This window comes from Roseivirga sp. (assembly GCF_049099775.1).
Classification (GTDB): Bacteria; Bacteroidota; Bacteroidia; order Cytophagales; family Cyclobacteriaceae; genus Roseivirga.
In genome coordinates, this window is sequence record NZ_JAGDZM010000004.1 from 346029 (window position 1) to 403699 (window position 57671).

General features: G+C 38.7%; 51 protein-coding genes and 1 pseudogene (2 of these 52 cut by a window edge). 25 read left to right on the plus strand and 27 right to left on the minus strand.

Features of this window, described 5'->3' with window-relative positions; translation table 11 throughout:
- From JXQ92_RS05970 to JXQ92_RS06000, 7 genes are all read right to left on the minus strand, one after another.
- A protein-coding gene (locus JXQ92_RS05970) for a carbohydrate kinase family protein (RefSeq protein ID WP_421985682.1) crosses the window boundary here: on the minus strand, nucleotides 1-549 show its 5' portion. The gene continues 444 nt to the left of window position 1, outside the view; the window shows 549 of its 993 coding nt (coding positions 1-549); its start codon is at nucleotides 547-549; the stop codon falls past the left edge of the window.
- Nucleotide 550: 1 nt separating this feature from the next.
- Nucleotides 551-2149 (minus strand): sodium:solute symporter, encoded by a 1599-nt coding sequence (locus JXQ92_RS05975; RefSeq protein WP_421985683.1) that lies wholly within the window; start codon nucleotides 2147-2149, stop codon nucleotides 551-553.
- Nucleotides 2150-2177: 28 nt separating this feature from the next.
- Nucleotides 2178-2987 carry a glycoside hydrolase family 16 protein gene (locus JXQ92_RS05980; protein WP_421985684.1) on the minus strand — a complete coding sequence of 270 codons (810 nt, stop codon included), beginning with the start codon at nucleotides 2985-2987 and terminating at the stop codon, nucleotides 2178-2180.
- 8 nt (nucleotides 2988-2995) lie between these two features.
- The gene (locus JXQ92_RS05985) at nucleotides 2996-4237 is read right to left on the minus strand and encodes a glycoside hydrolase family 16 protein (RefSeq protein ID WP_421985685.1); all 1242 of its coding nucleotides are present in this window, start codon (nucleotides 4235-4237) and stop codon (nucleotides 2996-2998) included.
- Between the two features lie 50 nt (nucleotides 4238-4287).
- On the minus strand, nucleotides 4288-5850 hold the full coding sequence (locus JXQ92_RS05990; RefSeq protein ID WP_421985686.1) for a sugar porter family MFS transporter: 1563 nt from the start codon (nucleotides 5848-5850) through the stop codon (nucleotides 4288-4290).
- A 28-nt stretch (nucleotides 5851-5878) separates the two neighbouring features.
- Nucleotides 5879-6736 carry a glycoside hydrolase family 16 protein gene (locus JXQ92_RS05995; protein WP_421985687.1) on the minus strand — a complete coding sequence of 286 codons (858 nt, stop codon included), beginning with the start codon at nucleotides 6734-6736 and terminating at the stop codon, nucleotides 5879-5881.
- A gap of 79 nt (nucleotides 6737-6815) precedes the next feature.
- Complete coding sequence (locus JXQ92_RS06000) at nucleotides 6816-8228, minus strand: hypothetical protein (protein ID WP_421985688.1); 1413 nt, start codon at nucleotides 8226-8228, stop codon at nucleotides 6816-6818.
- Between the two features lie 236 nt (nucleotides 8229-8464).
- On the opposite strand from JXQ92_RS06000, the gene JXQ92_RS06005 reads away from it, so the two are divergent.
- Nucleotides 8465-11332 carry a triple tyrosine motif-containing protein gene (locus JXQ92_RS06005; RefSeq protein ID WP_421985689.1) on the plus strand — a complete coding sequence of 956 codons (2868 nt, stop codon included), beginning with the start codon at nucleotides 8465-8467 and terminating at the stop codon, nucleotides 11330-11332.
- 1 nt (nucleotide 11333) lies between these two features.
- Here the strand turns inward: JXQ92_RS06005 and JXQ92_RS06010 are convergent, their stop codons facing one another.
- The 3 genes from JXQ92_RS06010 to JXQ92_RS06020 form a co-directional block, all read right to left on the minus strand.
- Nucleotides 11334-12341 (minus strand): LacI family DNA-binding transcriptional regulator, encoded by a 1008-nt coding sequence (locus tag JXQ92_RS06010; protein WP_421985690.1) that lies wholly within the window; start codon nucleotides 12339-12341, stop codon nucleotides 11334-11336.
- A 2-nt stretch (nucleotides 12342-12343) separates the two neighbouring features.
- Nucleotides 12344-12757 (minus strand): (4Fe-4S)-binding protein, encoded by a 414-nt coding sequence (locus JXQ92_RS06015; protein WP_421985691.1) that lies wholly within the window; start codon nucleotides 12755-12757, stop codon nucleotides 12344-12346.
- 113 nt (nucleotides 12758-12870) lie between these two features.
- Complete coding sequence (locus JXQ92_RS06020; protein ID WP_421985692.1) at nucleotides 12871-13461, minus strand: DUF922 domain-containing protein; 591 nt, start codon at nucleotides 13459-13461, stop codon at nucleotides 12871-12873.
- 158 nt (nucleotides 13462-13619) lie between these two features.
- On the opposite strand from JXQ92_RS06020, the gene JXQ92_RS06025 reads away from it, so the two are divergent.
- From JXQ92_RS06025 to JXQ92_RS06050, 6 genes are all read left to right on the plus strand, one after another.
- Nucleotides 13620-14858 carry a DEAD/DEAH box helicase gene (locus JXQ92_RS06025; protein ID WP_421985693.1) on the plus strand — a complete coding sequence of 413 codons (1239 nt, stop codon included), beginning with the start codon at nucleotides 13620-13622 and terminating at the stop codon, nucleotides 14856-14858.
- Between the two features lie 150 nt (nucleotides 14859-15008).
- Nucleotides 15009-15335: a PadR family transcriptional regulator gene (locus JXQ92_RS06030; protein WP_421985694.1), complete on the plus strand. Its 327-nt coding sequence runs from the start codon at nucleotides 15009-15011 to the stop codon at nucleotides 15333-15335.
- Nucleotides 15335-17947, plus strand: coding sequence for an ABC transporter permease (locus JXQ92_RS06035; protein ID WP_421985695.1), 2613 nt, complete (start codon nucleotides 15335-15337; stop codon nucleotides 17945-17947). The genes JXQ92_RS06030 and JXQ92_RS06035 overlap by 1 nt, the downstream gene beginning before the upstream one ends.
- Nucleotides 17940-20525, plus strand: a complete 2586-nt coding sequence (locus JXQ92_RS06040; protein ID WP_421985696.1) for an ABC transporter permease — start codon at nucleotides 17940-17942, stop codon at nucleotides 20523-20525. The genes JXQ92_RS06035 and JXQ92_RS06040 overlap by 8 nt, the downstream gene beginning before the upstream one ends.
- Nucleotides 20518-23133, plus strand: coding sequence for an ABC transporter permease (locus JXQ92_RS06045; protein WP_421985697.1), 2616 nt, complete (start codon nucleotides 20518-20520; stop codon nucleotides 23131-23133). The genes JXQ92_RS06040 and JXQ92_RS06045 overlap by 8 nt, the downstream gene beginning before the upstream one ends.
- Nucleotides 23134-23217: 84 nt before the next feature.
- Nucleotides 23218-23778: a TlpA family protein disulfide reductase gene (locus tag JXQ92_RS06050; RefSeq protein WP_421985698.1), complete on the plus strand. Its 561-nt coding sequence runs from the start codon at nucleotides 23218-23220 to the stop codon at nucleotides 23776-23778.
- A 29-nt stretch (nucleotides 23779-23807) separates the two neighbouring features.
- Here the strand turns inward: JXQ92_RS06050 and JXQ92_RS06055 are convergent, their stop codons facing one another.
- Nucleotides 23808-24962 carry a DUF4221 family protein gene (locus JXQ92_RS06055; RefSeq protein ID WP_421985699.1) on the minus strand — a complete coding sequence of 385 codons (1155 nt, stop codon included), beginning with the start codon at nucleotides 24960-24962 and terminating at the stop codon, nucleotides 23808-23810.
- A 147-nt stretch (nucleotides 24963-25109) separates the two neighbouring features.
- Between JXQ92_RS06055 and JXQ92_RS06060 the strand changes: the two genes are divergently transcribed.
- The gene (locus JXQ92_RS06060) at nucleotides 25110-25853 is read left to right on the plus strand and encodes a hypothetical protein (protein WP_421985700.1); all 744 of its coding nucleotides are present in this window, start codon (nucleotides 25110-25112) and stop codon (nucleotides 25851-25853) included.
- Here the strand turns inward: JXQ92_RS06060 and JXQ92_RS06065 are convergent.
- The 3 genes from JXQ92_RS06065 to lpxB form a co-directional block, all read right to left on the minus strand.
- On the minus strand, nucleotides 25850-27514 hold the full coding sequence (locus tag JXQ92_RS06065) for an FAD-dependent oxidoreductase (protein WP_421985701.1): 1665 nt from the start codon (nucleotides 27512-27514) through the stop codon (nucleotides 25850-25852). The two genes, JXQ92_RS06060 and JXQ92_RS06065, sit on opposite strands and share 4 nt — an antisense overlap.
- Nucleotides 27515-27522: 8 nt before the next feature.
- Nucleotides 27523-28920: an ATP-binding protein gene (locus tag JXQ92_RS06070; RefSeq protein ID WP_421985702.1), complete on the minus strand. Its 1398-nt coding sequence runs from the start codon at nucleotides 28918-28920 to the stop codon at nucleotides 27523-27525.
- A gap of 85 nt (nucleotides 28921-29005) precedes the next feature.
- Complete coding sequence (gene lpxB, locus JXQ92_RS06075; RefSeq protein ID WP_421985703.1) at nucleotides 29006-30145, minus strand: lipid-A-disaccharide synthase; 1140 nt, start codon at nucleotides 30143-30145, stop codon at nucleotides 29006-29008.
- Nucleotides 30146-30237: 92 nt separating this feature from the next.
- On the opposite strand from lpxB, the gene JXQ92_RS06080 reads away from it, so the two are divergent.
- From JXQ92_RS06080 to JXQ92_RS06110, 7 genes are all read left to right on the plus strand, one after another.
- Entirely contained in the window at nucleotides 30238-30783 is a 546-nt protein-coding gene (locus tag JXQ92_RS06080; RefSeq protein WP_421985704.1) for a hypothetical protein, read from the plus strand.
- Between the two features lie 94 nt (nucleotides 30784-30877).
- The gene (locus JXQ92_RS06085) at nucleotides 30878-31864 is read left to right on the plus strand and encodes a Gfo/Idh/MocA family protein (protein ID WP_421985705.1); all 987 of its coding nucleotides are present in this window, start codon (nucleotides 30878-30880) and stop codon (nucleotides 31862-31864) included.
- A gap of 103 nt (nucleotides 31865-31967) precedes the next feature.
- Entirely contained in the window at nucleotides 31968-32792 is an 825-nt protein-coding gene (locus tag JXQ92_RS06090; protein ID WP_421985706.1) for a prohibitin family protein, read from the plus strand.
- Nucleotides 32793-32894: 102 nt separating this feature from the next.
- Entirely contained in the window at nucleotides 32895-34181 is a 1287-nt protein-coding gene (locus tag JXQ92_RS06095; protein ID WP_421985707.1) for a citrate synthase, read from the plus strand.
- Nucleotides 34182-34288: 107 nt separating this feature from the next.
- Nucleotides 34289-34699, plus strand: coding sequence for a DUF1348 family protein (locus tag JXQ92_RS06100; RefSeq protein WP_421985708.1), 411 nt, complete (start codon nucleotides 34289-34291; stop codon nucleotides 34697-34699).
- 55 nt (nucleotides 34700-34754) lie between these two features.
- Nucleotides 34755-35699 carry a helix-turn-helix domain-containing protein gene (locus JXQ92_RS06105; protein WP_421985709.1) on the plus strand — a complete coding sequence of 315 codons (945 nt, stop codon included), beginning with the start codon at nucleotides 34755-34757 and terminating at the stop codon, nucleotides 35697-35699.
- Between the two features lie 55 nt (nucleotides 35700-35754).
- Entirely contained in the window at nucleotides 35755-36420 is a 666-nt protein-coding gene (locus JXQ92_RS06110) for a hypothetical protein (RefSeq protein ID WP_421985710.1), read from the plus strand.
- A 38-nt stretch (nucleotides 36421-36458) separates the two neighbouring features.
- Here JXQ92_RS06110 and JXQ92_RS06115 read toward each other — a convergent pair whose 3' ends face one another.
- Nucleotides 36459-37535 (minus strand): o-succinylbenzoate synthase, encoded by a 1077-nt coding sequence (locus JXQ92_RS06115; RefSeq protein WP_421985711.1) that lies wholly within the window; start codon nucleotides 37533-37535, stop codon nucleotides 36459-36461.
- A complete protein-coding gene (locus JXQ92_RS06120; protein WP_421985712.1) occupies nucleotides 37532-38119 on the minus strand; it encodes a riboflavin synthase in 588 nt (195 codons plus the stop codon). Before JXQ92_RS06120 ends, JXQ92_RS06115 begins: the two co-directional genes overlap by 4 nt.
- 148 nt (nucleotides 38120-38267) lie before the next feature.
- On the opposite strand from JXQ92_RS06120, the gene JXQ92_RS06125 reads away from it, so the two are divergent.
- The 6 genes from JXQ92_RS06125 to JXQ92_RS06150 all read left to right on the plus strand — a co-directional run bounded on the left by JXQ92_RS06125 (nucleotide 38268) and on the right by JXQ92_RS06150 (nucleotide 41698).
- On the plus strand, nucleotides 38268-38753 hold the full coding sequence (locus tag JXQ92_RS06125; RefSeq protein ID WP_421985713.1) for a hypothetical protein: 486 nt from the start codon (nucleotides 38268-38270) through the stop codon (nucleotides 38751-38753).
- A 26-nt stretch (nucleotides 38754-38779) separates the two neighbouring features.
- Nucleotides 38780-39187, plus strand: a complete 408-nt coding sequence (locus JXQ92_RS06130; protein WP_421985714.1) for a DUF4345 domain-containing protein — start codon at nucleotides 38780-38782, stop codon at nucleotides 39185-39187.
- A gap of 81 nt (nucleotides 39188-39268) precedes the next feature.
- Nucleotides 39269-39688: a hypothetical protein gene (locus tag JXQ92_RS06135; RefSeq protein ID WP_421985715.1), complete on the plus strand. Its 420-nt coding sequence runs from the start codon at nucleotides 39269-39271 to the stop codon at nucleotides 39686-39688.
- A 99-nt stretch (nucleotides 39689-39787) separates the two neighbouring features.
- Nucleotides 39788-40435: a protein-L-isoaspartate(D-aspartate) O-methyltransferase gene (locus tag JXQ92_RS06140; RefSeq protein ID WP_421985716.1), complete on the plus strand. Its 648-nt coding sequence runs from the start codon at nucleotides 39788-39790 to the stop codon at nucleotides 40433-40435.
- A 129-nt stretch (nucleotides 40436-40564) separates the two neighbouring features.
- Complete coding sequence (locus JXQ92_RS06145; protein WP_421985717.1) at nucleotides 40565-41089, plus strand: acyl-CoA thioesterase; 525 nt, start codon at nucleotides 40565-40567, stop codon at nucleotides 41087-41089.
- 45 nt (nucleotides 41090-41134) lie between these two features.
- Nucleotides 41135-41698 carry a hypothetical protein gene (locus JXQ92_RS06150; protein WP_421985718.1) on the plus strand — a complete coding sequence of 188 codons (564 nt, stop codon included), beginning with the start codon at nucleotides 41135-41137 and terminating at the stop codon, nucleotides 41696-41698.
- An 18-nt stretch (nucleotides 41699-41716) separates the two neighbouring features.
- Here JXQ92_RS06150 and JXQ92_RS06155 read toward each other — a convergent pair whose 3' ends face one another.
- Genes JXQ92_RS06155 through alaS form a run of 3 tightly spaced genes read right to left on the minus strand, consistent with a single transcriptional unit; the run spans nucleotide 41717 to nucleotide 46922 of the window.
- The gene (locus JXQ92_RS06155) at nucleotides 41717-42829 is read right to left on the minus strand and encodes a redoxin domain-containing protein (protein WP_421985719.1); all 1113 of its coding nucleotides are present in this window, start codon (nucleotides 42827-42829) and stop codon (nucleotides 41717-41719) included.
- Between the two features lie 2 nt (nucleotides 42830-42831).
- On the minus strand, nucleotides 42832-44295 hold the full coding sequence (gene gatB, locus JXQ92_RS06160; protein ID WP_421985720.1) for an Asp-tRNA(Asn)/Glu-tRNA(Gln) amidotransferase subunit GatB: 1464 nt from the start codon (nucleotides 44293-44295) through the stop codon (nucleotides 42832-42834).
- Complete coding sequence (gene alaS / locus JXQ92_RS06165; protein ID WP_421985721.1) at nucleotides 44292-46922, minus strand: alanine--tRNA ligase; 2631 nt, start codon at nucleotides 46920-46922, stop codon at nucleotides 44292-44294. Before alaS ends, gatB begins: the two co-directional genes overlap by 4 nt.
- 111 nt (nucleotides 46923-47033) lie before the next feature.
- Between alaS and JXQ92_RS06170 the strand changes: the two genes are divergently transcribed.
- From JXQ92_RS06170 to JXQ92_RS06185, 4 genes are all read left to right on the plus strand, one after another.
- The gene (locus JXQ92_RS06170) at nucleotides 47034-48026 is read left to right on the plus strand and encodes a M23 family metallopeptidase (RefSeq protein WP_421985722.1); all 993 of its coding nucleotides are present in this window, start codon (nucleotides 47034-47036) and stop codon (nucleotides 48024-48026) included.
- Nucleotides 48027-48103: 77 nt separating this feature from the next.
- Entirely contained in the window at nucleotides 48104-48442 is a 339-nt protein-coding gene (locus JXQ92_RS06175) for a MerR family transcriptional regulator (protein ID WP_421985723.1), read from the plus strand.
- A complete protein-coding gene (gene dprA / locus JXQ92_RS06180) occupies nucleotides 48439-49548 on the plus strand; it encodes a DNA-processing protein DprA (RefSeq protein WP_421985724.1) in 1110 nt (369 codons plus the stop codon). Before JXQ92_RS06175 ends, dprA begins: the two co-directional genes overlap by 4 nt.
- Nucleotides 49549-49600: 52 nt before the next feature.
- Complete coding sequence (locus JXQ92_RS06185) at nucleotides 49601-50137, plus strand: hypothetical protein (protein ID WP_421985725.1); 537 nt, start codon at nucleotides 49601-49603, stop codon at nucleotides 50135-50137.
- 2 nt (nucleotides 50138-50139) lie between these two features.
- On the opposite strand, the gene JXQ92_RS06190 is transcribed toward JXQ92_RS06185, so the two are convergent.
- The 8 genes and pseudogenes from JXQ92_RS06190 to metH all read right to left on the minus strand — a co-directional run.
- Entirely contained in the window at nucleotides 50140-51519 is a 1380-nt protein-coding gene (locus JXQ92_RS06190) for a serine hydrolase domain-containing protein (protein WP_421985726.1), read from the minus strand.
- Between the two features lie 4 nt (nucleotides 51520-51523).
- Nucleotides 51524-52375, minus strand: a complete 852-nt coding sequence (locus JXQ92_RS06195) for a hydroxymethylglutaryl-CoA lyase (RefSeq protein WP_421985727.1) — start codon at nucleotides 52373-52375, stop codon at nucleotides 51524-51526.
- 119 nt (nucleotides 52376-52494) lie between these two features.
- Nucleotides 52495-52992, minus strand: coding sequence for a fasciclin domain-containing protein (locus JXQ92_RS06200; RefSeq protein WP_421985728.1), 498 nt, complete (start codon nucleotides 52990-52992; stop codon nucleotides 52495-52497).
- 74 nt (nucleotides 52993-53066) lie between these two features.
- Nucleotides 53067-53882, minus strand: a complete 816-nt coding sequence (locus JXQ92_RS06205) for an anti-sigma factor (protein ID WP_421985729.1) — start codon at nucleotides 53880-53882, stop codon at nucleotides 53067-53069.
- Complete coding sequence (locus JXQ92_RS06210; RefSeq protein ID WP_421985730.1) at nucleotides 53883-54440, minus strand: RNA polymerase sigma factor; 558 nt, start codon at nucleotides 54438-54440, stop codon at nucleotides 53883-53885. It abuts the gene before it with no gap.
- Between the two features lie 112 nt (nucleotides 54441-54552).
- On the minus strand, nucleotides 54553-55866 hold the full coding sequence (locus JXQ92_RS06215) for a DEAD/DEAH box helicase (RefSeq protein WP_421985731.1): 1314 nt from the start codon (nucleotides 55864-55866) through the stop codon (nucleotides 54553-54555).
- 111 nt (nucleotides 55867-55977) lie between these two features.
- Complete coding sequence (metF, locus tag JXQ92_RS06220; protein ID WP_421985732.1) at nucleotides 55978-56931, minus strand: methylenetetrahydrofolate reductase [NAD(P)H]; 954 nt, start codon at nucleotides 56929-56931, stop codon at nucleotides 55978-55980.
- 29 nt (nucleotides 56932-56960) lie between these two features.
- Nucleotides 56961-57671: pseudogene (gene metH / locus JXQ92_RS06225) on the minus strand (methionine synthase); it runs 2969 nt beyond the window's last position.

Below are 57671 nucleotides of genomic sequence, written 5' to 3' on the forward strand. Positions count from 1 at the left end.
CACATCGATATACGGAAGCCATAAGTCCCTTTCAACCCAGAACTTCTTATGCCGATCGCCACTAATGGTCATGGTATGTGTAGGGCCATGTCCATCGAAAATGATTGTTCCGTTGCTATGTTCTTTTAAATACTTAAGTGTATCGAGTACAATTTCATGATCAGTAATTGGAACAAAAACGAATGCATCGCAATCAATAAATGGTGCCAAATCTTTAGGCATAATAGGGTTCATAAAAGCGGTCTGCTTTTCTTCCCTAAAGTTCTGATCGATGAATTTTAATTTTATCACATCTCCACTATCAGCTTCATCACTAACACCAGAGGTATTAATAGCCGGATATGGGGCGAAAAGTTCCTCAACAGGTGGAGTATCTACTTTTCTAATATGAGAAATAGGATAAACCGTACCCGAATCTTTTAATAATTGGGCAAGACCAATAACAGGATGGGTTATGCATCCATATTTTTCAATCACCTCTCCTTTGTGGGTAGTGATATGGTCACGTGGGATTGGCCCCACAACAGCTACTTTATAATGTTTGCTCATACTAACTGAAATAAATCCAAAGCGCTGCGATTATCGCAATAAGAACGATAGTTAGCAAAGTATCCAACCTCTTTTTCCCTGATTCCGTTTGCACTCCTCTTTCATAGGTAATTCCATCTGTCTTTTCGGCTGGTGGAGCGGGTGTCATTAGACTTACAATAATTAAAACTGCACTACAAACTACAAAAAGGAATATGGCAAAATGCAGGAAATTAATATCGGCAAAGTCATACAAAAAGCCTGATAGTGAATCTTTATTCAGTTCCAAAATGAATCGAGTAGTTCCTATGACCAACCCAGTCATTAAAGATGCCATAGCACCTTGTGAATTAAGCCTTTTAAAGAAAATCCCTAACAAGAAGACTGCTGCAATTGGTGGTGAAATATATCCTTGAACGCTTTGTAGATAAACAAAGAGCGAGTCACTTACATTTTGCATGAATGGAATCCAAGCCAAACCAATTCCAACCATAACTATGGTAGCTACCTGGCCGATTCTTACTAAATTTTTCTCACTAGTTTCTGGCTTCCATCTTTTGTACACATCTATAGTAAAAATGGTAGAACAAGAATTAAATACCGAAGATAATGAGCTCATCAAAGCAGCTAATAATCCAGCAATCACTAAACCTCTTACTCCTGCGGGCACCATGGCCTTAACCATCACTATTAATGATTGATCGTTACTTTCAAGCTCTAATAAACCTTTCTGCGATAGTGCGTATGCTATAATACCTGGGACTACGAATAAAAAGAGAGGTAGCATTTTTAAGAACCCTCCGAAAATTGTTCCTTTTCTAGCCTGATCAATGTTTCGAGCAGATAAAACTCTTTGGACAATATATTGGTCTGTACACCAATACCATATTCCTAATATTGGTGCTCCAAAGAGAATACCAGTCCAAGGAAAATCAGGGTGATCCATCGGCTGCCACATGTCAAAATAGCTATCACCAACCGTGGCTTTCAATTCGCCCCAGCCCCCTAGCGCATTCAACCCGTAAACAGTCACGGCAATAGACCCTCCTATTAATACAAACATCTGAATCATGTCTGTATAGAGTACTGCTTTGAGTCCTCCAAAAATGGTATAAACTCCTGTTGCAACTACAATAATGAGAGCCCCAGTCCAGAAGGATACACCAATTGCGGTAAATACAATAGCGCCTGCGGCAATTGTCACAGATATTTTTGTTAAAATATATGCCGCAATAGAAATCCACGTCAAATAAGTTCTGGCACCAGAAGAGTACCTTTTTTCCAAAAATTCCGGCATGGTAAACACTCCACTACGAACGTAAAAAGGCACAAATACCCAACCTAGAAGTAGTAGCATAAAACCAGCAAGTATTTCAAATTGACCTACAGCTACGCCTGAACTTGCGCCTGAACCTGCCAGTCCAACAAGGTGTTCGGAGCCAATATTGGATGCAAAGAGTGATGCTCCAATTACGAACCAGCCTACATTTTTACCGCCTAGAAAGTAATCAGAAGAAGATGTGTTGACTTTTTCCTTTATTGTGGCCCATGCTGCTATACCAAATACAAGGAGGAAATAGCCAGCTATGATGACATAATCGAGGCTAATTAAATCTACCATGAAAGAATTTTAAGATTGAAAAAAATGGTTAATTGGAGTTGACCAGCTCGTATACACGAACATAATCAATTTCCATACGGTTTGGAAAGATATCGTTTGCAATACCATGCTTACCACCCCAGCTACCGCCTATAGCGATATTTAGAATAAGGTAGAAAGGATGGTCAAAAGGCCAATCATCAGTATTTACACCAGTATTTTTAAACTGATGGTATTGTTCTCCATCAATAAAAAAGTCAATTCGATCTTTAAACCATTCGACCGAATATACATGAAATGCTTCATCGAAATCAGTCACAAGTGTTGAATCACCTTTTTGTGTTCCGTACATATGGTTGAATGATTGGGTATGTACCGTACCGTGGATCATTCCGGGCGCATAGCCCACAGCTTCCATAATATCTATTTCACCGCTTTTAGGCCACCCTCCATATTTATTTTGATTTGGAAGCATCCAAATGGCAGGCCAATTGCCTTTACCAGAAGGAACTTTTGCCTTCACTTCAAATCGTCCGTACTTCCAACTGGCTTTATTTTTTGTAACCAGTTTTGCCGATGAGTAAGCACGTTTTCCTAATGAATCATTATGGGCTTCAACGATAAGTTTGCCTTCTTCGATTCTTACATTTTTCGGTCGATTGGAATAGTGTTGAAGCTCATTATTGCCAAATCCACAAAGTTGAGGACAACCGTCACCTACATAGGTGGTCCATTTTGAGCCATCTAACACTTCCTGATTAAATTCATCTTGCCAAACCAACTCCCATTTTTTTTCAGCACATGATATGCTCAAGAAAATGAGGCATGAGAGTAAAACGAAAGAAAGTACTGACTTCATGAGGAGGACTAGTTTAAAGCATATACTCTCACATAATCAACTATGAATTGTTGCGATTCAATTGAAGGATCGATGGCACCACCCATTCCTCCGCCCATCGCTAGGTTCAGGATTAAGTTTTGTGGCTTAGAAAATGGCCATTCTAATTCATCACCAGTCTTATCATAAGTGTAGTAATGTTCTCCATCTAAGAATGCTTTAATTCCTTCAGGAGTCCATTCAATGGTGTAATTATGATAGGTATTGGTCATGTCAGCTATTTCTTTCACTGCCGTGATATGTGTACCTTCTTTAAAGTAATAAGTTCTTGTATGGCAAGAGGCATGATTGATTCCTGCGCCTGTCTCATCATTTATTTCACTTCCAACACACTCAAGTACATCAATCTCTCCGCAGTAGGGCCAAGATAATTCATCGCGATATTCATCACCGAGCAACCAGCCAGCTGCCCACGTACCGTCTTTTGAAGGCGCTTTTGCTCTAAATTCTATTTTACCATATAGAAAGCTAACTTTTCCACGTGTGGTTAACCTAGCTGAAGTCCACTCCTGACCCATATCGTTTTTGCGCGCTTCAATTATTAGATTGCCGTCTTCAACACGGGCATTTTCACGTCTATTGTCAGTATAGTATTGAGGTTCGTTATTGCCCCATCCCCAGTTACCAACATCATAAGTCCACTTTGATTCATCAGGAGCACCGTCTGTATCAAATTCATCTGACCAAACTAAATCCCATTGAGCTCCAGTAGTGTTTTGTGTTAAAGACTCTGGCGTATACTCATGATCTCTCATTTTAGTGAAATTAACACGGTCAACTTCAAGACCATCGCCCGACATATGTACTTTAATATTGTGAACGCCTTCGTTCATAGGGCTGCCATCTTTAGAAGAACCTACAAAACCATCGCTCTGGACTTGAATAGCTCCTGTAATATTATAAGTTCGGCCATCTGGGTTATCGTAATAATCTTCTACCCATACAGTTCCTTCTCCTTTTGTAATTACTTCGACTTTGTACCTTCCGACGCTATTAACATCCACTTTAAAAGTAGCCCAGCTGCTTCCAGTTTCGTTTATAACACCTTTTTCCACCTTTGTTAGACTACCTTCTGTCTCGACAAAATTTTCGACTTCGACAACAAAGCTATCATCACTAGATACTGCGGATGAGGTTGATTCATAAGATGCATTGCACCCAGAAAATATTACTGCTAAAGCAAGCAGCGCAGCTGATTTATATAGTTTCATTTTTAATACTTTACTCAATGAAAATCTACACGCCTTAACGACATGTCTTTTTATTTTTTGATCAAAATACTCTCTAGCTCTTCAAGGCTTTTCCCTTTTGTTTCAGGCACTTTCAAGATTATGAAAATGAATCCTAAAACAGCAAAAACACCATAAATAAGGAAAGTCATTGAACTTCCTAACGTGGAAAGCTCCCATGGAAAAACGGATTGTACACCTGCACTAACCATTGAATTGACAAAGCCAACAAAAGAAATTGCAATCGCTTTTATAGACAGCGGGAACAGTTCTGAAAAGAGCACCCACATGACTGGTCCAAGTGAAATGGCAAACGAAGCAATGAAACCTAAAATCCCAATAAGGATCAAAGTTGAATTCATTTCAATCGCTGCTGTGATTAATTCAGACTCGTATATTTTAGCTTGCTCATCTCCCAACGCTGCTCTAAGTGCTTTTTTATAGACTACATCATTTTCAAAAGTGTTGCCTACCATCCCATCTAGTTTTGCTAATTCGATTTCGGCTGAAAGATTGGCTAGGTTTTCTTGCTTCAATTCATATGTGGCATTATTGAACTCAAATGCGATTAAAAACATGAATATGGCAATACCTGCAACACCAAAAGACAGCAGTTTCTTTCTACCCAGTTTATCGATGTAGATCATGGCAATTATGGTAAATACTAGATTTACTAACCCAACAATAATTGCTTGCTGGAAGGCCGCATCTGTTCCTCCACCGGTTTGCTCAAAAATCATTGGAGCATAAAAGAACACAGAGTTAATTCCTGTGATCTGTTGAAGAATACCGACTACTAATCCAATGGTAAGAACAAGCCCCATAGCAGGCTTGAAAAGAGCACTTAATGGCGCTTTTTGTTGACCCTCATCAGAAGCCAACGCCTCTCTAACAGCTTTTGCGTCTGCAACTGCCTCTTCTTCACTTCTAAAAAGCTTCATTACTCTCAAAGCCTCTTCATGTTCTTCTTTCATTAAAAGCCATCTAGGACTTCTAGGCACAGCATATAAGCCAAAGAAATATAATATGGCTGGCAGCGCTTCTAAGCCCAACATCCATCGCCAATTATGCTCTGATATCCCTAAACTTTCAACCCATGTAGCATCAGAGTCGCCAAGAGAAAGAATTAAATAATTGGTAAAGAATGCTAAAGAAATACCTACTACGATATTCAGTTGATTGAAAGAAACCATTGTTCCTCTAATCTTAGGTGGTGCTATTTCGGCTATATACATTGGTGCCAGAATAAGTGAAGCACCAACGCCAATTCCGCCCAGCATTCTAAAGGCTAAGAAAAGGGTGAAATTCGGAGCCAAAGCAGATCCGATTGCTGAAATAGTGAATATGATGGCACAAGCTTTAAGAACAACCCTGCGACCAAAACGATCACTGATTGTACCAGAAAAAAGCATGGCTACTGCCGCTATAAAAGTTAGAGAACCAACTGAAAGCCCTAGCTGGGCGTCGGTCATATCAAACTCTATCTGAACAAATTTATTAACGCCGGATATAACGGAAGCATCGAAGCCCATTAATAGGCCACCTAAAGCTACAATAGCAGCAACTTTGTAGGTAAATCCTGATTGACTTTTCATAAGAAGAGGTTAAGTAAACGAACAGGTCTTATTGAAAGACCCGAACGTAATCTACAATTAAATATTGGGGAAATGTAGTAGAACTGTTTGGGCTACCAGGCCAATTTCCACCTACTGCCAAATTAAAAATAAAGAAAAAACTGTTTCTAAATTCACTGAGCTGAGCAGGTGTAGTATCTATTACATGATATTGTTGGTCATTGACTAACCACCTGATTTGGCTTGCGTCCCATTCAATAGAAAACACATGAAATTGATCATGAAATGTTCCAGAAGAAAGTGTGGTTTCACCTCCAAACTGAGCACGTTGACCATCATTTTCCCAGTGGACAGTGCCATGCACAGTACTTTCTCTGCCGCTACCTCCAATCATCTCCATGATATCGATTTCGCCAGAAGCAGGCCATCCAACCGTATTAAAGTTTGAACCAAGCATCCATAAAGCAGGCCAAATTCCTTGTCCTTCTGGCAGCGCAGCACGAATGTCAATTCTGCCATACCGGAAGTCTTGCTTGTTCATTGTTACAATCCTAGAAGAAGTATAGTTACTTCCGTTCAAGGACTGCTCTTTTGCCGTGATCACCAAATGACCATCTTGCATGGACGTATTCGAATTAGTATAGTATTGAAGTTCATTGTTACCCCAACCATTGGAACCCGTTCCGATCTCATACGTCCAATCTGAAAGATTCAAACTAGAAGATTCAAATTCATCAGACCAAACTAAAGTTCTATTCGCATAGCTTGTAGGACTCGTATACCCTGAAGTTGGAATGCTCACACTATCATCAGGACCATTATCTACTGGTCCACCTTCGTCGGAATCTCCGCAAGCTACCATTATTGATAGCAATAGCAGGAAGAAAATTTCTTTAGAAAATCTCATAGCCGGATATAAAAAAGTACCCGCCCTACACTATGAAGAACTTCACGGTGAGAGCGAGCACTAATTAAAAAGAGCGTCTTTATTGAGTTATCAATTTAAATTGCCACCAAGTTTCCCCACCAGCAAAGATTTGAACGGTCATTCTTTTGTTCGTTCCGTCATCAGAGTAATCTGATACGATGTAAGTTACATCAGCTGGCGCATCGCCTGGAGCTCCTAGTTCCACACCATTAGTTACTTTGGCTAAGCCCATATGAGCACCTTGACCGATAAGTTTCAAGTCAGTACCACTCAACTCGTAAGTATAAGTACCCATTCCGTCATGAGGAGCTACAAGGCTACCACAACCCTCTGGGTCCATTCCTTGCCAAGGCTCTAACCAACTTTCAGAACCCATACCCATTGTGAAATTACCACCATTGAAAGTATAAGTATCATCAAACAGGCAAGCACGGCCTGACACATCATCACTACTGCTTGACCACCATGAAACATCGCCTTGCCCAGGTCCTACGCCTAATGCACCAGCAACTGGCTCCAGCGTCCAAGTTCCTTCAACCTCAATTGGTACAGCATCAGGAGTACCTGATATCAAAAGGAATTCCCACCACGTTTCGCCTCCAGCAAAAATCTGAAGCGTCATTCTTCTTACATTCCCTTCTTGAGATTGAGCAGCAATTTCATAAGTCACTTGAGCGGGAGCATCTGCAGGACTACCAAGTTCAACGCCATTATGCGCTTTCACAAGACCAACAGCTGCACCTACACCTTCGAGAGTCAATTGATTATTCTGATAAGTATATGTGAAATCAGTAGAGCTTACAAAAGGAGCAACAGGTGCACCGCAGCCTTCAGGATCCATTCCTTGCCAAGGCTCTATCCAAGTAGCATCTCCTACGTCAACACTGAATGTACCAGTGGCATTACCAGTGAACGTATATACATCATCAAACAAGCAATCTCTACCAGTTACGTCTCCAGCACCACTTTGCCACCAGGCATTGCTACCCTGTGCGGGGCCTACTTTGAGAGCGCCAGCTACTGGTTCCAAAGTCCAATCACCTGAGATATCAAAATCAGGAAGTGGCAATTCTACAGTAAAAGAAGCGGTTTCGGTACTTTGGTTGCCATTAGAATCTGAAACAACTAAATCAATATCATAAATACCTACAGCAAAACCACCAGATACTGCAATATTGATAGTAGCAGCATCGCCACTCAATGATTCAGTTCCAGAGTTTATTACTGTACCATTACTACTTATTGACCATGTAGCAGTAGCCAACGTACTAATAGTACTACCTGTCACACCATCATTCACAACAGCAGTGGCCGAAAAGTCGGTGTTTTCCGTTGTTCCAGTATTAATAGTTAAAGATTCGATAACCGGCGGGCCATCGATAATCACGGGATCAGCATTACCGTTATCACATGCCGCAATGCCTACAACAAGGGCGAGTGAAAGGAAGCCTAGTAAAATTTTATTTTTCATAGCGTTTTATTTTTTCCTTAATGTCATGTAGAATTTCCATCCAAACAAAAAAACAACCACTACAAGAACTCATCATGGGGTCAAAATTAACTACTACAATATTACATCAATCGTATGCATAAATAGACAATAACGTTTATATTGACCATTATTAGATTACACATATTTATACAAGTCAAAAAGTGTATACTACAACGCATAACAGAAATGAGGCGGACCTACTAAGGCAAATCATAGTGAAAATCTCTTGTTTCCTTATTTTCATTTTACTCACCATACCCTCAATTAAGGGACAGGAGAACGCTATACAGGGATTACCTTTCATAAAGAACTATGGTCCTGATACCTATCAAGGTGGTATACAAAACTGGTCTATCGTTCAGCATGAAAATGGACTTCTATATGTTGCTAATAACCTAGGGCTGCTCGAATATGACGGTGATAGTTGGAGAAATTATGCGGTTAAAAACAGAACCAAGGTTAGAAGTATCTATATAGGTAAAGATGAAAGAGTATATGTAGGGTCTCAAAGAGACTTTGGATATTTCGCGCCCGATGAAAAGGGTGAACTTGGTTATTTCTCTCTTGCGGACTCACTCGAAAATAGTTTAAGGGATTTTGATGAGACTTGGAAAATATATGGTATAGGAGACAAAGTCTACTTCTGTACATTCAGTGAAATATTTATATACGATGGAAAGGATATCCAAGCCGTAACATCTGATTATTCCTTAGAAATCTCGTTCTTATTCGAAAATGAGCTTTATACTCAAGAATGGGAAAAAGGCCTTTCAAAGCTTATAAATGGAGTTTTATCACCAATTCCAGGTGGAGAATTCTTCAAAGACAAACGGATTTCAAATATCTTCCGATACGACAAAGATAATTGGCTGATCAGCACATTTTCAGATGGGCTTTACATGTATCAAGACGGAAGCCTCTCATCAATGGCTATTGATAAGGCTCTTGACCTTTCACAGCTTATCGTCAATTTTGCTACTCGACTTTCTAATGGTTTAATTGGCTTAGGAACTCAAAACGGCGGTCTACTGGTAATAGACCAATCCGGTCAGCTAATATACCAGTTTGATCAGTCAAGTGGACTCAAAGATCGTACAGTAAATTTCATCTATGAAGATTTACAAGGCAACCTTTGGCTAACACTTAATAACGGCATTTCAAGAGTTGACTTAAACTCAGGTTTTAGCAGAATTGACGATAGGTTTAATTTGAGTGGATCAGGATATGCTGCCAAAAAAACTTCTCAAGGGGTCTTTTTAGGTACAAATAATGGACTATACAAGTTTGATGAACAAAGAAAAATCTACAAACTTGTTCCCGGAACCTCAGGTCAGGTTTACTCAATCCAAGAATTAAGTAATCGCATCTTTATTGGGCATCATAATGGACCCATTGAAATAGTAAATGGTAAAGCTAGATTTCTGCACACTGAAAAAGGTGCGTGGGTATTTAAACAGCACCCTAATAATCCTGACATAGTTTTACTTGGCACCTATTTGGGCATCAACAAATTTAACTTAAGGACAAATGAGTTTGTTAAAATTCAAGGTTTCGAGGAGTCTTCTCGGGTTATGGAATTCGATGGAAACGACCTTTGGGTAACGCAAGGATATAAAGGGGCATTTAGGCTTACATTCTCACCATCTGGAGATGAGATAGAAAGTGTTAAGTTATATAACAGTGAAAACGGCTTCCCTTCAGACCTCCTTATAAACGTCTTCAAAATTGATGATCAGCTGATTTTTACTTCTGATAGAGGATTCTTTCAATATGATACCTCTAGTGACAGTTTTACTAGTCTTATGCCTCTTAACGAGCTTGTTGGTGCAGATGCTTCTATTGTTGATATGGAAGCCGATGAATTTGGCGACATTTATTTTATAGAACGCAATAAACTTGGTGTACTGAAACCTAAAGGAAGTTTTAGCTATGAGCTTTTAACAAAATCATTCAATAAGGTAAATAATTTGTGGAATGATGATTTAGGCAATATATCAGTACTTGATGACGAAAACATTCTTATTGGAGCTAAAGAAGGTTTTATTCATTATGCACCAAAGAAGGATCAAATCAAAAACAACAACTTCAATGTTATTTTGAGAGAGATTAGGAATGCAGGTGTAGAGGAGAATATTTTGAATTATGGCCACCCTAACCTTGCAAGTGAATCATCGAGAGCATCGTTTTCTTACAAACAAAACTCTTTTCAATTCTCGTTTGCAGCACCACATTTTGAAAGTGATGGGCAGATTAGTTACCAATATAAGCTCGACAACTTTCAAGATGAATGGTCGGACTGGACAGCTTCTAATTTTAAAGAGTATACTAACCTAAGAGAAGGCAATTATTCATTTTCGATTCGAGCAAGAAATATCTTCGATCAAGAAACTGACGTTATAAGCTATTATTTTAGGGTATCCCCTCCTATTCATAGAACAACCTTTGCTTACACCCTCTATGGTCTAACAGCTTTTCTAATGATTTTTAGCGGCTTCAAAACAGTGGATGCTAGGCATAAAAAGAAAACTCAAGCTATTGAAGATTCTAAAAACCAAGAAATTCAGCAACGAGACTCAAAAATCCAAGATATTACTCAAAAGTCCACTGATGAGATTGTTAGGCTCAGAAACGAGAAATTACAAACAGAAATTGGGCTAAAAAGCCAAGCATTAACATCTTCTGCAATGCACCTTATTCAAAAGAATCAACTGCTGAATCAAATAAAAAACACACTTAAAAGCTTAAACAAGGAGCAAGAAGACAAACAGTTGGTTAAAGAATTGAGCAGAATCGTAAGGTCAATTGACAAGGACTTATCTACGGGCACTCAGTGGGATCAGTTTCAATCCAATTTTGATCAAGTGCATGGAAACTTTATCACCCGCTTAAAAGAAGCTTATCCAGGTTTAACACCTCAAGAATTGCGTTTTAGTGCCTATATAAGAATGAACTTAAGTACTAAAGAGATTGCCAACCTACTCAACATATCAGTTAGAGGTGTTGAAATTGGACGGTACAGAGTAAGGAAAAAGCTTGAGTTAAAACGAGAAAATAACTTAAGTGATTTTATTCTTAGGTTTTAGTTTACCTCGACGAATCTCGAATTATTACTCTAGAATCAAACTTTCTATTTCGCAAATGCGGTGGAATATGACGCTTTTGAATTACTTTAAAGAGAAGTTCGGCTGCAGCCTCCCCCATTTCTATGGGTTCATGTGTAACACTAGTCAAATGGGGCTCAACAATTTCGCAAAGATTACTATTTCCAAAGCCAACTACAGAGACATCACGCGGTACGTTTAAGCCCATCTTCTTTAGTTTCAAGATGGCCTCTACCGCCAATTCATCACTGAATGTAAACAAAGCGTCAGGCGAATTCTTAGGATCTTTAAACATATCCTCGATAATTCCTTCATGTGTTTCATCCGGATTTGTAAAGACAACAAAATCCTCATTCATCTCATAAGCATATGTTTTGAGGGCTTCAAGATAGCCTTCATAACGACGCTTACTAATGCCGAGTTTATCTGGTCCACCTAAATGTGCTATTCGCTTTCTTCCTCTTTTAATCAAATGTTCTACCGCCTGAAAACCACCAGTAAAATCATTTGCTTCCACCGTTGGCATATCAAAACCAGGCGCAACTCGGTCGAACAGCACAAAAGGCGTGTCATATGCCTCTAGTGTTTCGAGGTGTTCGTAGTCATTTGTTTCACTTGAAATAGATAGTATCACTCCTTCTACCTTACAGGACAAGAGTGACTTTATCTGATCAACTTCGTTGTGATAAATTTCATTCGATTGACAAATAATGGTAAAGTATCCCTGATCTGTTACGACTTTTTGAATACCGTCTATAGCCGAAGCGAAAAACGAACTGGTAATATGAGGTACCAAAATACCAATGGAATTAGATTTCTTGGTACGCAAACCAGCAGCAATGAAGTTTGTCTGGTACTTCATCTCTTTGGCCTTTTCAGCTACAACCTTTTTTGTTTCTTCACTTATGTTTGGATGATCATTAAGTGCTCTTGAAACAGTTGAGGGTGAAATCTTCAGTGCCGTAGCGATATCTTTTATAGTGATTGCCATAGTTATTTCTCTTTGGGTTTTGCATGAGAACCATCACAATACGGAAAACCTTCAGAACGGCCACATCTACAGAATGACAAGGTGCCTGCTATTTCTTCGGTTTTCTTACGATGATGAATCGTTGCTCCCCCCTTTATAATTAATGGACCTCCATTTATTAAGGTAACATCAGTTTGATTAGTATGAGTATCCTTAAAACGAACCCCTTTAATAGCTAAAGCTTTCGAAGGGCAGTCACGAACAGTATCGACAATTGATTTGGAATCGCTTGCCTCTACATTTACCCAAGGTCTTGCCTTTAAATCAAAAACTTCTGGCAAGCCTCTTAGGCAAATGCCTGAGTGAATGCACTTGGTGGCCTCCCATGTTACTGTTAAGTCTCCCGAAGAATATTCTTTGATTACCGACTGATCCACAATTATTTTTAAGTCTAGGATTGAAATTAAGTCAAAAACCTCAGTATTAGAAACACTTAAGTGAAGATAATTGTTTGTACATATTTTATATACATGTATACTTCTTCATATATTTATATGAATTTATATTTATGCAAACGTTGCATTTCAGAGGATACGAAGTTTCTCCATTCCAACTGCTTTTCAGATAGGGCTCCATGAAAGGTTTCTCGGTCGTATAAGGCAGATTTTCTTTTAAATTCTGATAGTAAAAATTTAATGCTTTTTCGATACTCAGATAGTTTTGTAATGCCTTGGTTGCCCATAGCCTCAATCTGTTTCCTAAGTTTTCGACCATAGAGTTCGGCTAAGTCAAAATGTAAACGTTCATGTTCAAAGAGTTGATCGTCATCTGTAGTTGTTGTCCAAGACTTTCTTCTTTTAAAAAGCACATACACTTGAAAATTGGGCTTCCCCTTAGTTATGCCACCACGTATGGAATGCGTAACGGCAGTTAACGCCGTAACCCCTAAATCAATCGAATCAGATTTTACCAATAAATAGTCATCCCACGTCAACGGTCTATTTTCGTCCCAAACAACATACTGCTTCGGGTCAACTTTCAGGAAGTTACCTTCTTGTGCCCAACTGTGAACTGAAACGAAAAATAAAAAGATGATAAACCCAGTGTTTATGCCAATGCGCATATACAAATCAACACGCATTGCTTCAAGATTTCAAATTAAAATACAGGAAGTTGCAAAATATTATACCCTGAAAATCATCATCATGTTTAGAAACATCACAGCAAGGTATTCTCAAAAAGAGTAAACCTTTTTAGAAACCCGTGTTCATCCATCTTTAATCGGTATCTTTGCAGTTCATGAAATTCGAAGAGTACCGCATTGCAGATGGCATAAAGGCCAGTATTTCACAACTTGGTTATAAAAAGCCAACTGACATTCAGTACAAGTCTATTCCAGCCATTCTAAAAGGCGAAGATGTTTTGGCGATTGCGCAAACAGGCACAGGTAAAACAGCAGCTTTCGCTATTCCAATTCTTCATTTGCTCAGCGAAAGGAAATCCATGAAATTGAGGCCTGATGGAGTAAAATGCTTAGTGATGGCGCCTACTCATGAACTAGCACAACAAATAGAAGGCGTTTTCAGGAAACTTGGCAAAAATACAAGACTTAACATTCTCTGCATTCATGGTGGGGTCGATCAAGAGCCTCAAATCAAGAAGCTGAATAAAGGCGTAGATATTTTAATTGCCACACCAGGCCGAATGTTTGACCTTGAAAGTCAAGGTGCCTTACGGTTGAACCGTGTGGAAGTTCTCGTTCTGGACGAGGCAGATCATATGCTTGACTTAGGCTTCATTAAGGACATTCGCCAATTGATGTACCATTTACCAAAGAGGCGTCAAACATTATTCTTCTCGGCTACTATAGACGAGGCTATAAAAAAATTGGCTTACTCCCTTGTCACCAACGCCATTAGAATACAAATCTCTCCAAAAAATCCTGTTGCCAAGAACATTGAGCACGCGGTAGCTCATGTAGAAATGGATCACAAACGTTTCTTTTTAGAGAACCTAATCAATAATGATCCGGAAAAGAAGATGCTGGTCTTTGTTAGAACTAAAGTTCGTGCCGAGCGAGTTAAAAAAGCCTTAGGCCGAGTGAATTTAAATTCAGACACTATTCATAGCGACAAAGAACAGGCTGATCGAGAAAAGACAATGGCTCGCTTTAGAAATGGAGAGACCAAAGTGCTGATCGCAACAGATATCAGTGCCCGAGGAATTGACATTCCTAATGTTGAATACGTAATTAACTATGATTTACCCGATTCTTCTGAAAACTATGTGCACCGGGTAGGCCGAACCGGAAGAGGTAGAGAAAAAGGACAAGCATTTTCGTTTTGTGCTTCAGAAGAAAAAGATCTTCTAAAGGAAATCGAGGATAACTTAGGTCAACCAATCGGTAGACTATCGCTATCGAAAGGCGATTACCAAATGGTTTTAGATACTACCGAAGACACAACGGATAACTGGAAGCAGCTTATGAAAGAAGCAGAATCTTCCAAAAATAACCGTAGAAAGAAGAAGAAAAAGTAATCTCCCCTCCTTCAATTTATTTCGAGATTTTTTACGATTCTCATGCATCCCTTTAAAATTTCCTGAGTCTCTAATTCAGAATTTTTATTAAAACTGCAATTACGAATAATATATTTCTATATATTTACTGCAATTACGAATAATATAAAAATGAAGAAAACGAAACTAGGTGAGTTTGAAGAGCTAGTACTGATGACAGTGGTAGTGCTACAAGCAGAAGCATATGGGGTTGAAATTAAACGAGAATTAGAAGACCGTTTAAAAGAAACCCTCAGCGTAGGTTCCATCCAGTCGGCATTAAAGCGAATGGAAGAAAAAGGTTTCCTCAAATCAGAATTTGGAGAAGCTAGCCAAAAAAGAGGTGGTAAAAGAAAACGCATCTACCAAGCAACTCCCCATGCACACAAAGTGCTTCAAGAAATGAAAGATGTACGCTCTCAACTTTGGGCATCAATGCCCAATATGGTTACTGGCTAATGGAAGTCAGTCAAAACGATATCCTACCACCTCGATGGTCACTCCGGTTGCTAAGACTGTTCATAAGAAAGCAATTTCTAGAAGAGATAGAAGGCGATATGGAAGAGGTTTTTATGGATGATCTGGATCAACATTCAATTAAAAAAGCTAAGTGGAACTACATATTAGGAGTTTTCAAACTAATGAGACCCTCTTTAACTAGACTACTTAGCGGAAGTCAAAAACTCAATTATCTCGGCATGTTACAACACAACTTACTAATCACTCTAAGAGGCTTTAAACGTCACAAGACCTCATTCTTTATCAATTTAATTGGTTTATCAACAGGTTTAGCCGCTTCATTGCTCATTTTTCTATGGGTAAATGATGAACGATCTGTTGATACATTCCATGAAAACAACGATCAACTTTATTGGGTTTTCGCGAATTTTCAACTGCCCAATAGTACGGCCACTTGGAATTATACATCTGGACTAATGGGGGAAAGCATGAAACAAGACTTCCCAGAAGTAGAAGAAGCTGTGACTATTGGGAATACAGGTTTCTTTAAACCAAAAGGTATTGTTTCAAATGGCGAAAGTAATTTTGAACTAGACGGTCTTTTTGCAAGCAAAAACTTCTTTGATATATTAACCTATCCCCTGCTTATTGGTAATCAGGAAAACATACTCGAGGACAATGAATCCATTGTTTTGTCCGAAACAATGGCTATGGCCATGTTCGGCAATTTGGAAAGTGCCTTAGGAGCTACCGTTGAATGGGAGAATCAGTTCTTTAATAAAACCTTCATTATAAGCGGAATATTCCAATCACCTCCAAAGAATGCTACAAATCAATTTGATGCAGTAATTAATTATGATTTACTAGTTCAAGCCGACCAGTGGGCAGCAGAATGGAATGGAGGTTATGCACAGAACTTTTTAGTACTTCAGAAGGGCACTAACATTGAGGAGTTCAATGCTAAAATTGAAAATTACATGGATGATAAAATAAACAATGACAGGTTTACTCTTTTTGTCCAGCCTTACGCCAAAAACTATCTCTATGGTGAATATGACAACGGTGTTCAAGTGGGTGGAAGAATTGAAAATGTACGCCTGTTCACTATTATCGCCATCTTTATTCTACTAATTGCCTGTATTAATTTCATGAACCTTTCTACTGCTCAGGCTTCAAAAAAGATGAAGGAAGTTGGTGTAAAAAAGACTATTGGAGCTAACAAAGGATCACTCATATTCCAGTTTCTCGGTGAGTCTATTTTACTAACGTCTCTTGCAGTTATTGTGGCTATTATACTCGTAAATCTATTCCTTCCTCAATTCAACGAGATTACATCTAAGGAACTTGAAATTAATATCATTGACTTTATTCTACCATTAATTGGAATCACGCTGATAACAGGATTCCTAGCAGGTAGCTATCCTGCATTCTACTTATCTGGCTTCAAGCCTGTCGCAGTTCTAAAAGGAAAAATTTCTAACCTGAGAGGAGATGAATGGATTAGAAAAGGGCTTGTCATAACTCAATTCGTACTTTCCATAATTTTCATTATTGGAGTAATTACTATAAACAGGCAAATAGAGTTTACACAAAGTAAAGACCTAGGCTACAATCGCGAGAACATAGTGACTTTTGCAAGAAAGGGCCAAATCAATGAGAATGCTCAAGTAATGCTTTCGGAATTACAGAAAATCCCCGGAATTGAGAGTATTGCGAATATGGCAGGGGATTTTTTATGGGGAGAAGACAGTGGCAGTGGTTACTCTTGGGATCCGTCAAGCAAAGACGATGATAATCATCTTTTTAAGTCACCTAAAATTGGATATAACATTATAGAAACTTTGGAAATAGAAGTCATCGAAGGAAGATCATTTTCAAAAGAGTTCATGGATGATGAAACAAAAGTAATTATCAATGAATCTGCCGTTAAACTTATGGGGATCAAAGAACCTATTGGTACAATACTAGATTATGGAAGCGGAGGTACAAGGGAAATAATCGGTGTAGTAAAAGACTTTCAGTATGGTTCAATGCACCAACAAATCGAACCACTTCTTTTTCGTTTTAGAGATTGGGGGCGAAATTTTGTAATAAAAATACAGACCGGCACCGAAGCTGTTACGCTTCAACAAATAGAAGAAATTTATACGCAGTTTCATCCTAAATATGACTTTACCCCTACTTATTTACAAGATGATTATATGGCACTCTACAGCACAGAAAGCAAAGTTGCTGCTCTGGCCAACTACATGGCGCTTATCGCCATTTTAGTCTCCTGTCTAGGGCTATTTGGACTTGCTACTTTTACTGCTGAACGAAGAAGTAAGGAGATTGGCATACGCAAGATTTTAGGAGCAAGTCATATGGTCATCATGAAGATTCTAACAGGTTCATTCACAAAAACTGTTTTAATTTCTGTTCTTTTTGCTCTGCCACTAGGCTACATTCTAGCAAATAACTGGCTCAATAATTTTGCCTATACAATACAATTGGAGTGGTGGATTTTTGCCCTTGCTGGGCTATCAGCATTACTCATAGCTTGGATTACAGTAAGTTTTCAAACGTTCAAGGCGGCACTGGTCAACCCTGTAGAATGTTTACGTAATGAATAAGAAAACACCTCCAAAATGGTCAAGGAGAATACTTTCTTATTTTCTTCGGAATGAATTTTCAGAAGAAATAGAGGGCGATTTAGAAGAACTTTTCAGAGAAAACGAATTGAAGTATTCTCTCAAAAAAGCCCGCCGAATTTATAATAAAGAAGTCATTAAACTCATTCGTCCGAACCTTATTAAAAGTTTTACTGGCGATCAAAAACTTAACAACTTTGGTATGTTACAACACAACTTAATTCTTACCCTGAGAGGCTACTTACGCCATAAAGGTTCATTTCTAATCAACTTAACAGGTCTTTCAACAGGCATAGCTTGTACCCTACTCATATACTTATGGGTCAACAGTGAGTTACAAATGAATCAGTTTCATGAAAACAATAATCAGCTCTACCAAATTATATCTAATAGTACCACTACAAATGGCATTCTAAGTAATCATGCCACGCCTGGTGACTTGGCTGAAGCCATGAAAGAAGAGCTACCGGAGGTAGAAATGGCGGTTAACCAAACTTGGACCAATACTTTTACTCTTTCTTACGACGAGACCAACCTGAAAGCCGTAGGTCAGTATGTTGGTAAAGACTATTTCAATGTGTTTTCATATGAATTAATTCAAGGAGACAAATCCGACGTATTATCGGAACAAAGGAACATACTCATCTCAGACCAACTGGCATACAAGTTATTTGGTACCCTAACTGATGTGGTTGGAAAAACAGTTAAATTTCAGCAATTCCGAGACTATTCTGTATCAGGTATCTTCAAAAAGCCTCCTTCGACCTCTTCCTATCAATTTGATTTCATTATGACATTCGAAGAGTACAAGGAGCTGAACTCATGGGTTCTTAACTGGAAGAATAATGGCCCTTCGACTTTTGTTGTGCTTGCCAAGGGAACTGACATTGATGCCTTCAATGATAAGATTAAGGACTTTATTAAATCACATAATGGTAATGAAAATACCACTCCAATGGCCACGCTCTTTAGTGACCTTTATTTACAAGGTAAATTTGAAAATGGGAAACCCGTTGGAGGTAAGATTTCCGATGTTAGAACATTTTCAATAATTGCCATAGTCATCTTAGTAATAGCCTGCATTAATTTCATCAACCTAACCACCGCTCGTATTTCAAGAAGGGTCAAAGAAATTGGCGTCAAAAAGACTCTAGGTGCCAGTAGAGAATCACTGGGAATTCAGTTTCTTTTTGAATCATTTGCAATATCTACTCTTTCACTCATGGTAGCTTTAGTGTTGGTTTCAGTAGCGCTACCCGAATTCAGTAACATTACTGGTAAGGAACTGAAAATGGTATTGGATAATGACTTCATACTGACCCTATCCTCTGTTCTTATCATTACGAGCTTTATTGCAGGCAGTTATCCTGCCATCTATTTATCGGCAATAAAACCAATGAATATTTTGAAGCCACAATTGAACAATGGTTTTGCTGATTTTTGGATTAGGAAAGGACTTGTCGTAATCCAGTTTTCAATCTCTATCATGTTAATTGTTTTTGTCATGGTAGTTAACAATCAAATTCAGTTGACAAGAGACAAAGACATTGGATTCAATAAGGATAATGTACTTTATTTTGAAGCAGATGGTCAGATAGAGTTAAAAATGGAGACCTTTCTACAAGAAGTAAGCAATATCCCGGGGGTAAAAACAGCATCTAGTAGTGCACATAGTTTTGTCGAAGGTGGCTATACTGGTCTTACTTATAATGTAAGCTGGAATGGGAAAGATTCGAAAGAGCCAATTGGCATGGAATATATGCGCGTTAACTATGACTTAATAGAGCTTCTTGATTTAGAGATCCTAGAAGGCAGGTCATTTTCAAGAGAATTCAAATCTGAATATAACAAAGTCATATTCAATGAAAAAGCAATTGCTATTATGGGTTTAGAAAACCCTATTGGTGCAACTGTGACAATTTCGGGCAAGAACACTCAAATAGTTGGTATAGCCAAAGACTTCAATTTCAAGACATTTCATAAAGAAGTTGGGCCAGCTTATTTTGTTTTAAAACCTGATGATACTTGGCTTATCATGACAAAACTAACCAGAGGCAGCGAAGCTAAAACCATCGCAGGTATCGGGGAACTTTACTCGCAATTCAACCCAGGTTTTCCTTTCGATTTTAGATTCTTAGATCAAGATTACGAAGCCCAGTACAAGAGTGAACAAAGAGTCGGGGCACTCTCTGAATACTTCTCAATGATAGCCATACTCATTTCATGTCTCGGATTGCTAGGACTTGCATCTTTTGCCACTGAAAAGCGCATAAAAGAAATAGGCATTCGTAAAGTTCTTGGCTCAAGTCAATTGGAAATTGTAAGAACGCTCTCGAAGGAGTTTACACAAGTTGTAATCGTAGCCATTATCATTGCATTACCGATCAGCTACATTATTGCCGATAATTGGTTAAGCAAATTCGTTTTTCGAATTGAGCTTGGCTGGTGGTTTTTTGTTGCAGCAGGAGCATCTGCCCTACTTATCACTTGGATTACCGTAAGCTTTCAAACCTTAAAAGCCGCTAGATCCAACCCCGTTGACTGTCTAAGAAATGAGTAAACAGGGTTCTCCACAAAATTATAGTCCTCCGCGGTGGCTTTTAGCCATTATCAGGTTTTTGGTCAAACCTGAATACCTAGAAGAAATTGAAGGGGATTTAGAAGAAGTCTATTATGATTTCAGAATTGGAAAAGGAAAACGAAGGTCAGACTATCTATTTCTTAAAGAAACAATACGCATACTTAAATTTAATCTAATCAAACCGGTCATGTCAACATCAAAAACAACAAGCTTAACTCAGTTATTCTATAATATTAAATTCTCATATCGAAGTTTCAGCCGTCATAAAACCTCGTTTTTCATCAACATTGTGGGGCTTTCAACAGCGCTTGCAGCTGCTCTGGTTATATTCCTATGGGTAAATGACGAAAAAGGTGTTGATGCATTCCATACTAAAAATGGCATAGTCTATCAGGTTTTAGAACACGAAATAAATCCAGAGGGCCTAGAGACAAGCTTTGGTACTGCATTCATATTATCAGATGCTCTGAAAGAGGGTTTCCCCGAAACAGACAAGGTTGTAACGGTCGGTAACGGTGAAATGAGTCGAAATGCCATTTTATCAATAGATGACAAAAAAACATTGGCCAAGGGCATCTTTGCAAGTCAAGAGTTTTTCGAAACTTTCTCGTTCCCTTTGGCTTCTGGAACTGCTAATGAGGTATTAAGCATAGAAAATTCAATTGTCCTGTCGGAAACGGTAGCAATATCCCTTTTCGGATCGATTGACAAGGCAATAGGCCAATCCATCAAGGGAAATCGTGCTCTTTATAATGCTTCGTACATAGTAACTGGAGTTTTTGAAAATATTCAGAGTAATTCTACAATTCAATTTGAATATGTTGCCAATCATAGAATGGCACTTAAATATGAAGATTGGCTTAGAGACTGGTATGCAGGTGGTGCAATTACTTACCTAACCTTAAATGATGGAACCGACCTTACGGCTTTCAATCAAAAACTTAGAAAGTTCATTGCTAACAAACCAGGTCGCGCCGACGACGAATTGGAAGCCTACCCCTTCAAAGACTTGTACTTGAAAGGGGAATTTAATAATGGGATTCAAACCGGCGGACGTATCTCTTATGTACGAATCATGACCTTGGCAGGAGTTTTCATTTTGTTCTTGGCCAGTATCAACTTTATGAATCTAGCCACTGCACAAGCATCCAAAAGGTTAAAAGAAGTAGGAGTAAAAAAGGTGTTTGGCGTAAAGCGCAAAACACTCATTGCACAGTTCTTAACAGAATCATTTTTAATAACCAGCATGTCATTGCTGGTGGCTTTGGGTTTAGTAGCCCTTTTGCTACCTCAAATAAACCTAGTCATAGAAAAAGAACTATCCGTCTTTGAGAGTGGAGAAGTACTACGTTTTAGCATCGGTACTTTACTTATCATTTCATTTCTTTCTGGCCTCTACCCTGCTTTTTACTTATCTAAGTTCAATTCTAAGGATATGATTAGAGGGAAACTTAAACGGGGTATTAATGATATATGGATACGAAAAGGACTCGTCGTTTTACAATTCTCAGTATCTACCCTATTTGTAACAGGGTTCTTAATTCTAAACAATCAGATAGAATTCATAAGAGAAGTAGATCTTGGCTACAATCGAGATAATCTTATCCATTTTACTTTTAGCGGCACCAGTAAAAGAAAACCATTTCTCGATGAACTTAATAAGCTTCCTAACATTGTAAGTACCACTAGCCTTTATGGAGGTAGTATTGCTAAGCTTAATGGAGCTGGAGGCGGATTTAGCTGGGGGAACCCAGTAGAGGATGAAGAAATCGATTTCAGAAGACCTCAAGTAAGCTACGACTTTTTCGAAACGCTAAAGATTCCGCTTGTGGAAGGAAGAACCTTCTCTCGTTCGTTTCAAAATGAAGAGAATACGCTAATCATCAACCAAGCCGCAGCTGATCTCATTGGCATTAAAGACATAGTAGGAAAAACCATTATGGATGGAAGCAAGGAAAAACAAGTCATTGGAATCGTAGAAAATTTCAAAATCCAATCGCTTTATGAGCCACTACAGCCAGCCATTGTCAGGTTTATTGGTAAAGGAAATGGAAACCACCTGATGGTTAAAATCACAAACGAAAACCAACCTGAAACCATAAAAGCGATAGAAGCACTGTACAATAAGTTTGGCCCAGAATATCCGTTTAACCCACGTTTTGTCAATGACCAATATGATCAGGTTTATAACGCAGAAAGTAAAATATCGATACTCTCAGCCTACTTTACCATAGTGGCCATTCTGATCGCTTGCTTAGGCCTTTTTGGTCTTGCTACCTATAACACCGAAAGAAGAATCAAGGAAGTAGGCATTAGAAAAGTACTTGGATCTAGTACACTTGGGCTGGTAAGACTTTTATCTGCCGATTTTATAATGTTGGTCACTATTGCGTTAGTTGTGGCACTACCTGTAAGTTATTTCGCTGCCAATAATTGGCTCGACAATTTTGCGATTCACTATGAGCCAGGGTTAGCACTATTCGCCATAGTGATTTCGGCTACTTTAATTTTATCTATTACGACGGTAGGCTTAAAAACATTAAAAACAGCCAACGCAAACCCTGTCGATTCTCTTAGAACAGAATAAATCAACAGTCAAAAAGTGTGTTAAAGTAGATAAATGATTGAAAAGTGTTGTTAAATTGATCTAACAACACTTTTCAATAAACACATGGTCAGAAGAACACATCTCATTTTAATTTTAGCATGCATACTAGTAAGCTGCAAAAAGGAAAAATCACCTCTTGATAAGTTCAAATTAGTAACCGAAAAAGATAAAGTCCATGAATTAGTCGGCAAGAAGTTTCCTTCAAAAGTTCTGGCTAGTTTAAGCGGCAAGGATGTTAGCCTTTCAGACTTCGAAGGAAAGCCTACAATGATTAATCTTTGGTTTGTCGCTTGTGCTCCATGCATTGATGAGATGCCTGTATTGAATGGAATTAAGGCGAAGTATGAAAAAGACGTAAATTTTCTATCAATCACTTTTGATAAGAAGGAAAGGGTGAATAAACTCTTGGAAAAACATGATTTTGACTTTTTCCATATTGTTGAGGCCAAGGATTTTCTTGCAGAAATAGGAGTTCAGGGATATCCAAAAAATATATTCCTCAATAAAGAGGGTATTATCGAACGGATAGAAGGTGGTATTCCTTACACACCTATTGATGGTAAACTTGTTCGTGGAGATGGCAAAGAGTTTTACGATTACATCGAAGAGCTTCTTGCGCTCTAAACATTCACCTTTTTACACCAAAAAGTTAATCATTGAAGTTTATATAGCCTGAAGCTCAGAAAGTCTTCTTTATTTTCCTCACTTTCCGGGTGATTGACCGATATGTAAAGTCCCTCTTTGCCCACAAAAACATTGCTCACCTCTGATTTTGAATTTTTAGAGAACTCCTGTTCTCCTAATACAATCATATCCTTCGATAAAATCATAATAGAATATTTAGTAGGGAACCTAGCCAATAACCTCAAATCTGTTTCATTCTCGATCTCTACTTTCGGAAAAGAAAACCTATAATAAACCTCTCTATAGGGATCGTAGATTAAGTTGCCATAATGTGCGCTTGTAGCAAAATACTTGGTTCTATTAATTCTATCACCTCCAAGAGGCAAGGCCTCCCATTTGGTAGAAAGGGCTTCACTCCTTGCTGGCTTTGCTTGTACTGGTGAATTAACCGGTTTTGAAAAATAGATATTATGATCACCCCAGAAGCTATAAGCCATACCACTCTCCGTTGCAGTGAAACTAAACTGAAAATGCTTTCTTACATCACTCCAGTAATCATCTGGAAAAGTAGCGTCTAGTAAAGATGTTTCACCACTCTTTAAATCGATCATGTAGCTAGTATGCCTAACACTTAATTCGTCATTAGAAATGGTACTATAATTGCCTTGGTAGAGTGTTTTGACCAAAAGCTTTCCATTCTTTAGAAATGGCCTTGCTGAAAAGAAGGTGGATGACACGGTAGCATTGCCATAACCATCTGGAACATTATAATCTATACGCTGGATACTACGCTTTTTAGCATCAGTTATAAAAAGTCGGTTACCACTGTTTGGGAATAGTAAAACACTATCTAGTCGGTGCACATAAAAAGAGGACAAACTGCCCACTCCTGCTGGGCCTTCTGCTTCAAAGGTTAAGCGCTCCACTAGTAATCCGGTTTGAAAATTAAAGACCTGAATTTCATTTTTACTTGAACTCAAAGAGAATAGAAATGCTTGAACAGAATTCTCATCAAAAAAGTACTGCAAACCATCACTTACATTTGAGGTAGACTTATCTAATCCAAATACTTTTAAAGTGTCTGTAGCAAATAATGTAGACGTACCTTTTTCTTCAGTATCAACACAAGAATAAACAGATAACAGTAAGGTTAGAATTAAGACTATATGGGAATTTCTTTTCATAAGGAATTTACCTTCAGCAGTAATACAACTATAAATTTAGTAGAAAGTTCTGAATGTTTAAATCATCAAAAATTCCGTACATTCCATTCCCACCGAATCGATATATCATTTTTAGAGAAAAACAACTCACACAACAACCGCACAGCCATGAAAACCGCTACTTATAAGTTGCTATTGACCATAACCATATTTCTTTTAACTGAAACCTTATGCAGGGCACAGTCAACTCAATATGTCATTAATAGATTTAGTACGCCATTAATGCAAAAAGCTACTGCCCAATCTGACACGCTAAAAATGATTAAACCAGGGCTTAGTTTGTCTATAATTCCATCGACATCAAAACCAGATTCGGTAAGGTATGAGGCTAATAATATGTCTTTGGCTGGTTTCTGGCTTAAGACAACTTTTAAGGGCGCGACAGGCTATGTTTTTAGTGCAGATTTATCATATAATATGCCTGATGTAAAACCCCTTAAAAACAATTACGAATTAGAGCTTTATAAAGTGTCTATTTTAGGTCAGAAACTTGACTCTACCGAAGTGACTCGAAAAGTGCAGTATAATCCTGAAACAACAGTTGATTTTACTGAAAACTATTTCCAATACGAATACGGAAAAATAGTCGAATCTTGGTTTGATGGGTGCTTTTACCAAGAGTTTCATCTCGATGGAAATCAATTAAATCTAGCATTTCACTTGTTAAGAAATAGACTTAATAGTTACGGCATAAATTACGAAACGGGAGCTTTCGTTGATACACCAAGACTTATAAAGTCATCAACAGACGAATTTCAATTCGAGATGTCATACGGTGCGGCTGATGACATTAAAATCATTTACAATGTAGAAGAGAAAGTAACCGAAATAAGTTTCAGTAGTTGTACTTAAACCTCTGCTAGGTATTCGTGTACAAACTTGATGGCCATGGCGCCTTCACCTACAGCTGAAGCGACTCTATTCATAGCGCCTGCTCTAACGTCTCCTGCAGCAAGAATACCTGGAGTGCTCGTTTCTAGTAGATAAGGCTCGCGCTCTTTTTTCCACAGTTTCTTATGATCAGGGGCTTTCTGTAAATCTCTACCCGTAATCACGAATCCACGATCATTTTTCATAATCTTATCACCTGTCCAGTCAGTATATGGTTTGGCCCCTATAAAAATCAATAAAGCACCCGCAGGTTTTTTCACAAGTTCTTCGGTATCAATGTTTTTCAGCTCAACACACTCCAAATTACCATCGCCAACCGCACCTTCAATCACCGTTCTTGGTAGGAGCTGAATATTTTCCGTGCTCTCGATTTGATCAATGAGATACTGGCTCATACTCGATGATAAATCGGGCTTACGAATCACAATGTGCACATCGCAAGCAAACTTAGCCATATACATGGCCGCTTGACCTGCAGAATTCCCTCCTCCTACTATGTAAACATTCTTTCCTCTGCATGAATTTGCCTCGGTGGTGGCTGCTCCATAATAAATACCTTTTCCGGTAAAGTCGTTGATACCTCTTGATTCTAGCCTTCGATATTGTACCCCCGTGGTGATAATAACAGCTTTCGTATTAATCTTCTCTCCGCTCTCTAAATGGACAATTTTATAATTATCCTGCGTCTCTATACCTGAAACAGTCTTAGGCGAAAGAAACTCAATCCCAAACCTTTTGGCTTGAGTAATAGCTCTATGTGTTAGATCCGCTCCTGAAAGTCCTTTCGGAAACCCTAAATAATTCTCTATCCTGGAACTTGTTCCTGCCTGACCTCCCGGTGCATGCTTTTCTATCATTAAGGTTTTTAGACCTTCAGAGCCGCCGTAAACTGCAGCGGCCATGCCTGCTGGCCCAGCCCCGATGATAACCACATCATACATTTCATCAGTGACCTTGGTTTGAAGACCAATTTTGGCACCTAACGCTTCCATTGTAGGATCTTTCAAGTGCGAACCATCTTCAAAGAACACAGCAGGTAGGTCATTACGTTCTATGTCAGCTAGCTTCAAAAGCTCACCTCCCGCTTCCTCAGTTTCAATGTCTAACCACTGATAAGGCATTAAATTCCGAGAGAGAAAGTCTTTTATATCATGTGATTTTGGGGAATACTGATAGCCAACTACTCTTATTCCTTTAAATACCGGGGTATGGATGATTTGCCATTCGTCCAGCAGATCATTTACCGTTGGGTACAACTTCTCTTCTGGAGGATCCCAAGGTTTATTCAAGTAGTAGTCTAGCTGAACATCATTTATGGCCTTTACGGCTGCTTCAATATCAGAGTAAGCAGTAAGTAAAACACGCTTGGCGATCGGGTATAGCTCTTTTGCCTTTTCTAAAAACTCTACACCCGTCATCTCGGGCATTCTTTGATCCGAGAGAAATAAGGCTACGTCTTCTCCACGTTGTTTTAGCTCTTTTAATGCTTCAAGAGCCTCTTTCGCTGAGGTGGTACTCATCACGCGATACCCCTTTCTATACTCTTTTCTTACATCTCTGCGGATAGCCGCTAAGACTTGTTCATCATCGTCAACAGTGAATATTATTGGTAGTTTTGACATGTGTGTGGTTACGCGTTAATTGGGAAACAAAATTCGAATTCAGTATGACCGGGCTTAGAATTTAACCTGATATGACCTTTGTGCCTGTCGACAATATTTTTGACTACTTCTAGCCCTAAACCGGTTCCTTTACCAACATCCTTAGTTGTAAAGAATGGCTCAAATATTCGGCTTTGAATATCCTCTGGAATACCCGGGCCTGAATCTTTAATAAAGACCATTAAGTTTTCAGCGTTTTTGGTAGTGGTTAATTCCAAAGTGCCTCCCTCTTCCATGGCATCAAGTGCATTATCAATCACATTTGTCCAAACTTGGTTTAACTCACCTGACACGGCATTAATGTTTGGTAAAGCAGTGTCTAGATTCTCCACCAAACTCACTTTATTCTTCTTGAACTTGTGATTCAAAATAGTAATCGTACTATGCAACCCTTCATGCACATTTGTTGGCTCAAAATCGGTAGAGCGATCCATATGAGAGTAACTCTTTACAGAATTTACCAATTTCGAAATTCGGTTGGAAGCTTCTTTTATTTCTCCCACCATTTTCTCAGTCGTTAACACATTGTCAACCCATTCAATAACTGATGGAAATGTTTCCGCTGTCAGACCATTCTGTAAATCTTCAAGATCATCAACACAAAAGCCAAATTCTGCTAACGTTTCACTCAGTGCAAAGCAATCGCCATAGCCATTATCCTCCAACCAGTCAGTCAAATCATCCTCACGATTCGTTCTATCCATCAGTGACTCTGACTTATTAACGCCATTAGCAATCTTAGAGAAAAGAATATCGTTCACAAGATCGACCTGTTCGTTGGTCACTTTCATGGATATAACGCGCTTGAATTTATCTGGCACTGTACCCAAATGACTTTGCAAGGATTCGGAACTTCTAACAATAGCCGCTGCAGGATTATTTAGTTCATGGGCCAAACCGGCAGAAAGCTTACCAAGGGCCATCAATTTTTCATTCTGTTGCTGGGATTTCATACTGCTTCTTACACGATCTGTCATCATGTGCACTAGCACTTCGGTAAAGTCTTGACACTCGCAAATCATGGCATGAAAAAAGGATTTATTGAGCGTAAACAGCATAGAATCCGTCATAACACGTCCGTTTGCTGAAGAAGATTGTGCACGGCTGTAAGGAAGTGCTCCAGAGATGTCACCAGCATTTATCCTTCCCATCTCCATATATTGACCATTCCTTTCCATCATAAAGCTGATACTTCCTTCAAACATGATGAATAGCGTATCTATCGTATCTCCCTTTTTAAAGAAGTCTTCACCCGATTTGATGTTATACAGTTCACCTCTTTCTACTACCCATTCTATCTGTTCACGAGGTACGCCTATAAGAGCAGGGAACTTAGAAATTTTTTCGACTATGGTTTGCTTGTCCATGACTATGAAACTATCAATTCTTTAGATTAGTTTCCTGCAAATAGTATGATTTATTTCCTTAAAAAAGTGTGGATGGTTTGGTAGATTAATTATCGGAACTAGGGAGCAACTTTAAATCTTCAACCATAAGTTGCGCAACCCTTTCGGAGGCACCAAGCCCACCAAGTTTAGTTTTAAGTTCTGCATAGTCTGACAGGATTCTTTCCCTAGTTTCTGGTGCTAGAATCGCTTTCAATTCATGAGTCATCTTTTTCTCATTCAGATCCGATTCTATTAATTCTGCCACGGCCCTTCTATCTAGAATTAGATTAACCATACAGATGTGGTTGATGCTAATTATGCCTTTTAATAAGTAAAAGGTCACCAAGCCAGGTTTGTAGCAAACCACCTGAGGCACATTGAACAAGGCAGTTTCTAAAGTAGCCGTTCCGGATGTGACTAAAGCTGCTTGAGTGTTATTTAGAATATCATAAGTCTTTCCGAATATCACTTTAACCTGCTGATCGGTGTATTGATCATAAAGGGATAGCTCAATAGTTTCAGAACCAGCTATTACAAACTGATGATCTGGAAAATGCTTTACGACATTAAGCATTTTAGGAAGCTTGGTATTAATCTCCCGTTTTCTACTTCCGGGCAATAGTGCAATGATTGGCTTGGCAGACAAACCATGAGTTTTTAAGAACTCATCTTTACTCACTAATTCAGGCTTGCGCTGCTCAATTGAATCCAAGATTGGGTGCCCTACATAGTCAACTTTATAGCCGTAAGACTCATAAAAATCAGATTCGAAAGGAAGAATTGAAAACCTTCTATCTGTCCAGCCTTGAATTGTATGAACGCGTTTTCTTTTCCAAGCCCATGCTTGCGGTAGAATGTAATAGAAGATTCGCGTGGATAAGCCCGAGTTCTTAACGAATTTGGCTATGCGCAAATTGAATCCAGAATTATCGATTAGAATCAAGACATCAGGCTTGAATGCCATGATATCATTTTCGCAAAATTTGAAGTTTGCTTTAATGGTTTTCAAATGTCTTACTACGGCAAATACGCCCATGAAAGAAGTCTCACGGATGTGTTTAGCAAGTTCCTGAGCTTCCTCTGCCATCCGATCGCCTCCCCATACACGGAAATACGCATCTGAATCGCGAAGCTTTAATTGCTTCATCATATTAGCCGCGTGCATATCGCCTGAAGCCTCTCCTGCTATGATGTAGTATTTCATTTTCTAGATTCTCGCCCGAAGTTCTATGTTCCTGAGTAATAATCAAACCAAAATTAAAGACTCTGTCATATTGCATTCTCTATATTAGCAATATGCCCAGCACAAAATCTATTTTCATCCTTATCATTTGTCTGTTTCTCAGCATTGATCTTAAAGCGCAAATTTTAAATGAAGAATATAAAAAGATTAACGTCATTAAAAGAGATACTAGAAATCAAGGAAATCTTCCATTTTATTACCTGTGGAATGAGAAGCAAGATATATTAATAATTGGGTTTGGATTTAAACCCTCTAAGTTTGAAGTCTACGAAACTAAAACTTGGAAGAGGTTGTCTTTTTTTCAAACAAAAGGCCATTCTAATGAACCTGAGTCATTTTTCTCACCTAAAGAGGCTAACATAGTCTATATTAAGAAAAGCCGTGGCAAAGTCCTTTTTAAAGTAGATTATTTAAAAGGTGAAATTCTTGAAAAAACTTCTTTCAGGCGGTTGGACTTCGAAAAACCTATTCCCAATTACGAGAGTCAGTTTTATGAGGCACTTTGGCGTCAAAACCTCCCTATGCACCATTATTTGTTTTTTTCGAATTATGCATTGATTATAAAGGACAGCCAATTAGATGTTTTTAGGAAAGACTAGATTTCTTTCGCAAAGCGTCTTCATTACAATAGATTACCTTGTCCATTGATTGTTTAGACACTACATTTACTTCCTAATAAGAAACGACATTTCAATGCTCAAAATAGGCGTACTCGGAGCCGGTCATCTCGGCAAAATCCATATCAAATGCATCAAAGATATTCCTGAATATGAACTGGTTGGGTTTTACGATCCTGTTGCTGAAAATGCAGCTAGTGTTGCTGAGACTTTCGGTATTCCTAGTTTCGACACCATAGAGGGATTGTTAGAAGTTGTTGATTTGGTGGATATCGTTACACCTACCCTTTCACATTTTGAATGTGCAGAAAAAGCCCTTCAGGCTGGTAAACACGTTTTTGTAGAAAAACCAGTAACCAATACAGTTGAAGAAGCTGAAAGACTAATAGAATTATCAGAAGAGAAAGGGCTTAAAATGCAAGTAGGCCATGTAGAGCGTTTCAACCCTGCTTTTGTAGCAGCGCAACCGTATTTAAAACAGCCTATGTTTATCGAAACTCATAGGTTGGCACAATTCAATCCGCGTGGCCTAGATGTTCCTGTGGTATTAGATTTAATGATTCATGACATCGACGTAATACTTAAAGCGGTTGGTTCTGAAGTAGAAAAGATTTCTGCTAGCGGCGTAAATGTTGTTGCGGATACACCTGATATCGCAAACGCAAGATTAGAGTTTGCCAACGGCTGCGTTGCCAACCTTACCACTAGCCGTATAGCCGTAAAAAACATGCGCAAATCACGTTTCTTCCAAAAAGATGCTTATGTGGCTGTAGATTTCCTTGAGAAAAAGTCGGAAATCGTGAGAATGCAGGAAGCGACCGGCGATGAAGGTGCTTTTTCTATGGTTTTAGATTTAGGCGAGGACAAAGGCAAAAAGGAGATCATTTTTGAAAACCCAAAAGTCTTAGAAACTAATGCCATTAGAGAAGAGCTTTTTACTTTTCATGAAGCCATTGTCAACGACACTGAACCAATAGTAACCATAAAAGATGGTTATAAAGCCTTAAAAGTGGCTTATGGAATTCTTGATCAGATTAAAACAAACTTGCAAAAAATAGGATAACAATAGCCTTTAATTAAGGGTTCTTGTTCGAAGTATATAATGAAAAATCAAAGCCAAGGCTAAATGTCATCTTGGCACAAAGCATAAATTAAAACGTAAAAACATGGATAACAGAAAATTATTACCCATCGTCGTGATTACAATTATCGCATTGATAGTTGTCGTCGGACTTTCATCAAGCATTTTCTATACGATTCAATCAAATGAACGTGCAGTTATATTTAAGAAGTTCTCAGGTGGACTTGACAAAGAAGACATTAAGCAACCAGGCTTTCATTTTAAATCACCTTGGAATGACCTATACGTTTATGACGTGTCGGAAAACCAGGCAGAAGAAACAATGGACGTATTAGAGAAAAACGGTTTGTCTATTCAAGTAGATATTTCGGTTCGTTTCCACCCGATGTATGACAAAATTGGTGAGATACACGAAACATTTACCAGAGATTATGTAAACAGACTTGTTGTTCCCGAAGTAAGATCAACGGTAAGACAGGTTATGGGACGTTTTACGGCCGAAGAAATTTACTCTACAAAACGTTCTGAGGTTGAACAAGCCATCATTTCAGAAACTGGAGAAGTTTTAGGTAATGAGAATAATAACATTCAAATGAAAGCGCTATTGATCCGTTCTATTAACCTTCCAGAAAAAATTAAGACAGCTATCGAAAGTAAACTACAGCAAGAGCAAGAAGCACTTGCCTACCGATTCCGTTTGGATAGAGAAAAGAGTGAGGCTGAAAGAAAGCGTATTGCTGCTGAAGGTGAATCTAGTGCTAACAAGATCATTAACAACAGTTTAACTCCGGCTCTTCTTAAAATGAGAGGAATTGAAGCGACGTTAAAACTTGCTGAATCAACGAATTCTAAAGTTGTTGTCATCGGTCAGGGCAAAGACGGCTTACCACTTATTTTAGGTAATAATTAAAAACAATTGGCTCACTTGGGAACAACTGTTTCATTTAAGTGTTTATTAGATTAAATTCGCTCGCGGAAACGAGTGGAAATACAGAAAACACAAATTTAGATAATGTCAAATACTGCAGAGATCAAAGTTGGAGGACAGGCTTACGAATTGCCGGTTATTGAAGGTTCTGAACAAGAGCAAGCAATCGATATTTCGAAGCTAAGAGGCCAAAGTGGTGTTATTACCATAGACCCAGGTTTTAAAAATACGGGTTCTACTACAAGTGCTATCACTTTTTTGGATGGTGAGAAAGGAATTTTAAGATACAGAGGATATTCTATCGAAGACTTAGCTGAAAAATCTAACTTCCTTGAAGTATCATTCTTATTGATCTATGGTCATCTTCCGTCTAACGAAGAGTATACTAGGTTTGTAGAAAGCATCACCAAACATACGCTTGTTCATGAAGACGTGAAGAAGATTTTAGAGGGTTTTCCTTCTACAGCACACCCAATGGGCGTTCTTTCTTCTTTAGTTTGTGCGCAAACAGCCTTCTACCCAGAATCTCTTGATCCTAACAGATCATCTGACGAAGTAGACATGAGCATTATCCGTTTAATCGCTAAAATGCCAACTTTCGCTGCATGGTCTTATAAAAATCAAATTGGGCAACCAGTAAACTACCCTGATAATAAGGAAAATTATGCTTCAAACTTCTTGAAGATGATGTTTGCTAACCCTGCCGAGCAGTACGAAGTTGATCCAGTTGTAGCCAATGCTTTAGACAAACTTCTAATCTTACATGCTGATCATGAGCAAAACTGTTCAACAGCAACGGTAAGAGTTGTAGGTTCATCTCATGCAAGTATGTACGCTTCTATTTCTGCAGGAATCAATGCACTTTGGGGACCACTTCACGGTGGTGCTAACCAAGCTGTAATTGAAATGCTAGAGAACATTAAACAAGATGGTGGAGACACTAAGAAGTGGATGGCCAAAGCGAAAGACAAAAATGATCCTTTCCGTTTGATGGGCTTCGGACACAGAGTTTATAAGAACTTTGACCCGAGAGCTAAAATCATCAAAAAAGCTGCTGATGACGTACTAGAAAAACTGGGTGTGAAAGATCCTGTATTGGATATCGCCAAAGGTCTAGAGGAAGAAGCATTGAGAGACCCATATTTTGTGGAAAGAAAGCTTTATCCGAATGTAGATTTTTACTCTGGTATTATCTACAGAGCACTAGGCATTCCTACTGATATGTTCACCGTAATGTTTGCCATGGGTAGATTACCAGGATGGATTGCTCAGTGGAAAGAAATGAGAGAGAATAAAGAGCCAATTGGTCGTCCAAGACAAGTTTATACTGGTGCGAACGAAAGGCCTTATGTTGGAATGTCCGACAGATAACATAAGTCGAAAGACTATCAAAAGGGATGCTTAAAGTATCCCTTTTTTTATGCCCTTCCCAGAATTATTATCCCTCAAACCATGTTTAAAGGGAAACTGAAGAACTTATGGAAAAGAAACTCCCCTTGCCCCCATTTACTTTAGAAACTGCCAAAGAAAAGATTCAAGCAGCTGAAAATGGATGGAATTCACAAGACCCTATCAAAGTATCTATGGCTTACACAGTTGATACAAAATGGAGGAATCGCGATCAATTTATTAATGGTCGATCAGAAGTACAGGCCTTTCTAACAGATAAATGGAAAAAAGAGAAAAATTACAAGCTCAAGAAATCATATTGGGCACATACTGAAAATCGAATAGCCGTACGTTTTGAGTATGAATACCAGACTGAAAATGGTGAATGGTTTCGTGCTTATGGAAACGAGAATTGGGAGTTCGATGAAAATGGTTTAATGATGAAACGTTATGCGAGTATTAATGACTTGGCCATAGCAGAATCTGAAAGAAGATTATAGGTGTTGATTTCAGACTTAATCTAATAGATTCCGTATTTTAATCTAAGTAAACTGTATGCGCTTAGATAGATTCCCAGATATCAAATGGATTCAAAATCAATCCAAAACAAATTTCCAGAACGGTAAAGATGTGAATAGCAAACCGCTGCAAGCTAGTGGTTGGCCCAGCGTAGTTTTAAATACACACTCTTTTGGTGCCGAAAGGAATGATATTAAAGGGCCTTTTAGTCTTTTCTTGAACGTATCAGGTAGTAGCCATGTAAAAGTTAACGGCAAGTCAGTTAAAATCACGGATGACAATTTATGCATGACTAATCAAGGCGATTTCTATGACTTGACTATTCCTGAAGGCGAATCAACCGAAACTTTTAATATTCACTTTGGTGAGCAGCTCTTTAATGACGTGGTAAATACCAACCAGAGTTCATCAAAATCACTTTTAGACAGACCGTTAAGCACGCAAAAAGCTAATTTTGAATTGGGCTTACATTCCATTTGGAGAGATGAGCTCATAAACCATAAAATCAATCAATTACGTTTTTTTTACCAGCAGAATACTCCGAGCGTTGATGCAGAGTATGACCTTTTATCAAATCTACTTGCTACTATGCTAGAACAGCAAAGTATGGTCCTGAAAGCTCCTAAGTCTCTATCTGCTATTAAGAAATCAACCCAATCAGAACTTATCGATAGAGTCGGCTTATCAGTAGATTATATTCATGCTTTTTATAGAGAAACGATAAACTTAGATACTTTAGCTGCCATAGCCTGCCTATCTAAGTTTCATTATTTAAGAACATTCAAAAGCGTTTACAGATGCACGCCGCAGCAAATGGTGGCTAACTTAAGATTTAAAAAAGCCAAATCAGAGCTTTTGAACTCTACCAAGTCTATCATAGAAATTGCGCCAAGCTTGGGCTTTAGCGAGATCGCATCCTTTACCCGATTCTTTAGCAAACATGCTGGTATGTCTCCCAAAACATATCGTCAGAATAATTAGCAATTTGGGTTAAATTTATAGTGACCTTTCACCCTACTTTTGAAGAAAAAGAACAATGGTACAAATCGGTTTCTATTCTCTCACCTTAGTAATGGTTTTAGCATTACTGTACTTGCTCAAATTCTCTGAATCTACGCAAATCATTAGAAAAAAGGCTTCTATCATTGCTTTCAGTTGGATTGCCTATGTTGTAGCCATGTCGTTTACAGGAATTCTTGATAGCCTGTCTATGCCACCCAAGGCACCAATATTTATTATTATCCCTGCTTTTATATTAGTGTTTATCAGTACTTCCAGAAATGGTTTCCAAACCGTAATACAGCACATGCCCAAACACATACCCGTGCTGATACAGTCGTTTCGAATTGCCGTTGAGCTCTTAATTTATGGCGCTTTCTTAGAAGGGTTGTTTCCTGAACGCGTCACTTTTGAAGGGCTTAATTATGACATTTTAATGGGTATTTTAGCCCTTCCTACGGCCTACTTGATTAGCAAGGGCATTTTAAAACGAAAAGCGATTTTGGCCTACAACATTCTAGGACTTGCCGTGCTCAGCCTTACTGGCTATGCCTTTATCTCCTCTTTTTACTTTTCAGATTTCGTAAGTAAGACTGGTGAAATCGCCTTGGTGCAAGTTCCATTTATTCTATTGCCAGGAGTGCTTTTACCATTTGCCATATTCTATCATGTAGTTTCCATAAAGCAAAACCTGAAAGAATAGGCTTAGGCTTAGCTTAAAACCAAATGGAACAAGGCGAATCAGAGGATCTGCCAACCTAAAGGGGCATTATAAATCAACTCCCCTTTTCTAATTTCTAGTGGAGAACTAATGTTATTATAATAAAGCTGCCCCGTACCTAAGCCTTGCGGCAGTGTCGGTTTGAATTGGGCAGTGAATTGGGCAATGGCATTCAACCCTATATTTGACTCAAGCATTGAAGTCATCCACCAACCGATATTCATGCCCTCCGCTAAATCTATCCACTCTTGACAGGACTGAAGGCCCCCCACCAATGAAGGCTTTAGAATGATATATTGTGGTTTTATTTTATTCAAAAGACTTTTCTTCTCAGCTAGATCATGTACACCAATAAGCTCCTCGTCCAAGGCAATCGGTAAAATACCAGATGAACAGAGTCCGGCCATCAAATCAGGTTGACCTGCTGCTACAGGTTGTTCTATAGAATGAATATCTAAGGCAGCCAGTTGAGTTAATTTGTCTTCGGCATCTTCAGCCGTAAATGCTCCGTTTGCATCGACTCGAAGTGTTATATCATTCGCAGCATATTCATTTCGTATGGCCTCAAGAATTCCAAGCTCACGACCGAAGTTTATAGCACCTACCTTCATTTTGATCGTGCTAAAGCCTGATTTCAGCTTGTCTTCCACTTGCTGACGCATAAAAGCCTCGTCTCCCATCCAAATAAGTCCGTTGATCGGCATGCGATATTTGCCTTGAAAAAACGGAGTATCGAAAATCACACGAGTTCCTCCATTTATTAAGTCAAACAAAGCCGTTTCTAAACCAAACTTTATGGATGGCAAATTGGTAGGTATATTTTGAGCAATAAAACTCAATATTTCGGGCTTGTTTTGAGGTATATTTAAAGCAGAAAGCTTATTTAGGATATCCGTAAGCATACTCTCGTAATCAGGTCTATAGTCTTCACTGAGCCCTTTCAAAGGACTCGCTTCACCAATACCTACAATACCATTCTTGCCTACTTCTGTGGCTTTTATATACCAAGTTTCTTTTTCGGTAAATGCTCCTCTTGAAGTTCCCGCTTCGAACCTAAATTTTAAAACATGCGGGATTACCTCGAATTGAACTTTCATGACTTCCCTAACAGTCTTTTCACGTACTTACCAATGATATCAAACTCAAGGTTGACTTTATCTCCTGGTTTAAGTCGATGGAAGTTTGTGAATTCGTAGGTATAAGGAATAATTGCGATTCGGAACTTGCCTTCTTCCGAATTAAAGCAAGTTAGGCTGGTGCCATTTACACATACTGACCCTTTTTCAACCGTTACATTACCTAAGGATGGATCATAAGAAAAGTCGAATAACCAACTACCGTCTTGTTCTTGCACATTTGTAACTGTACCAATCTGATCCACATGACCTTGAACGACATGCCCATCAAAACGACCATTGGCGATCATGCAGCGCTCTAAATTCACAATTGCGCCAACATTCCAGTCACCGAGATTAGTCTTTTTCATGGTTTCGTCAATTGCCGTCACCCGATGTACATCATCAGTTACCTTAACCACGGTAAGGCAAGTACCATTATGGGCTATACTTTGATCAATCTTTAATTCGGTACTCACCGAACTCTTTATATCAAAGTGAATATTGGTGCCTTCTTTTTCAATAGAGACCACCTTTCCAGTTGTTTCAATTATGCCTGTGAACATATCGCAATGTTAATGATAGTGTAAGAAAGATAACAGGATATTCAGTGGGAAGTTCGAACTAAGTTTCGTTAAATTCATCGCAGTTAAGTCATAGTTCATTTGTTTAAGTGTATGACACTCTAAAATATTCTGGACCTAATAACTACCTATGAAACTGACCCTGTCTTCTCTGTTATTATTGTGCGCTATTCATATAGTTTCTGCACAGAACGTTTACAAATCTGAGAAATACGGAATCTCTTTTGAATCTTCGCAAATTCTTGATGAATATGAAACAGAGGCAGAAACTGTTATAGGCTTTGAAAATGATGACCTTGCCGTTGACATTGAGGTTTTCAGGTACGATCGAAATCGAAAGAAAAAATTATATGCTGGTGGAATTCTGCCATTAGCGCAAAGCACGGCCAAAATGCTTGGTTTTATTAAAGTTTCTGGTGGCACTGAAATTCCAAATATTGATAGTGCCGTTTATGTTTTAGCCTATTCTGAAGATGATTCAGAAGAAGTTCCGGTTTTTGTAGCCTATATCATTGATGAAAAGAATGCCTTAGTCTTTGAGGCCACCGTCTACTGTTATGATAACGATTTAAAAGAAGGAAGGAAGATTGCCGAAAGCTTTAAACTCATAAATTGATATAGAATTAAAGCTGTTCGAGTAACATGAAAAAGAGTAGAAAGACCTTCCTAATTAAAAACCTTCATTTATTCATCTCCTTGGCCATTGTTACACCTTTTGCCTTTGTCTATGGCCTTAATCCAGAATCGATTCTCCCCATTTACTTTGATTTTGAGGTAAACAGCATTGACCTCAATCATTTTTTCAGAGCTATTATGGGCTTGTATTTGGGCATTTCTGCTATTTGGATAATCGGCATTGCCAATCCTAGATTTTGGAAGACTGCAACACTTTTAAATGTGGTTTTCATGTTAGGCCTCGCTTTAGGGAGAACCATAAGCTTCTTTTCAGATGGTACTCCTTCTCAACCATTGATCACGGCACTTTTTTTAGAATTGATTTTAGGAATGTTCGGTTGGTATCAAATGAAAAAATACACAAAGCAAGAATAGATTTTGATAAGCTTCTTCTATTTAAAAGCGTATCCAACCAATGGGTAATTAGCTGTGTCTATAAAGGCAAACACAAACAAAATGAGGAAAAGCATTCAATTATTCTCTATCCTACTAATTCTATCTTGCCTCAGTTGTAATAACAGCGACAGTGAACCTGATACAATCCCTGATGGCACATTTATCGGAACCTTTACGGTAGAATACATGGATGGACGAACTTATTCAAACCCTGTTTCTGTAACTTTCAAATCGGGAGAATACTATAATGCGGGAAATGTCGATAAGGTTCCAGCCGGCGGTAGTGGCAAATTCACAATTTCAAATGGCCTTATAGAATTTATTGATGAAAACTTTTGGACCGCAGAATTCGACTGGAATTTAATCTTAAGCGGTAAATACTCACTGCTCGTCACTGATGCGCAAATTCGATTCAGTGCAGAAAAGCATAATGTGGGAACGTATACCTACAATCTAGAGAATGAAGTGACTTTAAATTAAGTAGAGTCTTTAAGCAATTTTCCGTTTAATTAGACTTCTCTCTTTTCGAACAAAAAACTAAGCATTTCTCTAGGCTTAGACTATCTTCGTTTCCGGAAAATGGAAGATAGTTATAGACATAAAGGCATGCGCCGCCAGTTGGTGAAAGTACTGCAAGAAAAGGGCATTACGGATCGGAAAATACTTGAAGTAATCGGAAAAATTCCTCGGCACTTCTTTTTCGAAAACGCACTTGTAGAGCATGCTTATGAGGATAAGGCCTTCCCTATTGGTGCTGGTCAAACAATCTCACAACCCTATACTGTAGCTTTTCAAACAGAATTGTTGGGTATAAGACCAGGAAATAAAATCTTGGAAATTGGTACAGGATCAGGCTATCAGGCCATGGTTTTAGTAGATATGGGTGCTGATTTATACACTATAGAGTACCAGAAACTTCTCTATGAAAGAACAAAAGCATTTCTTCCAAAAATGGGCTATAAGCCAAACTTCTTTTATGGCGATGGTTCTAAAGGCCTAAGTCGTTTTGCACCATACGACAAGATCATTGTTACTGCCGGTGCTCCAACCGTACCCGATGCACTAATTGACCAATTGAATATAGGTGGATGTTTAGTTATTCCAGTTGGAAATCAAAAAACGCAGCAAATGCTTCGTGTCACAAAAACTGCCCAAGGTAAAATCAGGAATGAGGTATTCCACGACTTCAAATTTGTACCCCTACTCGGTAGTGATGGTTGGAAATAATAAATCATTAAAACAATATATGTTAATATATTGTTTCTATCATATATAAAATATTATTTCACTCTTACTCACTAGTTAGTCTCAATTTATCTGATTCAATCCTTAATTTTGTAATCAACAGAATTTACTATGGCAAAGCAATCTAAGACCCCTACTGCTTCTTGTGTCACCATGACGGAACTTGTACTTCCTAACGATACAAATACATTAAATAAACTAATGGGTGGCCGACTCATGCATTGGATGGATATTGTTTCTGCCATTGCCGCACAAAAGCATTCGAACAGAATCGTTGTTACAGCTTCGGCCGATAATATTTCTTTCAGGCACCCTATTGAATTAGGTGATGTAGTAACGTTAGAAGCCAAGGTAACGAGGTCATTTAGCTCTTCAATGGAGGTTTCTGTAAAGGTATTCGCTGAGAATATACCTTCAGGCACTAAATCTCAAAGCCATAGTGCATTCTTTACTTTCGTGGCAGTAGATCAAGGCGGACGTCCAATTGATGTGCCTGAGCTAGTTCCTGAAACCGAGGAAGAACAAGAAATGTATGCTGGGGCATTGCGCAGAAGGCAACTTAGATTGGTACTCGCTAAAAGGATGAACCCTGAAGATGCTACGGAGTTGAAAAGTATTTTCGACGTTCAGGCGTAGTACTTTCTATTTGTTCATTAAATTGAAGCATACATTTTCTCAACTATGAGCGATTCGGCATTTCTTTCCTTATTCATTGAAGAACCTATTTATGTTCTAAAAGAAGATTTAGGTACTCAACCGAAAGATATCGCTATCAGCGAACCAGAGACAAAGACAATTGAAGAGGCCAAAGAAGCTGCCGCGCCTGAATCTAATCAGGTTGAGGAACCGGTTGCTCCAGTTTATGTAAAACCGTTGCCTACGGTAGGTGATAATCTGAAACACTGTATTGTGCTAGTCGAATCTAACGAGGAAGTCCTCGAAGAGGCTTTAATGGCACTTCTTTATAAGATTATGGGTTCTGTTAAACGTAAAGGAGAAGACATTCTCATTGCCAATTGCGTCAATGCGGATGGCGATCAGATCGATGCATTATTGGCGAATAATAACCATAGACATGTCTTAGCATTTGGAACTAATGTTTTCGCCCCGTTAATTAATGTAGGGCATTATGAGGTTCATACAGATGGACCAAAGTCATTTCTTAAAGGCGATAGTCTCACTGAAATTCAAAATAGTGTAGACAAGAAAAAAGCGCTTTGGAAAGCGCTTCAAGAAATGTTCTAAATATTATGGTTGGAGTGTTTACTCTCCAAAGATGCTTTCTAACTTCTTTTGCAACATTCTACCTCTCAGGTTCTTACCAATAACTCTACCCTCAGGATCTAATAGAAGCGCAAATGGTATAGCGTTAACCTTATAGTCTATTGCTGCTTGCGATTGAAAATATTTTACATCCGACACGTGGTTCGGCCAGATTAAGCCATCTTTTTCAATAGCATCTAACCATTGACCTCTAGCCCTATCCAAGCTTACACTAAATACATCAAAACCTTTTTCGTGATACTTGTTATACATATTCACCACATTAGGGTTTTCTGCTCGACAAGGCTTGCACCAGCCTGCCCAAAAGTCCAAAAGCACATATTTGCCTTTCAATTCAGATAGACTTAGGTTTTCTCCATCTGGTTTAGGGAGTGTTATCTCTGGAGCTATTTCACCAATAGATACCGCTGGCTTAAAAAACGGTAAACTTTCTGCGAAATAATCAACGTCTTTGGCTGTAGGCACTTCTTTCTTAAGCTTCGTTACTAAGGAATCTAGGAAATTATATTCATCTGCCTTATTTGGGATATAATCCACAATCAACAGGGAAACTAACGACCCGTCGAATTCCCAAGCTAGATTTTTAAGCCTGTCAATTTTAACCTTCTCAAGGTTCATTCCTTCTTCGGTTAAAGTCTCCATAGAGGCTAGATTGCCAGTATTTTTGGCATTCATATAACGTTGATTGAAATCAACAACTAGGTCTTGATAATCGCCAAGGAACTCATAAAGCTTCTCAATATTTTCAGAATCTCTTGAACCACTCACTGTTATATAAGAGCCACCGTCGCCCTCTGCTTCTATTTTTAGATCTTCGTTATTAAGGACAATGGTCTCGAATTGTTGACCGTAAACATTAATTCTATAGAAACTTGGTGATTCTACAGGAACCTCAATTTCGAAATTGCCTTTGTGGTCTGAATAGACTGTAGTAATAGGAGTAATTCTTCCCTGTTCGTATTTCTCTAAAATCACTTCTCCTTGCGGAATGGCATTTTCAATTTTGCCGGTAATTTTAACTAAGCCATCACTTGTGCTACCACAAGCTGTGATAAATCCGACTAAGATTAAAAGAACTATAATATTTCTCATTCCTATTGATTTAGCTTCTTATTCAATTTCACCTGCAATTCTTTAGGGTCGGCTTTGCCTCTACTCTTCTTCATGACTTCTCCCATAAAGAGCCCTAAAAGTTTCTTCTTTCCTGCTTTATAGGCTTCTACTTCTTTAGGTAAAGATAACAATACATCTTCGATCAACTGATCTATTTGACTATCATCCTTAACCGAAAGCAAGTCATTTTCCTTTGCAATATCGAAAGCACTGCGTTCAGACTCTAGCATTTTTGGTAGAACATGATGAACGGCTACTTTCGCACTAATCTTCTTGTCATCAGTTAGATTGATTAACTCTGCCAGCCTTCCACTTGACAAATTAAGTTGGTCTATATTTTGGTTCAAGTCATTCATCAAACCACGGATAGTGCCATTCATCCAATTTGCCGCACTTTTCGGATTTTTAACCTGTTGACATAACGCGCTAAAGTATAAAGCAGTTTCCTTCTCCTCCGTTAATAGGCTCACATCATAGTCGCTCAGCTGATAAAGTTCTTGAAAATTCTTCCTCATTTGCTGAGGAGTAATATTCATTCCGGTTCTCAATTCATCTATGAAACTGGTTTCAATTACTAAAGGAGGAAGATCTGGACATGGAAAGTACCGATAGTCATTCATCGTTTCTTTCATTCTCATGCTGGACGTGGTCCCTGTATTTGGACTGAAAGTTCTAGTTTCAATAGCAATCTCATCCCCCGCTAGACATAACTCAAGCTGTCGTTCCAACTCATAGGTAATGGCACGTCGTACATTACTAAATGAATTCATATTTTTAATCTCAGCTTTATTGCCAAGTTTAAGGGAATTGATGGGCCTAATAGAGATGTTTGCATCGCATCGAAGTTCACCTTTCTCCATATTAGCCTCGCTGATATCCAAAAAGCGAACAATTCTGCGTACTTCTTGTAAGAATAACGATGCTTCTTCAGGACCATTAATTGCCGGCTCTGTTACAATTTCTATAAGAGGAGTGCCAGCCCGATTTAGGTCAATTAGTGTGGATTCACCGTGATCGTGAACTGACTTTCCCGCATCTTCTTCCAAATGAATATGGTGTAGGACAACTTCTTCTTGAAGTAAATCTTTACCGAAAAGCCCTACTTTTCCACCAACACAAATTGGCGTTTTATCCTGAGTAGTCTGATAGCCTTTCGGCAGGTCTGGATAGAAATAACTTTTCCTATCAAAATGATTTACTTGGGTGATTTGACTATCGCATGCCAATCCCATAAGAATTGCCATACGAACGGCTTCTTTATTAAGCACCGGAAGGGTTCCTGGGTGCCCAAGTGAAATGACACTAATATTTTGGTTAGGTAATGCTTCGGAAGCATTGGCATCCGAAGAGAATATCTTCGATTCCGTCTTGAGCTGAACGTGCACTTCCAAGCCAATTACGGCCTGATATCCAGCAGCTTTTAGTTTGGCAATTGTGCTATTCACAAGGCATCAACCATTTCGGTTGCCTTTGAAACTACATTATCTAACCCAAATAAATCCTTACCACCTGCAGTAGCAAAAAACGGCTGTCCACCGCCGCCACCTTTGATTTCTTTGGCTAGTTCTCTAACCATCTGTCCTGCATTTAAACCTTTGTCGGCTACTAGATTTTCAGCAATAACTACTGCTATTTGAGGCTTCCCGTCGATATCCGCAGCCAGAATAGCCAGTAAATTGTCTACTTCGTTTTTAAGTTCGAAGGCCAATTTTTTCAATCCATCAGCATTTGGCAAAAGTACTTTAGCAATCAATGTATTAAAGCCATCTTTTGCCTGTACATCACCCAAAAGGCCTTGTTTTAAAACACCCGCCTGCTTAGCATATAACGTTTCTATAATTTTCGAAAGACGTTTTTGATCATCCATCAATCCATTAATTGCTTTGGCAAGATCTTTAGGGTTTTTAAGGATCTCTTTTACTTCGCTTAAAGCCTTGTCTTGTGCTTGAACATGCTCGAAAGCTTTCGGCCCAGTATAAGCTTCAATTCTACGAATACCTGCAGCAACTGCTCCTTCTGATACGATCTTGAACAAACCGATATCACCTGTTGCATTAACATGGGTTCCTCCGCATAATTCAACTGAATAGTCAGCATCAAAAGTGATCACCCGCACAAAATCGCCATACTTTTCACCAAAAAGGGCCATGGCACCGAGCGTTTTGGCTTCATCTATCGGCACACTTCTTCTTTCGTCTAAAAGAATATTCTGGCGAATTCGGTCATTCACTATTCTTTCTATCTCAACGATTTGTTCTTCTTCAACTTTCGAGAAATGCGAAAAGTCAAACCTTAATACCTGATCGGATACTAATGATCCTTTCTGCTGTACATGCGTCCCTAAAACATCTCTCAATGCAGCGTGCAATAGATGTGTAGCACTATGGTTACCTTTGATTAATGTTCTTCGGTTACCATTAATAACAGCCTTAAAGCTTGCTGAAGGGTCAGCTGGTAGCTTATCTGTAAAGTGAACGATTAAATCATTTTCTTTCTTTGTGTCAATTACCTTGATGGTTTCATTGTCGTTCGTCAATAAACCCGTATCCCCTATTTGGCCGCCGCTTTCGCCATAGAAAGGTGTCTTAGCCAATACCACTTGATAAACCGTTCTCTTGGCTTCTTTTATTTCGCGGTATTTGATAATGGAAGTTTCTGTTTCAACTTCGTCGTAGCCTACAAACTCAACGGAGGCTTCATCGTCTATTGAAATCCAATCTCCTTTTTCAGAAACAGCATCCGCCTTTGAACGATTCTTTTGAACGCTCATCGCCTTATCAAATCCTGCTTCATCGATTGATAGATTATTCTCACGAGCGATTAATGCCGTAAGGTCAAGCGGGAACCCGAAAGTATCGTACAATTCGAATACTTCTTCTCCTGCTATAGTTGTCTCACCCGACTTTTTAAGTCTGTCTTTTATCTGGTCAAGTCGTTTTAAGCCATTTTCAAGCGTTCTCAAGAAGGAAGCTTCTTCTTCTTTAATCACCTTAGCAATTAAGTCTTTCTGGCTTTCTAATTCGTCGAAAAAGCCTTTGTATTGTTCCGCTAAAACGGGCACTAGTTCATGCAAAAACGGCTCATTCAAGTTTAGAAATGTATATCCATATCGTACAGCACGCCTTAAGATTCTTCGAATTACATAACCTGCTTTATTATTTGATGGTAGCTGATCATCTGCAATAGCAAATGATATCGCCCGAATATGATCTACGATGACGCGAATAGCAATGTCAATATCTTCTTCTTTACCATATTCAACACTAGCCTTTTTCGCCACTGCGTTGATTAAAGGCATAAAAACGTCCGTATCGTAGTTTGAGAGCTTTCCTTGTAAGGCCATAGCTAAACGCTCAAAGCCCATTCCTGTATCTATATGCTGCGCTGGAAGATTATCTAGTTGACCATTCGACTTTCTATCATACTGCATGAAAACTAAGTTCCACACTTCTATGACTTGAGGGTGATCTTGGTTGACAAGGTCTTTCCCTGATATTTTCGCTCTCTCCTCTTCAGATCTTAAATCGATGTGTAATTCGGAACATGGTCCACAAGGGCCTGTATCACCCATTTCCCAGAAGTTATCCTTTTTATCACCGTTCAGAATTCGAGACTCATCTATAAATTCTTTCCAATAGTCAAAAGCATCTTGGTCGAAAGCGAGGTTATCTTTTTTATCTCCTTCAAAAACGGTCACATAAAGTCGATCCTTTTCCAAACCGTAAACTTCAGTCAGTAACTCCCAAGCCCACTGAATTGCTTCTTTCTTGAAATAATCACCAAAAGACCAATTACCAAGCATTTCGAACATGGTATGATGGTAGGTATCAATACCTACTTCTTCAAGGTCATTATGTTTTCCTGAAACCCTAAGACACTTTTGGCTGTTAACAGCTCGTGTATAATCAGCAGTTGCATTACCAAGGAATAAATCTTTGAACTGATTCATTCCTGCATTGGTAAACATGAGCGTAGGGTCACTTTTAAGAACCATTGGCGCAGATGGAACGAACTTATGTTTCTTTGACTCAAAGAATTCTATAAACTTCGACCTTATCTCTCTAGACTGCATAATTGGATAGTTATCGGCTTGAAACCGTTACATTAATTTTTATTATTTTTGCCAAACCCAAGCATCTGAAGCAAAGCCACAAAATTAGGAGATTTTCAAAAAGGATTCTTAATGTCTAAAATAAAATATTACTACGATACCGAGACATGCAAATACGAGCGTGTAAAGATCAAAAAAAGTGACGTAGTTATTAATGCGTTGGGTTTTTTATCACTTGCTATGGTTATTGCAGTGGGTATGGTATTCGTGCTCTCTACCTATTTTGATTCTCCAAAAGAAACGGCACTCATCCAAGAAAATGAAGAGCTCAAATTATATTATGATTTGATGCAAGAGCAAGTCGCTAGTATGGATAATATGCTCGATGTGCTTCAAGAGAAAGATGACCATGTTTATAGAACTGTTTTTGAGGCAGAACCAATCCCTCAAACTATAAGAGAAGCCGGTTCAGGTGGAACTTTGAAATATAGAAACCTTCTTGAGAGTGATTTAGCAAATAAAGATCTAGTTGTCGGTACGCTCAATAAGATTGATAAGGTTAAGAAAAAAATATATATCCAAACCAAGTCCTACGACGAGATAATGGACCTTGCCCGCAATAAAGAAGATTATTATGCCGCAATGCCTGCCATGCAACCTGTTTCCAATAAGGAATTAAGAAGACTTTCTTCTGGATTTGGCCGAAGAACTGACCCTATTTTAAAGGTGAAAAAGATGCATTACGGTACTGATTTTTCTGCTGAACGCGGCACACCGATTTATGCAACAGCTGATGGCACAATTAGCAAAGCGAGAAAAGACTTTAGTGGGTTAGGACACCATATTAAAATTGATCATGGTTTCGGCTTCGAAACGCTCTATGGCCATATGAGTCGTTTTGCAGTTAAAGTGGGTCAGAAAGTGAGACGTGGAGATATCATTGGTTACGTTGGTAACACTGGAAAATCAACCGCTCCGCACCTGCACTATGAGGTGCATGTAAAAGGAAAGGCTGTCAACCCTATCAACTATTTCTACCAAGACTTGACAGCAGATGAATATGAAGAGCTTCTTCGACTTTCTTCTATCGAAAATCAGTCTTTGGGGTCTTATTCAAACAAATAAGGACAAGTTCTTACAAATCAGCCCTTTATTTTTATTTTGAAAAGTTGAACTTGCGACATATTTTGTAACTTTCTGTTATGCCATACAAAGAGAAGCCCATTGTAAAAAAATACTTCACCATCGGTGAGGTGGCTAAACTCTTAGGTGTTGCTACATCGCTCATTCGTTTTTGGGAAACCCAATTTGATTTTATTCGCCCCAAAAAGAATGCAAAGGGTAATCGTAAATTCACACAAGACGATTTAAAAAAGCTAAAACTCGTTTATCATCTCGTAAAAGAGAAAGGTTATACACTTCAAGGTGCTCAAGAGCACATTAAGAATAGCAAAGACAATATCGAGGACAAGGCTGAAATGATAGAATCACTCAGAAATGTTCGCTCTTTCTTAGAAGAGATGAAAAAGAATCTTCCGTGAATGCGGAAAAGCGCTATCAAGTTGCGCTTTCATTAGTCCCGGGTATTGGTCCCATTGTCTCCAAACAGCTTATTAATCACTTTCAAACAGCCGAAGCAGTATTAAGTGCTTCAAAAGGAAAACTTGGGAAGATTGAGGGTATCGGAACAAAGCTTTCTGCTCTATTCTCTAATTCCGATGCACTATTGAAACGAGCAGATGATATCATCACTCAATCTAAATTGGCGTCAATTTCAATTCTCTTTCATGGGGACGAGAACTACCCTAAAAGGTTAATTCCGATTCCTGATGCACCAATAATTCTCTATGCAAAAGGGAATATTGACTTAAACCCTGAAAAGTCTATCGGTGTTGTCGGTACAAGAAAGTCAACCAAATATGGTTTAGAAACTACTGATAAAATCGTGGGCTCTGCCCAGTCGAATGATGTTACTATTATGTCAGGTTTGGCCTATGGTATAGATGTTAAAGCTCACGAGTGTGCTTTAGAAGAAGGCTTACCTACTATAGGCGTGCTGGCTTGTGGTCTTGACCACGTTTATCCAGCTGGAAATCGCCATGTAGCTAAAAGAATGTTAGCTGATGGTGGCTTAGTGAGTGAATACCCCATAGGTACAAAAGCGGACCCAAGATTCTTCCCCGCTCGAAATAGAATTATTGCTGGTCTTTCGGATGCTCTCATTGTTGTGGAGGCGGCAAAAAAAGGTGGCGCTTTAATCACTGGAAATATTGCACATGGCTATGATAAACCTGTTTTTGCGGTACCTGGCCAACTCGATAAATCTAACTCTGAGGGCTGTAATCAATTGATTCGAAATATGAAAGCATCAATCTACACTGGCTTTGAAGATGTAATCGAAGCCATGAATTGGGATTTAGATAATTCGGAAAAACTTCTTGTGCTAACATCGAAGCTTGAAAAACTTACTGGCAGAGAAAAAACAGTGGTTGATACCTTACTAAAAAATGGACAACAAATGAAGATCGACGAGTTGAGCTGGCAAAGTCAAATCCCTTTAAATCAACTGGCTTCCATCCTACTTCAGCTTGAATTTGATGGGTTGATAAAACCACTACCCGGAAAAGAATATAGACTGGAGGGATAAGATAGTCAGGCGGGCAATAGCACAACTAGTTGAACGTATTTAAAATACCAAAATGCGTATTCTCTATAGTATAGTTCTATTTTTTGTCCTGTCGTCGTTATCAGCACAAGACACAACTTCACTCTTCATGCGGGACTGGGGTGAATACTTGAATCACGACTTATTTATTGGCTATAACGGCAGTCCGACGGAAAACAGCGACTTAAGAAGCAACTATCATGGCATTGAATTAGGTATCTGGAGATCGAAGTTTATTAATTATAGGCATCCAGCTAGCGGATCTGTTTATTTTAGTCAAGAACTAGGTATTAATACTGGAAACCTGATCCATGGTACAAAAATAGGTGGCCAAGTAGCTGCAATGATGTTTATTTTAGGCCTTGAGTTAACACATCATACTGATTACGAATCTCACTCCGCTACCATATCCCCTTTAATTGGCATTGGAGGTTACACTTTCAGATTGTCTTTCGCATGGAGACTCAGGCTTACGAGTAAAGACTTTTTGCCGCTAAGCCCTTTAAATGTTAATCTTTCGTTCAAATTTCTTAGACTCAAGAGCAAGAAGATAAGCTCCTATCCGTATTAAGGCTACCTGTGCCTACCAATTGTATAGGTGCCTTGCCCCACTCTAATCAATTCATAGACCAAATTATGAATATCTGGCCTTACATTGAGCTGATAAATTTTACTATTGTTTCTAGTAGGGTAAACTCTATTCGACAGAAATATGAACAGAAGATCAGTAGCAGGGTCTGCCCATACTAGGGTGCCTGTATATCCCGTATGTCCAAAACTAAATGGACTTGCATCTTTGGCTACACTACTCAAGTTTGCGTCGTAAGTTACTAGCGGCTTGTCGAAACCGAGACCTCTCCTATTTCCAGCATCACAAAACTGACAGCTGGTAAATTCTTTAATTACATCAGCGCTCAAATACCTTTTACCCTCATATTCTCCACCATTCAATAGCATTTGATAAACCTTTGCCAAGTCTTCTGAATTACTAAACAGGCCTGCATTACCAGAAACACCTAACATCATGGCCGCCCCTTCATCGTGAACAACGCCATCCAATTGCTGCTTTCTGAAAAATGTATCCAATTCTGTTGGCACTATCCTTTCTCCAGGAAATAGGTCTCCAGCATTAAAACGAAGTGTTTCAGCCCCTAACGGAAGATAAAATTCATCATAAAGGAATTGATCGAAATCTTTACCAGTCAATCTTTTTACCAAATCTGGTATCAAATAGAAAGCTAAACCTGAATAGAGGTACTTCTTATCGTCACTTACTTTAGATTTCCTGATCAGCTTATCGATCTTCTTCTCAATGAAATCTTTATGCATGAACAAACCTGAATCAGAAATACGATAAGGGTATTTAGCCGAAGAATCAGACCGAACTGTTCTGTTCTTAAACTTTCCATTCTTCTTTTGAGATACGGACCAATAAGGGATCCAGGCTTTTAAACCCGCTTGATGTGCGAGGACATCGCGCATAATTAGGTCTTTCTTTTTCCCTCTGGCTACATCAGGAAAATAAAAACCCATTGTTTTATCCGGGTCAAAAAGTTCTAAATCATAGAGTTTCATTAAGGCCAATGTAGCAGCGGTAGTCTTCGTAACTGAAGCTAAATCATAGATATCTGTTAATTGTACCTCATTTTCCTTTTCATAGGTATGGTAACCAAATGCTTTGTGATAGAAAACAATACCATTTCGGGCCATAAGGATTTGACCACCTGGAAAAGCCATTGAATCAATGGCTCTTGACATAATTTGATCTATACCTTCCGATAGTTTGCTTACATCGAAACCAATGGGATTCCTTGGCCTGTTTTCCATTCGATCGCCAATACCCAGATTGAAGGAAGTAATTACCTGAGATTTTAATAGTGGTTTCTTCTGCGCCAATCCGAAGTTAGCGGTAAGTGCAAAAAGGATAATATAAAAAAGACTCCTACAGCTCATAAAATCAGTTCATCGGAAAAACATCGGCACTCATTATCATCGATTTTTGGAAGGCGTCCATATCAAGGTTAGTAACAACTTTCTGTTCTGCTAGAAAAGATAAAAGCTTTTCTGTAGCGATATTACCAGTCAAATCATCATCGGCCATTGGGCAACCACCAAATCCTTTGATGGCCGCATCAAATCTTTTACAACCTGCTTTTAACGCTGCGCTCAGTTTTTCATACGTTTTCTCTGGAGTAGAATGAAAATGCGCACCAAACTCTATCTGAGGATAAGTAGCGATACTATGTGCAAATACGCGTTCGATTAAGGCTGGCTCTGCTATGCCGATGGTGTCAGATAAACTCACAACTTTAGCATCCATGGCATTGAGTTTTTCCACGAACTCTGCTACTATTTCCTCATTAAATTCTTCGCCGTATGGATTTCCGAAACCCATTGAAATATACGTTATAAGGGTCTTACCTGATTTTAAGCAAAGGTTTTGAATCTCAGCTAATGCTTCGAGCGCTTGCTCAACCGTTTTGTTAGTATTTCTTTTTTGGAATTGTTCAGATATAGACAGCGGAAATCCTAAGTAATCGATTTGCCCATGTTGAACTGCATCTGTAGCGCCTCTCAAATTGGCGATTATGGCTAGAAGTTTAGAGTTTGATTTAGATAAGTCCAATTTATCCAAAACGGCCGCGGTGTCACTAAGCTGAGGAATTGCTTTTGGAGAAACGAAACTACCAAAGTCAATTGTATCAAAGCCTACTTCTAATAATTGATTGATATAAGCGGCTTTCTTATCTGTGGGTATAAATTCATGCAGTCCTTGCATGGCATCCCTCGGACACTCAATGATCTTCATACTTCAAGTTTACGCAAGAGATAGGACTACACAAAGGAATGATAGGTAAGACCATTCATTTTTAGGCATAAAAAAAGGCTACTCTTTTCAGAGTAGCCCAAACAACCTCAATACAACGATTACATGTTAGGAGGTAAAATCACCTTATCGATGATGTGTACAACTCCGTTCTTTGCTTTTACGTCGGCAGCGATTACTTTCGCTCCACTTATCTTAACGCCTCCATTACCAATAGAAACAGTAATTTTTTCTCCGTTTACAGTTGCTGCTTTCTGACCGTTAGATAAGTCAGTAGACATTACTTTTCCTGCTACAACGTGGTAAGTAAGAATAGCCACTAATTTGTCTTTGTTCTCAGGCTTTAAAAGCATTTCTAAAGTACCTTTTGGCAACGCAGCAAATGCTTCATCAGTTGGGGCAAATACTGTGAAAGGACCGTCTCCTTTTAAAGTTTCTACTAATCCGCCTGCTTTTACAGCTGCTACTAATGTTTTTAAGTTGTCAGCACCTACTGCTAAATCAACGATATCTTTAGATTGAGCATTAGCAACTGAAGTAGTTAACATTAAGGCGAACATTGCGCCAAATAGTGATCTCATTATTTTTTGAGTTTTCATAATTGAATAGTTTGTTACATTTTGATTAAACTATCCTATTTACGACCTGACTTATAGTCTTGGATTTCGAAGGGCTAACTTTTTTTCAAAAAACCTTTTACATAGGTTTTATCAACCGTAGCTATAGGGCTTCCGCCTTCTTTTTCGAGGGTTACTGCAAAGGCTTGCACATTCCCTTTAATCACTTTTAATTCTTGTACGAGTTTGCTGTGATCAAAAATACCAGCATCTATAGGAGCCAAACCTGGTTTTATTGCCCATAGTTGATATTGGTGACCATGCGGCGGCTCTGGAAGATTATCTACACTTATGAATACGGAATTGTTGTTCTTATTCCAGAATACATTGGCAAATGATTCTGGTGCTACATCCAAACCATCCATGCGAACATGAATATTATCTTCATTTAAGAAATGAGCAATTCTAAGTTCGGCATATTGAAGTTCTAACCGATTATTGTCCACTTGATTGGCCAAGCTCTCTTGACTAGATTCTAGGACGGATAACTGATCCTTAGCGCTTTTAAATTCGCTGTAGAAAATGTAGTTAAAACCTAAACTCATTACTAACAAAATACTTGCTGCAATTGACCAGGCCGGTATTACATTCACTCTCTTTATTTTGATTTCCTCGTCTTCTAATACTTGAAGGAACTGTTCTTTCTCAGACTCTTTGATGGATAAAAGTGTCTTTCTCAAGATTTCTTTATTCGGTGCTTTCTCCTCAGCTTCAGCATATTGATTTATGCTATCTCTGATTGCATTGAGTTCATCTTGAATTTCCGGATGCTCGAAAGCCATTTCATCCACCTCTACCATTTGGGCATTAGTGAGCTCTCCGGCTAAATAAGCTTCCAAAATTCCAGACTTAATGTATTCTTTTATATCCATTTATATAATAGACCTAAGCTGCTTTATCGCTAACCTAATTCTAGTTTTAACGGTTCCTAGAGGCATTTTCAGTTTTTCACATATCTCTTTGTGCGTATAGCCTTCAAAGAATGACATATTTATTAGCTGCTGATGATCAGCAGACAAACTGGAAATTAATTGCCTTAAATATATTTTATCGGCTTCATCTTCAACAACAAACTCCTCTGCCATATTTACGACCTCGGGTGCTTGTTTAGATTCTTGCGTTAGGCGAAAGTCTTTTGTTCTTGTTTTGTCAATCGCTGCATTTCGGCTAATTCGTGCTAGCCAAGTGAACAGTGTACCTTTTGACGCGTCAAAGTTGGTACCATTTTCCCAAACTTTCAATAGCACTGTTTGCAAAACACCCTCGCTCATGGCTTCGTCTTGTACAACTCTATTGATAATATTAAGCAGAAGACTACCATAGTGCTCGAAAACTAAGCTTACAGCTAGTTTGTCTTTATCTGCTAAGAGATAGGCAATTCTATCTTCAATTGAGGTAGTGGCCACTAATGGTTGTGCTGGATGATTCACTTTTTAACAATTCATCCTATAAACATCAGTACTCAAGTATTGTTTCTTATTTCTTAAAACTTGCTGCCCGAGATTACCTAAAAGGCGGCTAAAAGAGCTTTAATCATATATTTCAATATCTTTTTTTCTTGCGTCTTGGTTTTTGATTCGAATTACCTCGGTTAGAGGCTTCTGACTTTTTGGAATAGCTCCACTTCTTTTTACCTGAACCTTCTTTTGATCCTTTATGACTAGATGTGGTCCTTTTAGTATTGTTATTAGCCGATTTCTTAACTGGGTTTGTACCTACTTTATCTTTTGGTTCAAAACCCGGTTCTACGTGACTTGGGATTTTTTCTCCCAATAATTTCTCAATGCCAAGTACTAAAACCATTTCGTCGGCAGTAACCAATGAAATTGCCTCACCGCTCGCTCCCGCCCTTCCTGTTCTTCCTATTCTGTGCACGTAATCTTCAGAAACATGTGGCAATTCGTAGTTAACAACATGAGGCAGCAAAGGAATGTCTAAACCTCTGGCTGCTATATCAGTGGCGACCAAAACCTTAACAGTGCCTTCTTTAAAACCTGCTAATGCATTGGTTCGGGCTCCTTGACTTTTATCTCCATGTATGGCGCGTGAAGTGATACCGCGTTGATCGAACTTTTTACTTAATCTATTCGCACCGTGCTTTGTTCTGGTGAAAACCAAGACTTGTTGCCAATCTCCTTCCGAAATCATCTTGATCAATAAAGTAGCCTTATTACCCTTATCGACATGAATAATTTTTTGAACGATTTTCTCAACAGCAGTATTCTCTGGAGTAGCTTCAACCATTGCCGGGTCGCGCATAAAAGAACCCGCTAATTCTTTTATTTGCTTAGAAAAAGTAGCTGAAAAAAGCAGGTTCTGCCGTCTATCGGGAATCAATGCCAAAATCTTCTTAATATCTCTCAAAAAGCCCATATCAAGCATTCTATCTGCTTCATCTAGAACTAATATTTGAACTTGATTGAGCGATAATAAACCTTGGTTATGAAGATCGAGTAGTCTACCAGGTGTGGCTACTAGAATATCAATGCCTTTTTTTAATTCTCTTACTTGGGCTTGTTGTTTAACACCGCCAAAAATCACAGCTGAATCAAGGTGAAGAAACTCACTGTAAGCTTCAACGTTTTCAAAAATCTGTGCTGCTAACTCTCTAGTTGGCGTTAAGATCAGCGATCGAATAGGTTTTCTTTTTTGCTGTCTTTCTTGAGATAGGATTTCAAGTATTGGCAAAGTAAAACCAGCAGTTTTACCTGTCCCTGTTTGAGCCGATGCCAGAACATCTTGTCTATCTAAAATTACGGGAATTACTTTTTCCTGAATGGGTGATGGTGTAGCATAGCCAACTTTTTGTACGGCATGCAATAAGGATTGAGACAACCCTAAGGATTTAAACGTCATATAAATTGTTTGTGAAATGACAACTCATATGAAGCTCCATTTCCGGGTGAGCCACAAAGGTAGCTTGAATAAATATGGAAACGGCACTAATCTGATAAACTCTCGTTTTCTTTAGAATAAGGCTTCTGCTATCCGCTTTGTTACTTGTGACTTACTCATAGTATAATAGTGTAGACAAGGTACTCCTGCTGCTTTTAACTCCTTAGACTGTTCAATTGCCCATTCTATACCTACTTCTCTAGCCGATTTATTGTCTTTACATATGTCAAGCGCATCTACAAGGTCATCTGGTAAATCTACATGGAATATGCTTGGCAACACACTCATTTGTTTCAAAGCGGTTATTGGTTTCAATCCTGGAATAATTGGAACATTAATACCTGCACCTCTGCACTTGTCTACAAAGTCAAAATACTTCTTGTTGTCGAAGAACATTTGGGTGACTATGTATTCTGCCCCCATATCGATCTTCTTTTTTAAATATTTGAGATCAGATTTTAAGCTGGGTGCTTCAAAGTGTTTTTCAGGGTAGCCAGCTACACCAATACAAAAGTCTGTTTCATTCTGTTTTACCTCTTCATGTAAATAAGCACCATTATTCAGGTTAATAACTTGTTGCAAAAGTTCACTTGCGTAAGAATGGCCATTACTTTCTGGAACAAAGCGCCCTTCTGACTTAATAGCATCACCTCGTAGCACTAATACATTATCAATGCCTAGAAAGTCTAGATCAATTAAGGCATTTTCTGTTTCTTCTTTACTAAAGCCGCCACAAATGATATGTGGCACAGCGTCTACGCCGTATTTATTGATAATAGCAGCGCAAATACCAACCGTACCTGGTCTTTTCCGAGTCGATACTTTTTCCAATAAATCATTGCCCCGATCTTTATAAACGTATTCTTCCCTGTGGTAAGTAACATCTATAAATGGAGGTTTAAATTCCATTAGAGGATCTATAGCATTGAATATACTCTGCACACTTTCTCCTTTTACTGGAGGAAGAATTTCGAAGCTAAAGAGTGTTTCCCCTTTCGCATTATTTATATGATCTATTACTTTCATTGCGTTTCTTTAGTGTTCAGGGTTTGCTTTTAAACATCATAAGTAAGGTTTGGCGCTAACCATTTCTCCATCTCCTCTAGCTTCTTATTTTTTCGTTTTGCGTAGGCCTCCACTTGGTCTTTCTCGATTTTCCCAAGGCCAAAATATTTCGATTCTTCATGCATGAAATAGAATCCAGAAACAGAAGAGGCTGGGTACATAGCGAATGATTCTGTCAAGCTTATTCCAGTGTTTTTTTCTACCTCTAAAAGATCAAAAAGCAGTTCTTTTTCGGTATGATCCGGACAAGCAGGGTAACCAGGGGCTGGTCTTATTCCTTGATACTTTTCCTTGATCAGGGATTCGTTTTCTAACGATTCAGTGCTAGCATAGCCCCAGAGCTCTTTTCTCACTTTCTCATGCATTAACTCTGCAAATGCTTCGGCTAATCGGTCTGCTACTGATTTGATCATTATAGAACTATAATCATCGTGATCTTTCTCGTACTTTTCGATCAGAGGCTCTATACCTACTCCTGCTGTTACTGCAAATCCACCGAAGTAATCGACTTGCCCCGAATCTTTTGGTGCAATAAAATCTGCTAAAGAAAGATTAGGCAAGTCTTTTCCTTTTTTCCCTTGTTGCCTAAGCATGTGAAAAGTTGTCATTACTTGTTCACGTGTTTCGTCTTTATATACCTCTATATCATCACCTACTGCGTTAGCAGGGTATAACCCCACCACAGCATTGGCATAAAGTAA

Bases quoted from the DNA above. Each gene is read 5' to 3' on its own strand.
- JXQ92_RS06150 (WP_421985718.1), top strand. From the start codon at position 41,135: ATGAGCGATTCGGCATTTCTTTCCTTATTCATTGAAGAACCTATTTAT.
- JXQ92_RS05990 (WP_421985686.1), bottom strand. From the start codon at position 5,850: ATGAAAAGTCAATCAGGATTTACCTACAAAGTTGCTGCTATTGTAGCT.
- JXQ92_RS06080 (WP_421985704.1), top strand. From the start codon at position 30,238: ATGCCCAGCACAAAATCTATTTTCATCCTTATCATTTGTCTGTTTCTC.
- JXQ92_RS06085 (WP_421985705.1), top strand. From the start codon at position 30,878: ATGCTCAAAATAGGCGTACTCGGAGCCGGTCATCTCGGCAAAATCCAT.
- metF (WP_421985732.1), bottom strand. From the start codon at position 56,931: ATGAAAGTAATAGATCATATAAATAATGCGAAAGGGGAAACACTCTTT.
- JXQ92_RS06140 (WP_421985716.1), top strand. From the start codon at position 39,788: ATGGAAGATAGTTATAGACATAAAGGCATGCGCCGCCAGTTGGTGAAA.
- JXQ92_RS06195 (WP_421985727.1), bottom strand. From the start codon at position 52,375: ATGAAGATCATTGAGTGTCCGAGGGATGCCATGCAAGGACTGCATGAA.
- JXQ92_RS06055 (WP_421985699.1), bottom strand. From the start codon at position 24,962: ATGAAAAGAAATTCCCATATAGTCTTAATTCTAACCTTACTGTTATCT.
- JXQ92_RS06185 (WP_421985725.1), top strand. From the start codon at position 49,601: ATGCGTATTCTCTATAGTATAGTTCTATTTTTTGTCCTGTCGTCGTTA.
- JXQ92_RS06070 (WP_421985702.1), bottom strand. From the start codon at position 28,920: ATGGACAAGCAAACCATAGTCGAAAAAATTTCTAAGTTCCCTGCTCTT.
- JXQ92_RS06115 (WP_421985711.1), bottom strand. From the start codon at position 37,535: ATGAAAGTTCAATTCGAGGTAATCCCGCATGTTTTAAAATTTAGGTTC.
- JXQ92_RS05975 (WP_421985683.1), bottom strand. From the start codon at position 2,149: ATGGTAGATTTAATTAGCCTCGATTATGTCATCATAGCTGGCTATTTC.
- JXQ92_RS06040 (WP_421985696.1), top strand. From the start codon at position 17,940: ATGAATAAGAAAACACCTCCAAAATGGTCAAGGAGAATACTTTCTTAT.
- JXQ92_RS06155 (WP_421985719.1), bottom strand. From the start codon at position 42,829: ATGAGAAATATTATAGTTCTTTTAATCTTAGTCGGATTTATCACAGCT.
- JXQ92_RS06095 (WP_421985707.1), top strand. From the start codon at position 32,895: ATGTCAAATACTGCAGAGATCAAAGTTGGAGGACAGGCTTACGAATTG.
- lpxB (WP_421985703.1), bottom strand. From the start codon at position 30,145: ATGAAATACTACATCATAGCAGGAGAGGCTTCAGGCGATATGCACGCG.
- JXQ92_RS06010 (WP_421985690.1), bottom strand. From the start codon at position 12,341: ATGGCAATCACTATAAAAGATATCGCTACGGCACTGAAGATTTCACCC.
- JXQ92_RS05985 (WP_421985685.1), bottom strand. From the start codon at position 4,237: ATGAAACTATATAAATCAGCTGCGCTGCTTGCTTTAGCAGTAATATTT.
- JXQ92_RS06205 (WP_421985729.1), bottom strand. From the start codon at position 53,882: ATGGATATAAAAGAATACATTAAGTCTGGAATTTTGGAAGCTTATTTA.
- JXQ92_RS06105 (WP_421985709.1), top strand. From the start codon at position 34,755: ATGCGCTTAGATAGATTCCCAGATATCAAATGGATTCAAAATCAATCC.
- JXQ92_RS06135 (WP_421985715.1), top strand. From the start codon at position 39,269: ATGAGGAAAAGCATTCAATTATTCTCTATCCTACTAATTCTATCTTGC.
- JXQ92_RS06000 (WP_421985688.1), bottom strand. From the start codon at position 8,228: ATGAAAAATAAAATTTTACTAGGCTTCCTTTCACTCGCCCTTGTTGTA.
- JXQ92_RS06065 (WP_421985701.1), bottom strand. From the start codon at position 27,514: ATGTCAAAACTACCAATAATATTCACTGTTGACGATGATGAACAAGTC.
- JXQ92_RS06025 (WP_421985693.1), top strand. From the start codon at position 13,620: ATGAAATTCGAAGAGTACCGCATTGCAGATGGCATAAAGGCCAGTATT.
- JXQ92_RS06145 (WP_421985717.1), top strand. From the start codon at position 40,565: ATGGCAAAGCAATCTAAGACCCCTACTGCTTCTTGTGTCACCATGACG.
- JXQ92_RS06170 (WP_421985722.1), top strand. From the start codon at position 47,034: ATGTCTAAAATAAAATATTACTACGATACCGAGACATGCAAATACGAG.
- JXQ92_RS06030 (WP_421985694.1), top strand. From the start codon at position 15,009: ATGAAGAAAACGAAACTAGGTGAGTTTGAAGAGCTAGTACTGATGACA.
- JXQ92_RS05980 (WP_421985684.1), bottom strand. From the start codon at position 2,987: ATGAAGTCAGTACTTTCTTTCGTTTTACTCTCATGCCTCATTTTCTTG.
- JXQ92_RS06120 (WP_421985712.1), bottom strand. From the start codon at position 38,119: ATGTTCACAGGCATAATTGAAACAACTGGAAAGGTGGTCTCTATTGAA.
- JXQ92_RS06090 (WP_421985706.1), top strand. From the start codon at position 31,968: ATGGATAACAGAAAATTATTACCCATCGTCGTGATTACAATTATCGCA.
- JXQ92_RS06110 (WP_421985710.1), top strand. From the start codon at position 35,755: ATGGTACAAATCGGTTTCTATTCTCTCACCTTAGTAATGGTTTTAGCA.
- JXQ92_RS06190 (WP_421985726.1), bottom strand. From the start codon at position 51,519: ATGAGCTGTAGGAGTCTTTTTTATATTATCCTTTTTGCACTTACCGCT.
- JXQ92_RS06100 (WP_421985708.1), top strand. From the start codon at position 34,289: ATGGAAAAGAAACTCCCCTTGCCCCCATTTACTTTAGAAACTGCCAAA.
- JXQ92_RS06060 (WP_421985700.1), top strand. From the start codon at position 25,110: ATGAAAACCGCTACTTATAAGTTGCTATTGACCATAACCATATTTCTT.
- JXQ92_RS06215 (WP_421985731.1), bottom strand. From the start codon at position 55,866: ATGACGTTTAAATCCTTAGGGTTGTCTCAATCCTTATTGCATGCCGTA.
- JXQ92_RS06045 (WP_421985697.1), top strand. From the start codon at position 20,518: ATGAGTAAACAGGGTTCTCCACAAAATTATAGTCCTCCGCGGTGGCTT.
- JXQ92_RS06125 (WP_421985713.1), top strand. From the start codon at position 38,268: ATGAAACTGACCCTGTCTTCTCTGTTATTATTGTGCGCTATTCATATA.
- JXQ92_RS06050 (WP_421985698.1), top strand. From the start codon at position 23,218: ATGGTCAGAAGAACACATCTCATTTTAATTTTAGCATGCATACTAGTA.
- JXQ92_RS06020 (WP_421985692.1), bottom strand. From the start codon at position 13,461: ATGCGTGTTGATTTGTATATGCGCATTGGCATAAACACTGGGTTTATC.
- JXQ92_RS06200 (WP_421985728.1), bottom strand. From the start codon at position 52,992: ATGAAAACTCAAAAAATAATGAGATCACTATTTGGCGCAATGTTCGCC.
- JXQ92_RS06130 (WP_421985714.1), top strand. From the start codon at position 38,780: ATGAAAAAGAGTAGAAAGACCTTCCTAATTAAAAACCTTCATTTATTC.
- JXQ92_RS06175 (WP_421985723.1), top strand. From the start codon at position 48,104: ATGCCATACAAAGAGAAGCCCATTGTAAAAAAATACTTCACCATCGGT.
- JXQ92_RS05995 (WP_421985687.1), bottom strand. From the start codon at position 6,736: ATGAGATTTTCTAAAGAAATTTTCTTCCTGCTATTGCTATCAATAATG.
- JXQ92_RS06035 (WP_421985695.1), top strand. From the start codon at position 15,335: ATGGAAGTCAGTCAAAACGATATCCTACCACCTCGATGGTCACTCCGG.
- alaS (WP_421985721.1), bottom strand. From the start codon at position 46,922: ATGCAGTCTAGAGAGATAAGGTCGAAGTTTATAGAATTCTTTGAGTCA.